Raw genomic sequence first — 55,221 nt, forward strand, 5'->3', positions numbered from 1 at the left:
TCGTCCAGCCAGGCTTTGGCCTTGGCCTTGTCGAACTTCTCGTTGGCGATGTAGACGCCGCCGAAGGCCGTCTTGAGGTCCGGGCCGAGGCTGTCGCTGCCCGCCGCTTCGCGGATGCAGATGAAGGCCACCTGGCGCTGACCCAATTCGCGGGCGACATGGCCGAAGGTGGCGGCAGGATCGCTGTCGCCCATGGTGTGCATGTCGCCGCGGGTGGACAGGTGCACGCCGACACGATCGGCGCCCCAGACGTCGATGCAGGCATCGGTCACTTCCAGCAGCAGCCGGGCGCGATTCTCGATGGAGCCACCGTAGCCATCGCTGCGCTGGTTGGTGTCGCTCTGCAGGAACTGGTCGAGCAGGTAGCCGTTGGCACCATGGACCTCGACGCCGTCGAAGCCAGCGCGCTTGGCGTTCTCGGCGCCACGGCGGTAGGCGGCGACGATCCCGGGGATCTCGTCGGTTTCCAGCGCCCGCGGAGTGACGTAGTCACGCTTGGGCCGCAGCAGGCTGACATGGCCCTGGGCGGCGATGGCGCTCGGTGCCACCGGCAGCTCGCCGTCGAGGTAGCGGGGATCCGAGATACGACCCACGTGCCAGAGCTGCAGCACGATGCGGCCGCCGGCCTTGTGCACCGCGGTGGTCACGCGCTGCCAGCCAGCCACCTGGGCGTCGGACCAGATGCCGGGGGTGTCGGGATAACCCACGCCCATGGGATCGACCGAGGTCGCCTCGGTGATGATCAGGCCGGCGGAGGCGCGCTGCACGTAGTACTCGACCATCAGGTCGCCCGGAACGCGGCCCGGTTCGGCGCGACAGCGGGTGAGGGGCGCCATGATGACGCGGTTGGGCAGTTCCAGGGCGCCGATCTTGATCGGCTCGAACAGCTGAGTCATGGCTAGCTCTCTTGGTTAGCTGGCGGTCGCCAGGCCGCTCTTGCGGGCCTGGCTGGCGGTCAGCAGGGTGGCGATGAGGGCCAACAGGGCGAGCCCGCTGGCGGCGAGGGGTACCGCGGTAAGACCCAGGCCGTGGTCGATGACCAGGCCGCCGACCCAGGCGCCGAGGGCATTGCCCACGTTGAAGGCGCCGATATTGAGGGTCGAGACCAGGTTCGGCGCGTCCTTGCCGAAGGCGACCACGTTGATCTGCAGGGCCGGTACCGCGGCGAAGGCGGCCGCGGCCCAGAGGAAGAGGGTGATCTCGGCGGGCAGGAAGGCATGGCCGGTCCAGCGCAGCGCGGCGGAGGTCAGCGCCAGGGCGACGAAGATGCCCACCAGGCTGGTGGCCAGGCGCCAGTCGGCCAGGCGACCACCGATGAAGTTGCCCAGGGTCAGGCCCAGGCCGATCAGCAGCAGGGTACCGGTCACGCCCCGTGGCGACACGCCGGTGACTTCCTGCAGCAGCGGCGCCACATAGGTGAAGAGGGCGAACATGGAGGCGGCGAAGAACACCGTCATCGACAGCGCCAGCCAGAAGCCCAGGCCGCGTAGCGCCAGCAACTCCCGGCGCAGGTCGGCACGGGGCTGGTTGCGATCGGCGGGCAGCACGCGCCAGAGGCCGACCAGGGCGACCACGCCGATCAGCGCCACCGCCCAGAAGGTCGAGCGCCAGCCGGCGGCCTGGCCGAGGGCGGTGCCCAGGGGCACGCCCAGCACGTTGGCCAGGGTCAGGCCGGTGAACATCAGGGCGACCGCCGAGGCGCGGCGATTCTCCGGCACCAGGCTCGCAGCCACCACGGCGCCGATGCCGAAGAAGGCGCCGTGGCACAGCGCGGTGACCACCCGGGCCAGCATCAGCATGTTGTAGCCACCGGCCACCGCACAGAGCAGGTTGCCGACGATGAAGATGCCCATCAGCGCGAGCAGGGCGCGCTTGCGCGGCCAGTGGGCGGTGGCCAGCGCCATGAAGGGCGCGCCGATGGCCACGCCGAGGGCATAGCCGGTGACCAGCCAACCGGCGCTGGGGATGGACACGCCGAGATCGGCGGCGACGTTGGGCAGCAGGCCCATGATGACGAATTCGGTGGTGCCGATGGCGAAAGCGCTCAGCGCCAGCACGATGAGAGAAGCGGGCATGAAGATTCCTTGCACAGACTAGAGTTCGCGAGCGAGGCGTTGCAGGAACGCCTGGATGGCGGCCTCGTCGCGCTGGTAGAACACCCATTGGCCGATCCGCCGCGTGCTGACCAGTCCGGCCCGGGCCAGCACCGCCAGGTGGGCGGACACCGTCGATTGCGACAGCCCGGCACGCGCCTCGATCTGCCCGGCGCACACGCCCACCCCCGGGTCGTGTTCCTGGTGCGGGAAGTGCTGCCGGGGATCGCGCAACCAGCTCAGGATCTGGCGGCGCAAGGGGTTGGCCAGGGCTTTGAGGATGTCGTCCATCGCGGTCGTATCGTCATATCGGGTTGTAACGAACCTTAGATCGTAAAAAATCGATGTGCAAGCTATCCATTTTTGATTCTGCCTATCGCCGGGTTAGAGGCGCACTATCGCGATAAGTGTCCAGGGGCGCCGCTTCGTTCAGTTGCGATTCAGATCGTGCGGCTAGAATCCCAGTGTGCGGCCGAGTCCGCCGCGATCGTTCTTCAAGGAGTCAAGACATGGCGCTGCCAACCCGTATCCTTCTCGCCAGCCTGGTCGTGACCGCCCTGGCCGGATGCGCATCTCCCAATCCCTACGAAAACCAGGGCCAGGCTAGCGGCGGCACGTCCAAGACCGCCAAGTACGGCGGCCTGGGTGCCTTGGCCGGCGCCGTGGCCGGTGCGGCCATCGATCACAACCACCGGGGCAAGGGTGCCCTGATCGGCGCCGCCGCCGTGGGCGCCGCGGCAGCCGGCTACGGCTACTACGCCGACCGCCAGGAAGCCGAGCTGCGCAAGCAGATGGAGAACACTGGCGTCGAGGTGCAGCGCCAGGGTGACGACATCAAGCTGATCATGCCCGGTAACATCACCTTCGCCACCGATTCGGCCGACATCGCCAACAGCTTCTACAAGCCGCTCAACGACCTGGCCAATTCCTTCAAGCAGTTCGACCAGAACAGCATCGAGATCGTCGGCTACACCGACAGCACCGGCAGCCGCGCGCACAACGTCGAGTTGTCCCAGCGCCGGGCGCAGAATGTCGCCGGCTACCTGACCGCCCAGGGCGTGCCCACGGCGCGCCTGAGCACCCGTGGCGCCGGCCCCGACGCCCCCATCGCCAGCAACGCCACCGCCGATGGCCGGGCGCAGAATCGCCGGGTCGAGGTCAATCTGCGACCCCTGCCAGGCGCGACGGCCACCCCCGCCCAGTAACGACCGCTCGTCGCCCGCGACCCGCAGTTTCCGCGCCTTCGTGAAGCAGCGCGGAAACTGCTTTTCCATTTTGCGCTCTGATAGACGTCGCGAGGGGTCCCACCTGCCGATTGGCAGGCGGCAGACGCCTGCCCGGCTGCTACGCTAGTAGGGTTGGGGCATCGCTGTTTATCAGGGTCACAACGGGAAGGGTTAGCCAGCCGCTCTTGGCTGCTGCTGGGCGGCCTAGGCCGCGGGGAGAGGAGGCTTGATGGAGTGCCCGTTGCCGCAGACAGAGCAAGGCCCGGTATTGCTGGTGGTGGACGACCGCATGGAGAACCTGCTCGCCATGCAGGCCGTGCTGGAGGTAGGGAACTGGCGGGTGATCACCGCGGCGTCGGGTGAGCGTGCCCTGCAGTACCTGCTGGACGAAACCGTGGACCTGGTGCTGCTCGACGTCCAGATGCCGATCATGGACGGCTTCGAGGTGGCGCGCATCATGCGCAGCAACCTGCGCACCCGTTTCACCCCGATCATCTTCGTTTCCGCCGAAGCCCACTCCTACGAATCGGTCCTGCGAGGCTATGCCACCGGCGCGGTGGACTACCTGCTCAAGCCGGTTGATCCCAATATCCTCAGGCACAAGGTGCGCTCGCTGCTGGATCACGAGCGCAATCGACGCGAACTGCTGCAGGCGACCCAGCAACTGGAACTGGCCAAGTCCTTCAGCGACTCGCTGCTGGACAATGCCTCCGAAGGCATCCTCACCGTCAACGAACAGGGCCGGGTGACCTTCGCCAACGCCGCCATCGCGCGCATGCTCAGGTGCAGCGTCAGCGATTTGGTCCATGCCAACTTCCTCGATTTCCTGGAAGGCGGCACGGGCCTGGACGACTGGCAGACTTCGCCCTTCATGGAGCACTACGACCGCCGCGAGACCTATCGCCTGCACGATGCCCGGCTGCGTACCAGTCGCGGCGACTTCCTGCCGGTGGCGCTGTCCTGCGCGCCCTTGCCGCGCATGCAGCGCGCCATGGTCATCATCGCCCTGGACATGTCGCGCATGCGCGAACTGCAGGACCAGCTCGAATCCCAGGCTGTCACCGATGCCCTGACCGGCCTGCTCAATCGCCGTGGCTTCAACCAGACCCTGGAAGCGGCGCTGGCGCGCACCGGGCGCAACGGCAAGCGCATGGCGGTGCTCTACATCGACCTGGACGGCTTCAAGCGCATCAACGATTCCCTCGGCCACGAGGCGGGGGACCGGGTGCTGTGCATCGTCGCCGAACAGCTCAAGAGCTGCATGCGGCCCTACGACATCCTGGCGCGCATGGGCGGCGACGAATTCACCGCGCTGCTCGACTCCCTGGAGCATCCCGAGGATGCCGCGCGGGTCGCCGAGAAGTTGCTGGAGCTGCTGGCCACGGTGCATCGCATCGACGGCATGGAGGTCAGCCTGGGCGCCAGCATCGGCATCGCCAGCTATCCCGATTGCGGCCACACGGTGGACGGCCTGCTGCGATCCGCCGACATCGCCATGTACGAGGCCAAGCGCGGTGGCCGTCAGCAATACCGTTTCTTCTCGCCGGAGATGAATGGCCGCGCCCGCTCGCGGCTGATGCTCGAAGAGAGCGTGCGCAATGCCATCGACAACAAGGACTTCGTGCTCGCCTACCAGCCGCAGGTCTACCTGCGCGACGGTCGCCTGCGCGGCTTCGAGGCGCTGCTGCGCTGGGAGCACACGGTGGCCGGGAAGGTCTCGCCCAGCGTGTTCATCCCGCTGCTGGAGGAGACCCGGCTGATCAATCGCATCGGCGACTGGATCTTCCGCGAGGGCGCGATGAAGCTGCAGACCCTGCAGGAGATCTATGGCGACGAATTGCTGCTGAGCATCAACCTCAGCCCGGTGCAATTCGGCATGCCGCAACTGGCGGAAAGCCTGCGGCAGATCATCGAGACCTACGGCCTGCGCCCGGAGCAGATGGAAATCGAGGTGACCGAGACGGCGTTGATGCACGACATCGACTACACCCGGGCGCAGCTGTCGCAACTGCGCGCCCTGGGCGTACGCATCGCGGTGGACGATTTCGGCACCGGCTATTCCTCGCTGGCCTACCTGCGCCACTTCGAGCTGGATACCCTGAAGATCGACCAGCTGTTCATCGCCAACATGCTGGACTCCTCGCGGGATGCGGCCATCGTCAGCACCATCCTGGAACTGGGCCGCAACCTGGATCTGGAGGTGATCGCCGAAGGTGTGGAGACGCTGGAGCAGCGCGACTGGCTGATCGAGCACGGCTGCGAAATCATGCAGGGCTTCCTTGTCTCCCGGCCGCTGAGCGCCGAGGTGACCGGGCGCTTCCCGCAGCAGGTGGACTGGACCGCGCGGCGACCCGAGCCCACCCTCTGAGCCCGCGCGGCCGCCTCCGCGGCCGAGGCGCGGAGTGCCAGGCGCCCGTCGAGCGGCCGGATGGCCGAGCAGGTGCCCTGCCAGACCGGCCCGGGCCGCCGGGGACCGCGATAGGTCTGGCAAACCCGGAAAACCACTGAACGAACCCTCGCGTACGCCTTCTTATGCAGTGGCCATTGGCACGGAGTAGGAAGCATGCGGGGCGCCGTCTTTCCATGGCGGGAAAACAACACGTTCGAATTGCTGGTAGACGGCGGTCGGTTCTTTCCGGCCATGCTCGATGCCATCGCGGGCGCCCAGCGCCAGGTCGACGTCGAACTCTATCTGGTGGAAGCCGGCAGCTGCTCCGAGCGCTTGCTCGTGGCCCTGACCGAGGCGGCGCGCCGCGGCGTCGCCGTGCGCTGCCTGTTCGATGGCTTCGGCACCCTGCGGATGGACGCCGAGCTGCGGCGCCAGCTGGAGGACGCGGGGGCGGAGATCCGTATCTTCAATCCGGTGCGCTTCGGTCATGGACTGCACAACCTGCACCGCGATCATCGCAAGATCTTCATCATCGACGGCCACGAGGCCTTCGTCGGTGGCAGTGGCGCGACCGATGACTTCTGGAATCCGGCTGCCAGCGACTGCAACTGGCACGAGGTCATGGTGCGCATCCAGGGCCCTCTGGTGGAGGACTGGCTGGCACTGTTCGAGCGGCAATGGGAGGCGGTACGCCGGCGCCGGGCCTGGAAACCCCGGGCTCGACGCGGCCGGGAACGGCCGCCGCCGCCGCCCGCCGCCCAGGAAGGGCAGGGCCGGGTCGCCTATGCCGATGCCCGCCAGCACCGCGACATCCTGCAGGCGCTGATCCGCGCCCTGGTCGGAGGTCGCGAACGCATCTGGTTCGCCACCCCCTATTTCCTGCCGACCTGGCGCGTGCGCTGGGCCCTGAGGCGCGCGGCGCGCCGTGGTGCCGACGTACGCCTGCTGCTCACCGGACGGCACACCGACAATCCGCCGGTGCGCTTCGCCGGGCAGCGCTACTACCGCAGTCTCCTGCGCGCCGGGGTGCGCATCTTCGAATACCAGCCGCGGTTCATCCACGCCAAGATGGTGCTGGTGGACAACTGGGTGAGCGTGGGTTCCTGCAACTTCGATCACTGGAACCTGAGGTTCAACCTGGAGGCCAACGTCGAGGCGGTGGACCGCGGTCTGAGCCAGGCGGTGGCGGCCAGTTTCGTCAAGGATTTCGCCGAGAGCAGGGAAATTACCCTCGACTTCTGGCGCAGCCGGCCTTGGTGGCTGCGGGCGCGCGAGTGGCTGTGGGGCTCGCTGGATCGGTTGGTGATCGGTGTACTGGGGCGCGGTTAGCAGCCCCGGAAGCCAGGTAGGGGTAACATGACCGATCCGGTGCGGTAGGCCGGACCCGTCGTCCCGCGGACGAGGCCAGACGAGTAACGCCTTAGTGCAGACTTTAGATAAACACCGCTTCATCGGTCTGGAGTGGCTCAGGTTCCTGATGGGTTTCTACGTGGTGGTCTACCACACCATCCATTTCTATCCCGAGCGCAAGACCATTCCCCTGCTGGACGAGATCACCAGCATGGGTTTCTTCGCCACCAGCACCTTCTTCGTGCTCTCCGGCTTTCTGCTGGCCCATGTCTATTGCGGGCGCGGCAGCCTGCGCGAGCCCGCGCGCAGCTTCTGGGTCAAGCGTTTCGCCAATCTCTATCCGATCCACATCTTCGCCTTGCTGCTGGCGATGGCCGTGGTGACCTGGATCGGCGGCCTGGGCATACCGCCGGGCGCGGCCACGGCGAGCGTTCGCTTCGTGGTCTTCGACACCAACGAGCCGCTGGCCCGAACCAATCCCGAGTTGTTCCAGCACTTCATGACCAATGGCGAGCTGGCGTTCAATGCCGTGCTGCAGCTGCTCATGCTGCAGGCCTGGAATCCCTACTACCTGACCTTCAACGCCCCGCTCTGGTCGATCTCGGCACTGTTCTTCTTCTACCTGACCTTTCCCAAGCTGGCGCCACGGCTGATGACCAGTGAACGTCCCTGGCACCTGTTGCTGCTGGTCTGGGCGCTCTACCTGATCCCGCCGCTGCTGGTGATCGTCCACCAGAACTACGGCATGCCCTTCACCGGCCTGTTGCAACGGGTGCCGTTGCTGCGCCTGCCGGAGTTCCTCGCTGGCATCCTGCTCTATGCGATCTTCCGCCGCCAGCACGAGCGCGGGCGGATGCCGTCGGAGCGGAGGCGAGTGCTGCTGGCGAGCTACCTGATCCTCAGCTTCGCCCTGGGTACGGCTTTGTTCACCCACGGGCCGAAGTTCTGGTACTTCCTCTTCCACAACGGCCTGTTCCTGCCTTCCCAGCTGATCCTGGTCTACCTGGCCGCCCTGGCGCAGGAGCCGGCCAATGCGCGCATCCGCCACTGGTCGCCGCGCCTGGGAGGGGCCTCGCTGTCGATGTTCGCCCTGCACGTGCCGCTGTCGGGCATCTACATGACCCTGGAACAGCTGATCGGGGGCGATCTCAAGGCCTGCCTGAACGGCAACCGCGAGGTCTGCATCGCCGCGGCCGGGGCCTATACCAACTCCATCGAGTGGTACTGGCTGTTCCTGCTGGCGGTGGTGGTGCTCTGCGTGCTGTTCCAGGAGCGGCTGGTGGTGCCGACCCGCAAGCGCATCCTGGCGGTGCTGCTGCCGCGCCTGGCGCCGCAGCAGAAACCACCCCAGGCTAGCGGCGGAAGCCTGCGGCCATGACGAAGAAGCGGGCGTTCAGCGCCGCCAGCGGCTCGCGCAGCTGCTCCAGCTGATCGGCCGCGCCGAACACCTCGAAACGCTCCAGGGTGGCGATGGTCTGGGCCTGCTCCAGCAGATCGCCGACGTTGTCCAGGTGCGCCAGCAGCGCCTGGGCATCACGGTAGCCTTCGCGGCAGCGCGCCGTGGTGCCGTCGTAGCAGAAGCCGTAGTAGAGGCAGCCGGGTTCGTCGCGGGTGCGCTGCAGCATGGCCTCGCCCAGGCGCTTGAAGGCCTCGAGCTGCTCGGGCTGGACGGCGAACACAGGGGCCAGGCTGCAGACGGAATCGCTGGGATGGGTAGGCATGGGAGCTCCGGAGTCAGGGATGGTCTGCATGCGACAGCGGGTACCGCGCCGCGCTCCCGGCCGCTGACGGACGTCAGGCGCCGACCTGGGCGATCCAGTCGTTGAGGTTGTAGTAGTTGGTCACCCGCGCCACCTTGCCGTCGCGGATCTCGAAGAAGGCCCCCACGGGCAACTGGTAGGTCTGGCCATCGGCCTCGGGCAGCCCGGCATCGGTGACCAGGTATTCACCGTGGATGACGAATTCGGCGGCGGCCCGCCGGCCACTGGGCTCGGCCAGCACCACCAGGTCGGTCAGGCGCTCGCGGTAGCAGCGATTCATGTGCGCCATGAAGGCGGCGAAGGCGGCCTTGCCCACCTGGCGCTCGCCCTGGTTGATGTCGTGGACGACATCCTCGGTGAGCAGCTCCAGGAAGATCTCCATGTCACCGGCGTTGAAGGCGGCGTAGTAGGCGTCGATGAGGTCGGTCGTGGTCATGGCGGCTCCTGTCGTTGGTGAAAAAGCGGCGTTGCCGGTGCATGGTAGGGTGCCTGGACGGCTCCGACATAGCCATTCACGTCCCTCGCTTAACCAGAAGAGTCCATGGACATCCAACTTCTCCACGGCGCCGCGCTCGCGCCGCTGATTCCCGAGCTAGCCGCGCTGCGTATCGCCGTCTTTCGCGAATACCCCTATCTCTACGACGGTACCCTGGACTACGAGTCGCGCTACCTGCAGACCTACGCGGATTCCCCGGACAGCCTCTGCGTGCTGGTCCGCGATGCCGGGCAGGTGGTGGGAGCCGCCACCGCCCTGCCATTGGCGGACGAGACCGCGGAGTTCCAGCAGCCCTTTCTGGCCAGCGGCTGGCCAGTGGCGCGGATCTACTATTTCGGTGAGTCCCTGCTGCTGCCGGCCTATCGCGGACGGGGACTCGGCCGGCGTTTCTTCGCCGAGCGCGAGGCGCGGGCGCGGCAACTGGGGCGTTTCGCCTGGTGCGCCTTCTGCGCCGTGCAGCGCCCGGATGATCATCCGCGGCGTCCGGCGGGCTATCGGCCCCTGCACGGCCTCTGGCACAGCGAGGGCTTCGCCGAGCATCCGGAATTGACCACCCAGTACCTGTGGCAGGACCTCGACGAGATCGTCGAATCGCCCAAACCCCTGACCTTCTGGCTCAAGGAATTACCATGATCCGCCTGGCCGCCTGCCAATACGCCATCGAACTGCTGGACAGCTGGAGCGCCTACGTCGCGCACCTGACCGCACTCTGCGAGGAAGCCGCCGCCGAGGGCAGCCAGCTCCTGCTGCTGCCCGAATACGCCGGCCTGGTGCTCAGCGGTCAGTTGCCCCCGGCCGAACGGGGTGATTTGCAAGGCTCCATCGCCGGCATCCAGCCGCTGATCCCGGCCTGGCGCGACCTTTGCGAGGGCCTGGCACGCCGGCTGCAGCTCTACCTGCAACCCGGTTCGCTGCCGGTGCTCGGGGACGATGGCCGCTACCGTAACCGCGCCTGGCTGTTCGGTCCCGAGGGCTGCCTGGGCCATCAGGACAAGCTGATGATGACCCGTTTCGAGCGGGAGGAGTGGCACATCGCCGGCGGCCGCGAGGGCCTGCGGATTTTCGACACCGCCTTGGGGCGCCTCGGCATCCTCATCTGCTACGACAGCGAATTCCCGCTCCTGGCGCGGCACCTGGCCGAGGCCGGCGCGGACCTGATCCTGGTGCCCAGCTGCACCGATACCGTCGCCGGTTTCCATCGGGTACGGGTGGGGGCCCAGGCGCGGGCGCTGGAAAACCAGTTGGCCGTACTGCAGTCGCCGACGGTGGGGCTGGCGCCCTGGTCGCCGGCGCTGGACGAGAATGTCGGTCGGGCCGGGCTCTTCGTGCCACCGGATCGCGGTATGCCGGCCGATGGCGTGATCGCCCAGAGCAGTGACCTGTGCCCCGAACTCAGCCAGTGGCTCTATGTCGACCTCGATCTGGACGAGGTGCGGCGGGTACGCACCAACGGCCAGGTGTTCATCCGCCGTGACTGGCCGGAGCAGTGGCAGGTATTGAAAGCCGGCCACTGAATGAAAAAAGCCCAGCACTCAGGCTGGGCTCTGTCGGGCAGTGGCCGATCAGATCTCGACAGCCAGGCTGTCGGCGATCTTCTTCTGCCACACCTGCGGACCGGTGATGTGCACCGACTCGCCACGGGTGTCCACGGCCACGGTCACCGGCATGTCCTTCACCTCGAACTCGTAGATGGCTTCCATCCCCAGTTCCGGGAAGGCCAGTACCTGGGCGCCCTTGATGGCCTGGGCCACCAGGTAGGCGGCGCCGCCGACGGCCATCAGGTAGACCGCCTTGTGGTCCTTGATCGCCTCGATGGCGATGGGGCCACGCTCGGACTTGCCGATCATGCCCAGCAGACCGGTCTGGTCGAGGATCTGGCGGGTGAACTTGTCCATGCGGGTCGCCGTGGTCGGGCCAGCCGGGCCGACCACCTCGTCGCCCACCGGATCGACCGGGCCGACGTAGTAGATGAAGCGACCCTTGAGGTCCACCGGCAGCGCCTCGCCCTTGTTGAGCATGTCGACCATGCGCTTGTGGGCGGCGTCGCGGCCAGTGAGCATCTTGCCGTTGAGCAGCACGGTCTCGCCCGGCTGCCAGCTCTGCACCTCTTCCGGGGTCAGGGTGTCCAGGTCGACGCGGCGGGCGCTCGGACCGGCTTCCCAGACGATTTCCGGATAGGCGTCCAGTGGCGGGGCTTCCAGGGCGGCGGGGCCGGAGCCGTCCAGCACGAAGTGGGCGTGACGGGTGGCGGCGCAGTTGGGGATCATGCATACCGGCAGGGAGGCGGCGTGGGTCGGGTAATCCTTGATCTTGATGTCCAGCACCGTGGTCAGGCCGCCCAGGCCCTGGGCCCCGATGCCCAGCTGGTTGACCTTGTCGAAGATCTCCAGGCGCAGCTCTTCCAGGCGATTCTGCGGACCGCGGGCCTTCAGCTCATGGATGTCGATGGCGTCCATCAGCGATTCCTTGGCCAGTACCGCGGCCTTTTCGGCGGTGCCGCCGATGCCGATGCCCAGCATGCCCGGCGGGCACCAGCCGGCGCCCATGGTCGGCACGGTCTTGAGTACCCAATCGACGATGGAGTCGGACGGGTTGAGCATGGCCATCTTCGACTTGTTCTCGGAGCCGCCGCCCTTGGCCGCGACATCGATCTCCACGGTGTTGCCGGGGACGATCTGGTAGTGGATCACCGCCGGGGTGTTGTCCTTGGTGTTCTTGCGGGCACCGGCCGGGTCGGCCAGGATCGAGGCGCGCAGGACGTTTTCCGGCAGGTTGTAGGCGCGGCGCACGCCTTCGTTGATCATCTCGTCCAGGCTCAGGGTGGCGCCGTCCCAGCGTACGTCCATGCCGACCTTGGCGAAGACGGTGACGATGCCGGTGTCCTGGCAGATCGGCCGGTGGCCGGTGGCGCACATCCGCGAGTTGATCAGGATCTGGGCGATGGAGTCGCGCGCGGCGGCGGATTCCTCGCGCAGATAGGCCTCGTGCATGGCCTGGATGAAATCGACGGGGTGGTAATAGGAGATGAACTGCAGGGCGTCGGCAACGCTCTGGATCAGGTCATCCTGCTTGATCACGGTCATGTACGCGCTCCTCTTGGCGGTTTCTTGCGTCTCGCCCACGGGCGGTGGCGAGACGGGCGCGCAATTCGGGTCGCACGGAACGGGCAGCGGAAGCGCCCGATCGGAGGGGTGGCCTGGGCACACTGAGAAAGGCCCACCCGGCCAGGGCGGCCGACCCGAGAGCGGCGCGGCAGTATAGCCTTTCAGGGGCCGGACGGCACGCCGCGCGGGACGAGGGTGGGCGATCAGCGCCTAGCGGCGCTCCAGGGTCTCGGGGTTGACCAGATCGGTCGGACGCTCACCGGTAAGGGCCGCGATGAGGTTGTTCACCGCTCGTTCCGCCATGGCGTAGCGCGTCTCGTGGGTGGCCGAGCCGATGTGCGGCAGGGTGACCACGTTGGGTAGTTCGAACAGCGGTGAAGCCTCAAGCGGCTCCTGGGTGTAGACGTCGAGGCCCGCGCCGCGGATCTGCCCGCTGCGCAGCGCCTCGATCAGCGCCGGCTCATCGACCACCGCGCCGCGCGCCAGGTTGATCAGGATGGCGCTGGACTTCATCAACCCCAGTTCGCGGGCGCCGATGAGCTTCTCCGTGGCGGCCGAGAGGGGCACCACCAGGCAGACGAAGTCGGCTTCCTTGAGCAACTCGTCCAGCTCGCGGCGCTGGGCCCCCAGCTGCTCTTCCAGCTCGGGCTTGGGGCTATTGGCGGTATAGAGGATTGGCATGTCGAAGCCGAAGTGGCCGCGCTTGGCGATGGCGGCGCCGATACGGCCGGCGCCGACGATGCCCAGGGTGCGGCCGTGGATATCGGTACCGAAGTGTTCCTCGCCGATGCCCTTGCGCCAGAGCCCCGCCTTGACGAAGGCATCCAGCTCGGGAACCCGCCGGGCAGCGCTCATCAGCAGGGTGAAGCCGAGGTCGGCGGTGGTCTCGGTGAGCACGTCCGGGGTGTTGGTGAGCAGGATGCCGCGTCCGGTCAGGTAGTCCACGTCATAGCTGTCGTAGCCGACCGAGACGCTGGCGACGGCTTCCAGGGTGGTGGCCATCTCCAGCTCCTTCGCGCCCAGCTTGCGACTGGCGCCGATCAGGCCCTGGGCCTTGGCCGCGGCAGCGGCGAACAGGTCGATGTTGGCACTGAAGGGCAGCACCTCGACGCTGAAGTGTTCGCGCAGGCGTTCCACCAGGCTCTCGGGCAGGCGGTTGAAGACCACTACGTGCTTCTTGCTCATCGACACCTCGGATTGCGAAAAGATTAAGCCAGGCCCGCCGCGGCGAAAAGCGGACGCTCGCCATGCTGGGTCAGCAACGCTTCGAGTCCCTCGCGGGTGGGCTCCTGGTTGAAGGCCAATCCCAGGGCTTCGCGGTGGATCCCGGTGGCGGCCAACCAGAGACAGTCGATCTCCGCGGCTACCGCGCCCGGCACGTCGGTCACCAGGGAGTCGCCGACGAACAGCAGTCGGCTGGCGCCCCGATCGGCCAGCTCCCGCGCGGCGCAGCGATAGGCGTAGGGATCGGGCTTGCCGTACCAGGTGACCGCGCCGCCCAGGTCGGCGAAGCGATCCGCCAGCTTGCCGGCCGCATAGAAGGGTAGACCCCCGGATACCACGTTACGATCCGGATTGGCGCACAGAAAAGGCTTGTCCAGCGCTCCGGCCAGCGGTGCGAAGCGGGCTTCCAGCTCGTCTTCCGGGAAGCTGCCGACGCCGAGGATGATCGCCGCCTGGCCGATGTCGTCGACGAAGCGCTCGCGGATCACCGCGGGCCAGCCCACTTGGCCGGTGCCGGGGCCGGACAGGAAGATGCCGCCCTGGGTGAAGGTGGGATCCTGCAGAAAGGCATCGATGGCCAACTGGCCGGAGGTGGTCACGCCGGCGAAGAGTTCACGCGGCACGCCCAGCTTGACCAGCTCCTCGGCCATGCCCTCGGCATCGCGCGAGGCGTTGCTGAGGAACCATACCGGCTTGCCCTCGGCCGCCCGCCGCTCCAGCCAGGCGCGGGCACCGGGAAAGGTCTCGTAGCCGTCGATCAGCACGCCCCAGAGGTCGAGGATGAAGCCGTCGTAGGCGGCCAGGGCATCGTCCAGTTGATCGAGGCGGAGCAGGGTGGGAGAGGTCATGCAGCGGAATCCAGGGTCGAGAGAGGAAACGACAAGCCTAACCGGTTTGCCGGAGGCCTGCCGAAAACGCAGACACCGGCCTGGGCCGGTGTCTGTCTTGTCACGCTAGGCGAGGCTTAGCGGGTGGGCGCCTTGCCGGCCTTGGCGACTTCCAGGGCCTGGGTGTCGACGCGGCCGTAGATGTCCTCGAAGCGGACGATGTCGTCCTCGCCCAGGTAACCACCGGACTGCACCTCGATCAGCTCCAGCGGTACCTTGCCGGGGTTGGCCAGGCGGTGCACGGAGGTCATCGGCAGGTAGGTGGACTGGTTCTCGGTCAGCAGGAAGACCTTGTCGTCACAGGTGACCTCGGCGGTACCGGAGACCACGATCCAGTGCTCGGCACGGTGGTGGTGCATCTGCAGCGACAGCTGGGCGCCCGGCTTGACGGTGATGCGCTTGACCTGGAAGCGCTGGCCCATGTCGATGGAGTCGTAGGAACCCCAGGGACGGAAGACTTCCTGGTGCGCCTTGACCTCGTTGCGGTTCTGCTTCTCGAGGGCATTGACCAGCTTCTTGACGTCCTGGACCTTGTCCTTGTGGGCGATCATGACGGCGTCCTTGGTTTCCACCACGACGACGTCATCCAGGCCGACCAGGGTCACCAGCTTGCCATTGCCATGCACCAGGCAGTTGCGGCTGTCATGCAGGACAACATCGCCCTTGAGCACGTTGCCGTTGCTGTCCTTGGCATGGACGTCCCACAGGGCGGACCAGGAACCGACATCGTTCCAGCCGGCGCTCATGGGCACCACACAGGCGCGGGTGGTCTTTTCCATGACCGCGTAGTCGATGGAGTTGTCCGGGCAGACGGCGAAGGTGGCGGCATCGATGCTGATGTTGATGCCGTCGATGCTGCTGCGCTCCAGGGCCAGCAGGCAGGTGTCGTAGATGTCGGTGTCGTGCTTCTTCAGCTCTTCCAGGAAACGGCTGGCGCGGAACAGGAAGATGCCGCTGTTCCAGCAGTAGTCGCCGGAGGCCACGTATTCGGTGGCGGTGACGGCATCGGGCTTCTCGACGAAGCGCTCGACGCGGGCCACGCCTTCGGGCAGACCGTCGGTGGAGCCGGTCTTGATGTAGCCGTAACCGGTCTCGGGCGCGGTGGCCGGGATGCCGAACAGCACCATCTCGCCCCGCTCGGCGGCGGCGGCAGCCTGTTGCAGGGCGGCCTTGAACTGGGCCTCGTCCTCGATCACGTGATCGGCGGGCAGCACCAGCATCAGGTCATCCTTGCCGTCGGCGACCAGTTGCATGGCGGCGATGGCCACGGCCGGCGCGGTGTTGCGGCCGAAAGGCTCCATGATCAGTGCCTGGGGCTTGCACTCGACGGCCTTCAGCTGCTCTTCCACCAGGTAACGGTGCTCGGCGTTGCAGACGATGATGGGGCAATCGATGCTGCCCTCGCAGCCCAGGCGATTGATGGTCTCCTGGAACATGGTCTGTTCGCTGGTCAGCGCCAGGAACTGCTTGGGATAGAGCTTGCGCGAGAGGGGCCAGAGTCGCGAGCCGCTACCACCGGACAGGATGACGGGAATCATGGGCGTTACTCCTTCAGCGTCTGCTGATTTATGGCCGCTGTCCCTAGGGTCGGGACGAAGCGTCCGTGCTTCGAAAGATCAACCGGCCGATGACTCGACCGGTACTAATTGAACGATGCGACTGATCGCCATTGGCCATCATGGCCATGGGTAAGGACCAGACAAAGACAGAATCAAACGAAAGTGGTTCTCAGCGAAGTTTCCTTTTTCCGGAAATACGGCGGTTTTGAGATGTCCGGCAAGTTTTCTCGCCTGGAAGGCCACCACCGCGCCGCTGAAACCTTTTTATTGGAGGGAGATGACAGTCTTTCATGGACGGGGGGCAGCGAATGTGACCCCTTAGCCAGTTCGACGGGCCTTGGGACCCCAATGGCTGCCATCCGTCGAATTGAGTGACTAGTCAGCGGGATGAGCCCGCAGAAACACCAGCTTGTCAGCGGTTGATCGCTCTGCCACGTAGCGATATCCCTGGTCGGCGAACGCGCGCAGGTCATCCACCGCGGTGAGGCGCTGCTTGATCACGTGGCGTGCCATCAGGCCGCGGGCCTTCTTGGCGTAGAAGCTGATGATCTTGTACTCGCCATTCTTCAGGTCGCGGAATTCCACGTCGACGATCCGCGCCTGCAGGCGCTTGCGCTGCACGGCACTGAAGTACTCGTTGGAGGCCAGGTTGAGCAGGACGTCGTCGCCCTGGGCTGCCAGGTCGGCCTTGAGCCAGTCGCTGATGCGCTCGCCCCAGAAGGCGTAGAGGTCCTTGCCCCGTGCAGTGGCGAACTTGGTCCCCATTTCCAGGCGATAGGGCTGCATCAGGTCCAAGGGCCGCAGCAGGCCGTAGAGGCCGGACAGCATGCGCAGGTGGCGTTGGGCGAAGTCGAAGTCTTGCTCCCGGAAGTCCTCGGCGGCGAGACCGGTGTAGACATCGCCCTTGAAGGCCAGCAGTGCCTGCTTGGCGTTCTCCGGCGTGAAATCCAGCGTCCAGCTGCCGAAGCGGGCGACGTTGAGGGTGGCGATCTTGTCCGACACCCCCATCAGTTGGGCAACCTGCGCCGGCGCGAGCGTCCTGAGCCCGTCGATCAACTCACGGGAGTGCTCCAGGTACTGCGGCAGGGTATGGCGCGGCGTCGTGGGGGGCGTGTCGTAATCCAGCGTCTTGGCCGGCGAAATGACCATCAGCATCGGCAGGGCTCCTCTTGGCGAGGCGCCATTCTAGAAGCGTCCGCCGCTCGGCTCCAGTGGGCCTTGCCGATGGGATCGATAGGTATTGACCACGTCCTCGCGGCGGCGTTGCCCGCCGGGCCGAGGAAAACGGCGGCTCGGCGAAAAAACCCGGCGCGGCCAAAAAAAGCTTTTGTGCCCAAGGCCTTTTGCGTTATTACCGAAGTGTCCGTCGCATCTCTCGGGTCCCGTGCCCTCATGTAGGCCGGTCCGTGAACCCGTTGCTGGAGCGACGGCACCTTTCGCTGCGGAGCGCCGCCTGGCGCTCCGTCGACAGGCCTACGAGTCAAGCGTTTCTGACGAGGTGACCGAGTATGGATGATCACGGACGTTCCCGCCCCACCCAGCCCACCCTCTATGTGCTCGACACCAACGTACTGATCCACGACCCCAACGCGCTGCTCAATTTCGAGGAGCATCACGTCGCCATTCCCATGACGGTCCTAGAGGAACTCGACAAGCTCAAGACCGGCAAGCACAACGTCGCCGCCGAGTGCCGGCAGGCGATCCGCCTGATCGACAACGTGCTGGCCGAATCCTCGCCGGAGGACGTCGAGCGCGGGGTGCCCATTCCCCGTGGCAAGGGTGAAGCCAAGGGGCGGCTGTCGATCCTCATGGGACGCCGGGCCGGGCCCATGGCCTGCCTGCCCGACGACATCAACGACAACCGCATCATCAACCAGCTCGTCGAATTGCGTACCCAGCATCCGCAGGAGCGGGTGGTGCTGGTCACCAAGGACATCAACATGCGCCTCAAGGCGCGTGGCTGCGGCATCGCCGCGGAGGACTACCAGACCGACCAGTTGCTCGACGACGTCTCCCTGCTGTCCCAGGGTTATCACAACCTGCCAGGCTCCTTCTGGGACAACGTCAGTAAGGTGGAAAGCCGGCAGGAGCTGGGCCGGGTCTGGCACCGGGTGCAGCTGTCGGCCGAGTTGCCACCCTTCAACGTCAATGACTTCGTGCTCGACGAGCAGGGCTTCGTCGGCTGGGTCAAGGCGGTGCGCGATGGCGAGGTGATCCTGCTCGACATGCACCAGGAACCCCTGATGCATCAGGAAGCCTGGGGTCTCAAGCCGCGCGACATCTACCAGGCGCTGGCGCTGTTCGCCCTGCTGGAGCCGGATATCCACCTGGTCAACCTGACTGGCGCCGCTGGCTCGGGCAAGACCATCCTGGCGCTGGCCGCGGCCATCGAGCAGACCATGGTCACCAAGAGATACCGGCGGATCATCGCCACCCGCAGTGTCCAGGGGCTCGACGAGGACATCGGCTTCCTGCCCGGCACCGAGGCCGAGAAGATGGAGCCCTGGCTGGGCGCCATCACCGACAACCTCGAAGCCCTGCACATGGATGACCACAACCCCCACGGCAGCGTGGACTACATCCTCAGCAAGGTGCCGCTGCAGTTCAAATCCCTCAACTACATCCGCGGTCGCAGCTTCCAGCAGAGTCTGATCCTCATCGACGAATGCCAGAACCTCACCCCGCACCAGATGAAGACCATCATCACCCGGGCCGGCAGCGGCTCCAAGGTGATCTGCCTGGGCAACCTGGCGCAGATCGACACCCCCTACCTCTCGGCCACCAGCTCGGGCCTTACCTACCTCTCCGAGCGCTTCAAGGGTTTCAACCACGGCGTGCACATCACCCTGCAGGGCGTGCCGCGTTCCGTCCTTGCCGAATACGCCGAGGCTCACCTGTAACACCCATCCTCCCCGCCCGACCTCGGGCGGGGATCAAATCCCCGGCGGCGGGTCTACAATGGCAGGTCTTTTCCAGGAGTCATGCCGTGCTGACCCATCTCGATTCCCAAGGCCGTGCCAACATGGTCGACGTCACCGACAAGCAGGTGACCTTCCGCGAAGCCACGGCCGAAGCCCGGATGCGCCTGCGTCCGGAAACCCTCGACCTCATCCAGAGCGGCGGCCATCCCAAGGGCGATGTCTTCGCCGTGGCGCGCATCGCCGGCATCCAGGCGGCCAAGAAGACCGCTGACCTCATCCCGCTCTGTCATCCGCTGATGCTGACCGGCGTCAAGGTCAACCTGGTGGCCGAGGCTCCCGATGCGGTGCGGATCACCGCCACCTGCAAGCTGTCCGGCCAGACCGGCGTGGAGATGGAGGCCCTGACCGCGGCCAGCGTCGCGGCCCTGACCCTCTATGACATGTGCAAGGCGGTCGATCGCGGCATGACCATCGAAACGGTGCGTCTGCTGGAAAAGAGCGGCGGCAAGAGCGGTCACTTCCGCGCCGAGGAGCAGCCGGCATGATCCGCGTGCAGTTCTTCGCCCGTTATCGCGAGGTGCTCGGCCTGGCCGAAGAGGAGCTGGCCTGGGAGCCGGACCTGGCTACCGTCGGCGACTTGCGCGAGCACCTGGTGCAGCGCGGTGGCCAGTGGGCCGAGACGCTGGGCGAGCGCGGCCTGATGTGTGCCCGTAACGAAGAGCTCTGCGGCCTCGCCGAGCCCTTGCGCGACGGCGACGAGGTCGCCTTCTTCCCCACCGTGACCGGAGGTTGAGCATGGCCATCCGTGTCCAGGCAAGCGCCTTCGATCCCGGCCAGGAACTCAATGCCCTGCAGGCCGCCAACACCGGCGTGGGCGCCGTGGTGTGCTTCGTGGGCTACGTACGGGATTTCAACGATGGGCGCGAGGTCGGTGGCCTGTTCCTCGAGCACTTCCCCGGCATGACCGAAAAGGCCCTGGCGCGCATCGCCGAGGAAGCCGGCCAGCGCTGGCCGTTGCTCAATATCGACATCCTGCATCGCATCGGCCGCCTGGAGCCGGGCGAGCCCATCGTCTTCGTCGGCACCGCCAGCGCCCATCGCCAGGCCGCCTTCGACGCCTGCAACTTCGTGATGGACTACCTCAAGACCCGCGCGCCCTTCTGGAAGAAGGAAGATACGGCCGAAGGCCCGCGCTGGGTGGAGGGGCGTGCCAGCGACCAGGATGCTGCGGGGCGGTGGACGAAGGAGTGATAGGGTAGGGTGGAAAACCGCGTTAGCGTTTTCCACCTGCTGCCTAAAGGCTGGCGGTGGATGAGGCTACGCCGTCATCCACCCTACGGCTGGTCAGTTCCAGCGGCTGGCGATCACCGCGCGTGCGCCGTGCGAAGGCTTGTCGCGGCCATGGGCCGCTCCTACAGGGGCGCGGTGCTTGTGTAGGAGCGGCCCATGGCCGCGAAAGGTTCAGCCGACGGAGTAGTAGCTTCGATAGACCTCCAGGGTAGAGGCCGAGCGAATCTGCCTTAGCGCTGCCGCGGTACCGGCTTGAGCAGCTCGGCCGGGGGCATCTCGCAGGAGATCTTGCGGCCCAGCAGGGTCTCGATGGGTGGCAGGGCGAAGGCGTCGTCCTCGCCGGCGAAGCTGATGGAGGTGCCGCTGGCGCCCGCGCGGCCGGTACGGCCAATGCGGTGCACGTAGTCGTCCGGGTCTTCCGGCAGGGTGAAGTTGATCACGTGGCTGATGCCGTCGACGTGGATGCCGCGACCGGCCACGTCGGTGGCCACCAGCACACGGATCTTGCCAGCGCGGAAGCCTTCCAGGGTCTTGATACGCTTGTGCTGGGGCACGTCGCCGGACATCTGGGCGGCGCTGATGCCGTCCTTGGTCAGGCGTTCCTCGATGCGGCGCACCTCGTCGCGACGGTTGGCGAACACCATCACCCGCTCCCAGTTGTTCTGGGCGACCAGGTTGTAGAGCAGCCGATACTTGTCGCTGGAGGACACGGCATAGACGTGCTGCTCGACGGTATCGCTGGCGACGTTCTCCGGCTCGATCTCGACGATGGCCGGATCGGTGGTCCACTGCCGCGCCAGGTTCATCACGTCCTCGGTGAAGGTGGCGGAGAACAGCAAGGTCTGGCGTTCGCTCTTGGGCGGGGTCTGGCGAATGATCTGGCGGACCTGGGGGATGAAGCCCATGTCCAGCATGCGGTCGGCCTCGTCCAGCACCATGACCTCGACCATGTCCAGGTGCACCTCGCCGCGCTGGTTGAAGTCCAGCAGACGGCCAGGGGTGGCGACCAGGATGTCGCAGTAGCGGGCTTCCAGCTGCTTGAGCTGCTTGTCGAAGTCCATGCCGCCGACGAAGCTCATGACGTTCAGCCCGGTGTACTTGGCCAGGTCCAGGGCATCGTTGGCGATCTGCACCACCAGTTCGCGGGTCGGCGCGATGATCAGCGCCCGCGGCTCGCCCATGTACCTTTCCTTGGGCGGCGGCGTGGTGAGCAGCTGGGTGATGGTGGAGATCAGGAAGGCCGCGGTCTTGCCGGTGCCGGTCTGGGCGCGACCGATGGCGTCCTTGCCCTTGAGGGTGAAGCCCAGCACCTGCGCCTGGATCGGCGTGCAGTAGGGGAAGCCGAGGTCATGGATGCCGTGCATCAGGCGCGGATCCAGCTTGAAATCGTGGAAGCGCGTCTTGCCTTCCTGGGGTTCGACCGCGAAGTCTTCCAGTTTCCAGGTATCGACCGGCTTGGGCTTGCGCGGGCTGCGCTCGCGGCGCGGCTTGGCTGGCTTCTCGGCGGCGGCGCGGCTGTCCTGGGCGCGGGGTTCGCTGGGATTCCGCGGCTTGCGGGGTACCCGCTCGGCCTGAGGCTCGGCGGCGACCGGGGTGGGGGAGGAGGGGACTTCAGGTGCGACGCTGGGGGTCGCTTGGGGCGCAGGGGAGGGAGTCGGCTGCGCGACCTCCTGGTCCTTGCCCAGAAATTTTTTGAGTGCCTTGAGCACGGAGGGTCTCGATCATCGAACGCGGAATGAGACCGCAGTGTAAAGCAACCTACGTGCCCGGCAACAACTACCTGCCGAACGCAGATGACATCGGATCAGCCGCTGATCCGATTTCGTCCGGCATCCTTGGCCTGGTAGAGCGACTTGTCGGCACGCCCCACGAGTTCATCCAGGGAGTCGGCCTTGCGCATCTGCGCCAGGCCGATGGACACGGTCACGCCCGGCAGCTTGCCGCAGGGGGAATAGAAGTCCTTGACGTCCGCCAGGCTCTGCCGCAGGCGCTCGGCGATGGAAATCGCCTCGTCGCGGTCGATTTCCGGCAGCAGGATGACGAATTCCTCGCCCCCGTAGCGGGCCATGCTGTCCTTGGGGCGCAGTTGATCCCTCAGGGTGTTGGCCACCAGGCACAGGGCGTAGTCGCCGGCCAGGTGGCCATGGGTGTCGTTGTAGCGCTTGAAGTGATCGACATCGAGCATCAGCAGGCTCAGCGGCTGCCGATTGAAGGCGCAGCGGGTGCTCTCGCGCTCGAACAGCTGCTCGAGCCGGCGGCGGTTGAACAGGCCGGTCAGGGTATCGACGTTGGCGTTGCGTTCGGTATCGACGATCAGTTGATTGCCGCGGCGCATACGTTCGCAGAGGATGCCGAGCAGGTTGTGCATGGCCTTGGCGGAGCGCTCGATGAGTTCGAGTACCAGCTCGCGATGCAGGCAGAGCACCTGGGTGTCGGCCTCGGCGATGACGTGGGCGCTGGGTCTTTCGCTGTCCAGGAAGCTGATCTCGCCGGAGCATTCGCCCGGACCCAGCAGGTAGATGGGCGGGTTGTCCGGAGAGGCCAGGTGGACCCGCAGCCGGCCCTCCAGGATCAGGTACATGTAGTGGTTGGGCTGTGCGGGCGAGAGCAGGCTTTCCCCCGCGACCAGGCTACGAGTGGCCGAGCGGGCGATCAGGGCCTCCAGCAGATAGGACTCCACACCCTTGAACAGGCGCAGGTCCTTCAGGGAAGCGGCCGGCACTTCGGCCAGCCATACCGACAAGGGGGCAGCCATCAACGCATCACCCCAGGGGCTGAAAGGAAAACTCGGGCCATAGCTGCTCCATGCACATCACGACCTTCAGGCTTCCTAACGGACCGGTCGGCCGGAGCAAAGTTCGTTGGTTTCCCCTCGCTTCGGCTTCCTTTCGCCCCCGGATGACGGGAAGTGTCGACCGGTTTCCAAAAAATGCCCGGTGGCGGATGGCGCCCGCTAGCCTTGGCCCAGGCGGGCCAGCAGCCAGGCCTGGATATCCTGGATTTGCGCCGGAATGACCTCGTGGCGCATGGGGTACTCGCGCCAGAGCGCTTCGACGCCCGTGGCGAGCAGGGCGTCGTAGGCCGCGCGCCCCAGGGCCAGGGGGACGACGTCGTCCTGACTGCCGTGCAGGCACAGGGCCGGGGTGGCGCCGCCCTGGTTGGCGTGGTCGTCGGTGAAGCTGGGGGCGTAGGTCGACAGGGCCATGACCCCGCCGAGCGTCGCGCAGGGCCTGTTGTAGGCGGTGTGCAGCACCACCGCGCCACCCTGGGAAAAGCCGGCCAGCACGATGCGTTCGGCCGCGATGCCCTGGGCCTGCTGGTCGGCGATGAGCGCCGCTACCGTGGCGGCGGATTCATCGAGCTGGGCGCGATCGATGGCGCGGGCCGGATTCATCGCGAGGATGTCGTACCAGGACGGCATGGCCCAGCCGCCGTTGATGGTGACCGCGCGGGTGGGGGCCTGCGGCAGCACGAAGCGGGTGCGGGTGAGGCGGCGCTGTAGCAATTCGGCAACGGGTTCGAAGTCATGCTGGGTCGCGCCCAGGCCATGCAACCAGATGACGCAGCTATCGGCGGTCGGCTGGGGCGATTCCAGCACAAGAGGCGAGGTTTCCATGGGTTTGCTCCATTTTGGTGCTGCTGAAAAAGGGGGTGGTAACAGATGGTGCACAGGGGGCGTGTCGCAATTTCGTAAGTTTACTGCCCGGGTTTTTGCTCGAAGTCACGGGATTGCAGGGTTCAAGCGAAGAGGCGGTCTGTCGCATTCAGTGGTCCGCAAATTGCCTCAACTAGCCTGCGGCCAGGTAGTGCACTAACAGGTAACACTGACTCACTGCTTCGTCACGCCTTCCAGTGCGGACGTCTCTTCCCTCGACGACGGACGCAGGAGTCGGGCGGGCGGGTTACACGGCAATCAGGCGAGAGACATCGTGCTGCCGTGCGACTGGAACGTCATTCATAAACAAAGTGGAGCTTATCGATGAAGATGGTGAAGTCTACCCTGGCAATTCTGACCACCGCCGCTGCTCTGGGCCTGTCCGGCATGGCTCATGCGGGCGCTACCCTGGACGCGGTGAAGAACAAAGGTTTCGTGCAATGCGGCGTCAGCGATGGCCTGCCGGGCTTCTCCTATACCGACTCCAAGGGTGACTACAAGGGTATCGACGTGGACGTCTGCCGCGCGGTCGCCGCAGCGGTCTTCGGCGATGCCTCCAAGGTGCGCTTCACCCCCCTGACCGCCAAGGAGCGCTTCACCGCGCTGCAATCCGGCGAGATCGACGTGCTGTCGCGCAACACCACCTGGACCAGCTCCCGCGACGGCGGCATGGGTCTGATCTTCGCCGGCGTCACCTACTACGACGGCCAGGGCTTCCTGGTGAACAAGAAGCTGGGCGTGAAGAGCGCCAAGGAACTGGACGGCGCCACCGTGTGCATCCAGGCCGGTACCACCACCGAGCTCAACCTGGCCGACTACTTCCGTTCCAACGGCCTGAAGTTCACCCCCATCACCTACAGCACCTCGGACGAAAGCGCCAAGTCCATGGAAGCCGGTCGTTGCGACGTCCTGACTTCCGACCAGTCGCAGCTGTACGCCCAGCGCATCAAGCTGGCCAAGCCCGACGACTACGTGGTGCTGCCGGAAGTCATCTCCAAGGAACCCCTGGCCCCGGCCGTACGCCGTGGTGACGAAGACTGGCTGACCGTGGTCAAGTGGTCGCTGTTCGCCATGGTCAGCGCCGAAGAGCTAGGCCTGACCTCCGCCAACGTGGAAGCCCAGGCCAAGGACTCCAAGAACCCCGACGTCCGTCGCCTGCTGGGCGCCGATGGCGAGTTCGGCAAGGACCTGAAGCTGCCTAAAGAGTGGGCGCTGAACATCGTCAAGCAGGTCGGTAACTACGGCGAAGTCTTCGAGCGCAACGTCGGCATGGGTTCCGACCTGAAGATCAAGCGCGGCCTGAACGCCCTGTGGAACGCAGGCGGTCTGCAGTACTCCCCGCCGGTCCGTTGATTTCGGCGCTCTCGTCGCCGACACCTTTCGGATGTCTAGATTCTCGCCCTGCAGCGCTCGCCGCGCTGCGGGGCGAGGGTTTAATGAGGCCTATAGATGCAAAACGTTAGCAAAACCTCGCCACCGGTCCGTGGGTCCCTGCTCACCGATCCCCAGGCGCGCTCCTGGCTGTTCCAGATCGTCGCCGTGGTCGCCGTGGTGGCCTTCGGCTGGTTCCTGTTCAACAACACCCAGACCAACCTGGCCCATCGGGGGATCACCTCCGGTTTCGGCTTCCTGAACAACTCCGCCGGCTTCGGCATTCCCCAGCACCTGATCCCCTATACCGAGGGCGACACCTACGGTCGGGTGTTCCTGGTCGGCCTGCTCAATACGCTGCTGGTCTCGGTGATCGGTATCATCCTGGCCACCATCATCGGCTTCGCCGTGGGTGTGGCGCGCCTGTCGAGCAACTGGCTGCTGCGCAAGGTCGCCACGGTCTACATCGAGACGTTCCGCAACATCCCGCCGTTGCTGCTGATCTTCTTCGTCTACTTCGCCGTGCTGGCGCCCCTGCCAGGCCCGCGGCAGAGCCTGAGCCTGGCCGAAGCTTTCTTCATCAACAACCGTGGCCTGTACATGCCGGCGCCCATCGCCGACGTCGGCTTCGTGCCCGGCCTGATCGCGCTGCTGGTCGCCATCGTCGCCAGCGTGATCGTGGTGCGCTGGGCGCGCCAGCGGCGGCACGCCACCGGGGCACGGTTCCCGGTGCTGTGGACGGTGCTGGCCCTGCTGATCGCGCTGCCGCTGCTGGCGGCCCTGGCCTTCGGCAAGCCGCTGCACTGGGAGCTGCCGGAACTGCAGGGCTTCAACCTGCGGGGCGGCTGGGTGATCATCCCCGAGCTGGTCTCCCTGGCGGTTGCCCTCTCGGTCTACACCGCCGCCTTCATCGGCGAGACGGTGCGCGGCGGCATCCAGGCGGTCAGCCACGGCCAGACCGAGGCGGCCAGCTCCCTGGGTCTGCGCCCGGGCCTGACGCTGCGGCTGGTGATCATTCCCCAGGCCCTGCGGGTGATCATTCCGCCGCTGACCAACCAGTACCTGAACCTGATGAAGAACTCCTCGCTCGGCGCAGCGGTGGGTTATCCGGAGATGGTGGCGCTGTTCGCCGGTACCACCCTGAACCAGACCGGCCAGGCCATCGAGACCATGGCCATCACCATGAGCGTCTACCTGGCCATCAGTATCAGCATCAGCATCCTGATGAACGGATACAACAAGCGCATCGCGCTGATCGAGCGTTAAGGAGCGCGTATGAGTAACCAGACCCATACCTTCAAACCAGACCTGCCGCCGCCGCCTTCCAGCGTCGGTGCCTGGGCCTGGATCCGCGGCAACCTGTTCTCCAGCGTCGGCAATAGCATCCTGACGCTGCTCGGCCTCTACCTCGTCTGGCTGGTCATCCCGCCGGTGGTGAACTGGGCCTTCCTCAATGCCACCTGGAGCGGCACCACCCGGGCCGACTGCGCGCCGGGCGGCGCCTGCTGGGTGTTCATCAAGGAGCGCTTCGGCCAGTTCATGTATGGCTTCTACCCCGGTGACCAGCGCTGGCGGGTCGACCTGACCGTCGTGTTGGCCGTGGTCGGCGCCATCCCGCTGTTCCTCGACCGTTTCAAGCACAAGGCCCGCTATGGCCTGGCGCTGCTGGTGATCTATCCGCTGCTGGCCTTCTGGCTGCTGTACGGTGGCTTCGGCCTGCGCGTGGTGCCGAGCAGCGAGTGGGGCGGCCTGATGCTGACCGTGGTGATCGCCGCGGTGGGCATCGTCGGTGCCCTGCCGCTGGGTATCCTGCTGGCCCTGGGGCGGCGCTCCAAGCTGCCGGCGATCAAGGTCATCTGCGTGACCATGATCGAGTTCTGGCGTGGTATCCCGCTGATCACGGTGCTGTTCCTGTCGTCGGTGATGCTGCCGCTGTTCCTGCCCGATGGCATGAACCTCGACAAGCTGCTGCGCGCCATCGTCATGGTCATCGTCTTCGAGGCGGCCTACATCGCCGAGGTGGTCCGGGGTGGCATGCAGGCCATTCCCAAGGGCCAGTACGAGGCCGCGGCGGCCATGGGCCTGGGCTACTGGCGCACCATGGGCCTGGTGATCCTGCCCCAGGCGCTGAAGCTGGTGATCCCCGGCATCGTCAACACCTTCATCGCGCTGTTCAAGGACTCGAGCCTGGTGATCATCATCGGTCTGTTCGACCTGCTCAACAGCATCAAGCGCGCCACGTCCGACCCGGCCTGGCTGGGTATGTCCACGGAAGGCTACGTGTTCGCCGCGCTGGTCTACTGGATTTTCTGTTTCGCCATGTCCAGCTACTCCGCCCGTCTGGAGCGCAAGCTGAACACCGGCCACAAGCGTTAGGAGTCATCAGATGAACGTAAGCAACAAGCAGCCGGTCGACAGCAGCAAGGTCATGATCCAGCTCAAGGACGTGAACAAGTGGTACGGCCAGTTCCACGTGCTCAAGGACATCAACCTGACCGTGACCCAGGGCGAGCGCATCGTGCTGTGCGGCCCGTCCGGCTCGGGCAAGTCCACCACCATCCGCTGCATCAACCGCCTGGAAGAACACCAGAAGGGCCAGATCATCGTCGATGGCACCGAGCTGACCAACGATCTCAAGCAGATCGAGACCATCCGCAGCGAAGTCGGCATGGTGTTCCAGCACTTCAACCTGTTCCCGCACCTCACCGTGCTGCAGAACTGCACCCTGGCGCCCATGTGGGTGCGCAAGATGCCGAAGAAGCAGGCCGAAGAGATCGCCATGCACTACCTGCAGCGGGTGCGCATTCCCGAGCAGGCCAACAAGTTTCCGGGCCAGCTGTCCGGTGGCCAGCAGCAGCGTGTGGCCATCGCCCGGGCACTGTGCATGCAGCCGCGCATCATGCTGTTCGATGAGCCGACCTCGGCGCTCGACCCGGAGATGGTGAAGGAGGTGCTGGACACCATGATCGGTCTGGCCCAGGACGGCATGACCATGCTCTGCGTGACCCACGAGATGGGCTTCGCCCGCACCGTGGCCAACCGGGTGATCTTCATGGACAAGGGCGAGATCGTCGAACAGGCCGCACCGGACCAGTTCTTCGACAACCCGCAGAACGAGCGGACGCGGCTGTTCCTGGGCCAGATTCTGCACTGAGAACCCATCCAACGTCTGCTGCGCGTCGGCCAAACGGCGTTGAAAAGACCTTCGGAATGCTCATTTACCACTCGTAAACTCCGCTTCCTCAGGTCTTTCCGCCTTGTTTGGCTCTAGCTCGCGAGACTTTGGACGAGTTCTGAAACTGCCGGGGCGGAGTTGCCTCCGCCCCGGTCGACCTGCGAACCCAATCACGGGCGTTCGGCGGGAAGGCGGGCAAAGGACCGCAAGGCGCGGTATCCTCGATGTTTGGCGCCCGGTTTCCGGGGTCGGCGGTCAAGGTCCGCCTTGCCGTTCACCGGCTCGATTGTCGATTTCGTACCGCATCGTCGAAACGTGCGGTGCACCGGGCAGTCGAAGCCGTCATCATAGAGAGACGCCCGTGAACTCCATTTCCCATCCGCTCATGCTGACAAAAGCCAAGGCCTGGGGCGCCCATGCGGTGACCTCCAGTGGTGTGATCCTCGCGCTCCTGGCGCTGCTCGCCCTCGTCGACGGGCAACCCAAGGGTTGCCTGATGTGGCTCGGCATCGCCCTGCTCGTCGACGGCCTCGACGGCACCCTGGCGCGCAAGTTCGAAGTCAAGCGGGTGCTGCCCCATTTCGACGGCTCGGCGCTGGACTTGGTGGTCGACTACCTGACCTATGTCTTCATTCCCGCCATCTTCATCTACCGCTTCGTCCCCCTGCCGCCGCATTTCGAGCTGGTGGCGGTGGGCATCATCCTATTGTCGTCGCTGTTCTGTTTCTGCAATGTGAACATGAAGAGCGCCGACAACTACTTCGTCGGCTTCCCCGCCGCCTGGAACGTGGTGGCCCTGTACTTCTATGTGCTGGACCTGGCGCCCTGGTTCAGCATGGCGGTGGTGCTGGTGCTGGCGGCCCTGACCCTGACCCGGGTCAAGTTCCTGCATCCCTTCCGCGTGCGCCAGCTGATGGCGGTGAACATCACCATCACCAGCATCTGGCTGCTGAGCAGCGCCATGATGGTGTTCCTGCATCCGGACAAGCCGCTGTGGCTGATGGTGCTCTGGTTCGCCAGTGGCATCTATTTCGTCGGCGTGTGCGTCTGGCGTACCGCCCGGGAGTGGTTCGCCTGACGGTGAGCGACCTGCCCCAGCCGCCTGCGCGCCCCTGGTACGTCTACCTAGTGCGCGCCGAGAACCAGGCGCTCTACTGCGGGATCAGCGACGATCCCGCGCGCCGTTTCGCCCAGCACCGCAGTGGCCGCGGTGCCCGCTTCTTCGCCTCCAGCCCGGCCCAGGCGCTGGTCTACGTGGAAGCCTGCGACGACAAGTCGTCTGCCCTGCGCCGGGAAATCCAGATCAAGAAGCTACCCAAACGCTCCAAGGAAGCCCTGGTGCTGGCCGTGCCGGCCGGGCGTTCCGTGGCCGACTCAGGAGTGCCGTCATGTCCGAGCTGATTCTGCATCACTACTGGCAGTCGCCCTTCGCCGAGAAGGCGCGCCTGCTGCTGGGCTTCAAGAGCCTCGCCTGGCGCTCGGTGATCATCCCGCGGATGCTGCCCAAGCCGGAGCTGGTGGCCCTGACCGGTGGCTATCGCAAGACGCCGGTGCTGCAGGTGGGCGCCGACATCTATTGCGATACCGCCCTGATCGCCCGTCGCCTGGACGCGGAGAAGACGGTCCCCGCCCTGTTCCCCGAAGGCCAGGAGGCCGTCGTGGCCGCCTTCGCCGGCTGGGCGGATTCGGTGGTGTTCCAGCACGCGGTGGCGCTGATCTTCCAGCCGGAGATCATGGGCCCGCGGCTGGCCAGTCTGCCGCCCGAGCAGGCCCAGGCCTTCCTCGATGACCGCAAGGCGCTGTTCAGCGGCGGCAGCCTGACCCGCTTGACGCCCGAGCAGGCCCGTCAGCAGTTGCCGACGTTGCTGGCGCGCCTGGAGACCCAGTTGCAGCGCAGCCAGGGCGACTACCTGTTCGGTGCGCCCTCGGTGGCCGATATCGCCCTGGCGCACACCTTCTGGTTCCTCAAGAGCACGCCGCAACTGGCGCCGCTGATCGACGAGCGTCCCGAGATCGCCGCCTGGTATGCCCGGGTGCTGGATTTCGGTCATGGGACCCACGAGGACCTCAGCGCCGCCGAAGCGCTGCGGATCGCCCGGGAGGCCGAGCCGGTGGCCTTGCCCCGCGAAGCTGCCGTGCCGATCCCGGGCATCGCCTGGGGCGCCCCGGTGACCGTGGCGGCGACCGACTATGGGGTCGATCCGGTGCTGGGCGAACTGGTACATGCCGATAGCGAAGCCCTGGTGATCCGCCGTCACGACGAGCACCTAGGCGCCGTCCAGGTACATTTTCCCCGGCTAAATTTTCGCGTCAGCAGAGCGGACTAGGGCTGTACTAAAACAAACGGCGCCTGAGGGCGCCGTTTTGCCTTCCAGGGCGACTCGGTCAGTCCGGGCGGCGCATCTTGAACAGGGCAGCCTCGGTGATCTCGAAATAGTCCGCCGGCCCACCGCCGCGGACGATGGGTCGAGCGGCGGCGGTCTGGTAGATGCCGTCCTTGAGCAGGCGCTTGTCGATATGGGCGGCCACTACCTCGCCCAGCACCAACCACTGATCCAGCTCGTCACCCGCGGCGGTCTTGAGGCGCACGACCTGGCTCAGTTTGCATTCGAAGGCGACCTGGGCACGGGCCACCCGCGGCACCTTGACGATACGGGAGGCGGCGGGCTCGAGGCCGGCGAGGGCGAATTCGTCCACCTCCGGCGCCACCATGGCACTGCTGGCATTCATCTCCTCCGCCAGTTCGCGGGTGGCCAGGTTCCAGACGAACTCGCCGGTGCGCTCGATGTTGGCCACGCTGTCCTTGTAGCCCTGGCTGGAAAAGCCGATCAGCGGCGGCTTGTAGTTGAAGGCATTGAAGAAGCTGTAGGGCGCCAGGTTGAGGATGCCGGCTTCGCTGTGGGAGGAGATCCAGCCGATGGGGCGCGGCGCGACGATGGCGTTGAAGGGGTCGTGGGGCAGGCCGTGGCCCTGGCTGGGTTCATAGTAGTGGTAGTCGATGCTCATCGGGGTTCCTTCAGGGAGTGAGTTCCAGGATCTCGGCCTGGACCTGGCCGGCGTCCAGGGTCAGGCGGCCGACGCTGATCGGCAGCCGGAAGCGTCGCGGACCGGCACTGCCGGGGTTGACGTAGAGTACGCCATCGCGCTCCTCGATCAGCGGCTTGTGCGAGTGCCCGCTGATCACCACGCGCACCGGCGCCGGCACGGCGGCCAGGTCCAGTTCCGGCAGGATGTGCAGCATATGGATGCCGACGTCGGCCAGGGTCAGGGTGATGCGCTCGGGGATGTCGTCGGCCCAGGGCACGTCGTCATTGTTGCCCCGCACCACGGCCAGGGGGGCTAGTTCCCGCAGGGCGTCGAGGATCTCGGGCTTGCCGATATCACCCGCGTGCAGGATGAAGTCGCTGCCGGCGAGGGCCTCTAGGGCCTCGGGTCGGAGCAGGCCGTGGGTGTCGGCGATCAGGCCGACGCGATAGGGCTGGGCCATGGTAGTTCCTCAGTTGGCCTGGACGATGTCCAGGGCCTCGGCACGCCCCAGGGGTTGGCGCAGGCGCTGGGCCAGGAGGGCGGTGGCACGTTCCCGCTGGCAGGCGATCACGCCGACCACCAGCTCCTCGGCGAGCAACAGGGCGACGAAGGTCTGGTCGCCGAGGCTGCCCTCGAGGTGCATGTCGTCCCACTGGCGCGGATGCCCCAGGTATTCGTATCGCTTGCCGTGATGCAGGGTCCAGAAGAAGGGTACGTCGGCATAGGCCTCGGCCTGACCGAGCAGGTTGCGCGCCGCCAGGCGGCCGTGTTGCTGGGCCAGGCGCCAGTGCTCGATGCGCGTCGGCTGGCCGGCGAAGGGGAAGGTGGCGAGATCGCCCACGGCGTAGAGCCCCTCAGCGGCCTCGAGCTGGGCATCCACCGGGACGCTGCCGTCCTCGGCCAGGGGCAAGTTGGCCAGGAAGCCGGTCGCCGGGATGATGCCGGTACCGACCAGTACCAGATCGGCGGGCAACAGTGTGCCGTCCTCGAGTCTGACCTGGCGGACACGATCCTCGCCCTCGAAGCCCACTACCTCGCTGGGGGCGTGGAAGGTCACGCCATTGGCCTCGTGCAGGGTCTTGAAGTGCTGGCCGAGGGTCTCGCCCATCTGCTTGACGAAGGGCAGGGAAGCGGGGGAGACCACATCCACCGCCAGCCCCTGCTTGCGCAGGGCCGAAGCGGCTTCCAGACCGATGAAGCTGGCACCGACGATCACCGCGCGGGCCTCGGTGGGCAGATCGGCGAGGATCGCGGCGGCGTCGGCACGGGTCCGCAACAGGTGGATGCCTTCGAGTTCGGCACCCGGCACGTTGAGCGGCTTGGGTTCGCCACCCGTGGCGAGCACACAGCCGTCGTAGGTCAGGGTCTGGCCGTTGGCGAGTTCCAGCTGACGGGCTTGGGGATCCAGGCGGATCACCTCGGCATGCAGGCGTTCGATGCGTTGCTGGCGGAAGAAGTCGGCGTCACGCAGTGGCGGCGCTTCCTCGGGGGCCTTGTCGCCCTGGAGGACGAATTTGGACAGGGCGGTACGATCATAGGGTTCGCCCGCTTCGCGACCGATCAGCAGCAGGCGCCCGCCAAAACCGAATTCGCGCAGGGCGGCGGCGGCAGCGGTCCCCGCGGCGCCGGCACCGACGATGGCGAAGAGGCGCTCGTCGCGCTGGAGTTCAGGCGTCTGCGCTGGCAGCGGCTCGCGACCGACCAGCACCGCTCCGTCGCGCACCTCCACCGGATAGCGCTGCAGGGCATCCAGCGCGGGTGGTTCGCAGAGACCGCCATCGTCGACGGCGAAGCTCGCCTTGTGCCAGGGGCAGACCAGCCGGCCCTGGCAGACCGCGCCATCCTCCAGCGGCGCGCCGGCATGGGGGCAGTGGGCCTGGAAGGCGCGCACCTCGTCGCCAATGCGTAGCAGCAGGATTTCCTGGTCGTCTATCTGGACGGCGGTACCGCGGTCTTCACGCAGGTCGGCGAGGCGCGCGACCGGGTGCAGGGTAGTCATGGTGGTCTCCCGGCACCCTCGGGGGTGCTCTCTGCATCAGGCTCAGAAGCTTCGAGGGAGCGCAGCGGCGCCGGGTTCCGCTCAGGTGGCAGGCGGCAGGGGATGGCGGTGCGGTAAGTCGGGGGCATCCAGGGGATCGGCGTGGACCAGCACCTCGGCCTGGGGATATTCGGCGCGGATCGCCGCCTCCACCTCGTCGCAGAGCACATGGGCGCGCGACAGGCTGATCTCGCCGGGTAGCTCCAGGTGCAGCTGGACGAACCAGTGATTGCCGGAGATGCGGGTGCGCAGGTCGTGCGCGCCTTCGACGCCAGGAACCTGGCAGGCCAGCTGGAGCATGTGCTCGCTGATGTCGCTGGGCAGTTCCTGGTCCATCAGCACGCCGAAGGAATCGCGGGCGATGCCGTAGGCGCTCCAGAGGATGTACAGGGCGATGGCCAGGCCGAACAGCGGGTCCAGCCAGTACCAGCCGAAGCCGGTCAGCGCCAGGGCGACCAGGATGGCCAGGTTGAGCAGCAGGTCGGAGCGATAGTGCAGGGCGTCGGCGCGCACCACCGTGGAATCGGTCAGGCGGATCACGTGCTGCTGGTAGGCCACCAGCACACCCGTCAGCGCCAGTGAGAAGAGGGTGACGGCGATACCCAGGGCATGGGCGCCCAGGGGTTCCGGCTGTTGCAGGCGACCGATCGCCTGCCAGGCGATGAGCACGGCGCTCACGCCGATGAACACCGCCTGGGCGATCCCGGCCAGCGACTCGGCCTTGCCATGGCCATAGCGGTGATCCTGATCCGCCGGCTTGAGCGCGTAGTGCACCGCCAGCAGATTGAAGATCGAGGCCAGACCGTCGAGCAGCGAATCGGTCAGGCCGGCGAGCAGGCTGACCGAGCCGCTGAACCACCAGGCGACCGCCTTGGCCAGGATCAGCGTCGTCGCCACCGCCACCGAAGCGGCCGTGGCGCGGCGCAGCAGCCGCTCGGTGCGGTGCGGGTCGCTCATCAGCCGCGCGGCGCGAGGCCCAGGCTGGCGAGCTGCTCGTTGCTGCCGCTGCGCTGCAGCAGGCGCGGATCGTCGAGCGGCAGGGTGTTGCCGGTGGCGTGCTGGATGATGGCCTTGAGGCGCGCCCGGTCGACGCTGCCATCGGCATTGACGGCCTTGTGCAGCTCGGCCGGATCCACTTCGGCACGCTTGTTGTCGGGCAGGTAGATGGCGCCGGTGGCGAAGTCCACGCCGAAGGCGATCAGACCCGGGATGATGTAGAAGAGCAGGCCGATGGCATCCAGGGCGACGATGCCCGGATCGATACGGCCACTGCCGGTGATCTGGCCGCGGCGCTCGGGATAGAACAGCGAGCCGCAGGCGGTCAATTGGGTGAACAGGGCAGCGGCGAGGACGCCACACACCGCGCGGGTACGCATCGACATAGACAACCTCCTGTTGGATGAGGCCGCCACTATAGCGGCCGGAATCGAGGCGGGCGAGACGCTTTATACTGCCCGCCCCGTTGAGACCTCTGGCCGTGCCAAATGACGCCCCTGCCCATCGATGTTGTCTTGCCCAACCTGCGCCAGGCCCTCGCCACCCGTGATGACTGCGTGCTGGAGGCACCGCCCGGCGCCGGCAAGACCACCCGGGTGCCCCTGGCCCTGCTCGATGAGCCCTGGCTGGCTGGACAGCGCATCCTGCTGCTCGAACCCCGACGCCTTGCGGCCCGGGCGGCTGCCGAGCGGCTGGCGGCGGAGCGCGGCGAGGCGGTTGGTGAGACCGTGGGCTATCGCATCCGCCTGGAAAGCCGGGTAGGGCCGCGTACCCGCATCGAGGTGGTCACCGAGGGCATCCTCACCCGCCGACTGCAGGATGACCCGGCGCTGGAGGGCGTTGGCCTGGTGATCTTCGACGAATTCCACGAACGCAGCCTGGACGCCGACCTGGCCCTGGCGCTGACCCTGAGCGGTCGCGAATTGCTGCGCGATACGCCGCTCAAGGTGCTGGTGATGTCCGCCACCCTGGAGGGCGAGCGGCTGGCGGCCTTGCTCGATGGAGCGCCCGTGGTGCGCAGCGAGGGGCGGATGTTTCCGGTCACGACCCGCTGGGGCCGGCCCCTCGGCCAGGATGAGCGCCTCGACGCGCGGGTGGCCGCCACGGTGCTGCAGGCGCTGGACGAGGAAAGCGGCAGCCTGCTGGTGTTCCTCCCCGGGCAGGAGGAAATCCGCCGCACGGCCGAGCGCCTGGCGGAGCAACTGCCCGCCGGGGTACTGCTCTGTCCGCTGCATGGCGAGCTGGAGCTGGCAGCCCAGCGCGCCGCCATCGAGCCGGCGCCGGCGGGCACGCGCAAGGTGGTGCTGGCCACCAACATCGCCGAGACCAGTCTGACCATCGAGGGCGTGCGGGTGGTGGTGGACGCCGGATTGGCGCGGGTGCCGGCCTTCGATCCCGGTAGCGGCATGACCCGCCTGACCACCCGCCGCATCTCCCGTGCCTCGGCGACCCAGCGCCAGGGTCGCGCCGGGCGGCTGGAACCGGGCGTCTGCTACCGACTCTGGTCGGAAGAGCTGCACCAGCAACTACCAGCCTATGACAGCGCCGAGATCCTCCAGGCCGACTTGGCCGGCCTGGCGCTGCAACTGGCGCGCTGGGGCATGAGCGCGGAAGAGCTGGCCTGGCTCGATCCCCCGCCCGCCGCCGCCCTGGCCCAGGCCCGCGACCTGCTGGTCCGCCTGGGCGCCCTGGACGAACAGGGCAGCCTCACTGCCCACGGTCAGGCCATGAGCGGCCTGCCGGCCCATCCGCGCCTGGCGCACCTGCTGCTGCGCGGCCAGGCCTGGGGCCTCCCCGAGCGTGCCTGCGAGATCGCCGCGCTGCTGGGCGAGCGCGACCTGGCGCCGGGGCAGGGCGCCGATCTGCATACCCGCTTGCTGCTGCTGGCCGGTGAAGGCCGCGGCCCGCGTGGCGGCGTGGCGCGCATCCGCCAGCTGGTCCGCCAGTATCGTGGTCTGCTGAGGGGCAAGGCTACGGAGCCGGTGGCCGACCCTGAGCACCCGCGCTGGACCGGCGCCCTGCTGGCCTGCGCCTATCCGGATCGCGTTGCCCAGCAGCGCAAGGCCGGCGGCCAGGACTATCGCCTGGCCAATGGCCGGGCCGCCAGCTTTGGCGAGCCGGATGCGCTGATGAAGTCGCCCTGGCTGGTGGTGGCCGACCTGGGCAGTCGCCAGGGGCAGCGCGAAGAGCGCATCTACCTCGCTGCCGAGCTGGAGCCGGGTCTGTTCGACGGGCCCTTGGCCGAGCAGGTGGCCAGCCATGACGAACTGGACTGGGACGAACGCGAGGGCGTCCTGCGCGCCGAGCGCCAGCGGCGGGTGGGCCAGCTGGTATTGAATCGCGAGCCGCTGAAGAACCTGGACGTCGCCGCCCGCAGCCGGGCGCTGCTTGGGCTGGTGCGGCGCAAGGGCCTGGAGCTGCTGCCCTGGACGCCGGAGCTGCGCCAGTGGCAGGCGCGGGTGGCGCTGCTGCGCCAGCTGGATCTGCAGCAGCAGCCGACGAGCGACTGGCCGGATGTGAGTGACGCCGCCTTGCTGGCCACGCTGGAAGACTGGCTGCTGCCCTATCTGGATCGCGTCACCCGCCTGGCCCACTTCGCCACCCTGGACCTGGCCGCCATGCTCCAGGGGCTGTTGCCCTGGCCGCTGCCGCGACAGCTCGACGAACTGGCGCCGCGCAGTCTGGCGGTGCCCTCCGGTTCCAGCATCCGCCTGGATTACAGCGAGCAGCCACCGGTGCTGGCGGTACGGTTGCAGGAGCTGTTCGGCCTCGCCGACACCCCGCGCATCGCCGCTAGCCGCCTGGCGGTCAAGCTGCACCTGCTCTCGCCGGCGCGCCGCCCGGTGCAGGTCACCCAGGACCTGGCCAGCTTCTGGGCCAATACCTACGCCGAGGTGAAGAAGGATCTCAAGGGCCGCTATCCCAAGCACTACTGGCCGGACGATCCGCTGATCGCCGAACCCACAGCACGGGCCAAGCCGCGGGGGACGTGAGCGTCGCGCCTCGACGCTGAGAGGATTAGGCAAGACCGCCAGACGATCCGGCAGCGAGAGCGTCGCGCACCGGCGCTAGCATGGACGCTTCCATAACGACTGGAGCGAGCCATGAACGAGAGCAAGACCCTTTTCATCACCGGCGTGAGCAGTGGTTTCGGCAAGGCGCTGGCAAGCGAAGCCCTGGCGGCCGGTCATCGCGTCATCGGCACGCTGCGCCGGGAAGCCGATCGACAGGCCTTCGCCGCCCTGTCGCCCAATGCCCACGGCATCCTGCTGGATGTCACGGACTACGCTCGCCTCGAGGCGGTGGTCGCCGAGGTGCAGGCAGCGCTTGGCCCGGTGGATGTGCTGGTGAACAACGCCGGCTACGGCCATGAAGGCATTCTCGAAGAGTCACCGCTGGAAGAGCTGCGCCAGCAATTCGAGGTCAACGTCTTCGCCGCCGTGGCCGTGATCAAGGCTTTTCTGCCGGCGTTCCGCCAGCGCCGCCGTGGTCATATCATCAATATCACTTCCATGGGGGGCACCATTACCTTTCCAGGCGTCTCCTACTATTGCGGCAGCAAGTTCGCCCTCGAAGGCATCTCGGCCGCCTTGGGCCAGGAACTGGAACCGTTCGGGGTGCAGGTCACCGCCGTGGCGCCGGGTTCCTTCCGCACCGACTGGGCGGGGCGTTCGATGCGCCGTACCCCGCGCAGCATCGCCGACTACGATGAGCAGTTCGCGCCGATCCGCGCGGCGCGTGAGGCCAAGAGTGGCAAGCAACTGGGCGATCCACGCAAGGCGGCCCAGGCAATCTTGCAGCTCATCGCCATGCCGACACCGCCCAGGCAGCTGCTGCTGGGGAGCGATGCCTTGCAGCGGGTGCGCGAACATCTGGCCGGGGCCACGCGGGAGATCGAGCGCTGGGAGACCCTGACGCGTTCCACCGATGGCTGAGAAGGAGCCCCCATGAGCCCGAGCGATCCCCTGACCCGACGTCACGTGGAGGTGCTGCGGGCGTTGGCGCCGCAGGAAGGCTACAACCTCAGCGCCCTGGAGGACGTGCGCTTCCTGCGCTCGGATCGTCCGCTCAGCGGGGTTCCGGTGCTCTATGATCCGGGCATCGTCATCGTCTGCCAGGGCGGCAAGCGCGGCTATTTCGGCGATCGCGTCTATCGCTACGATGCCCAGCACTACCTGGTGGTCTCGGTGCCGGTGCCCTTCACCATGGAGACTGATGCCAGCCCGGAGGAGCCCTTGCTGGCCATCTACCTGCGGCTGGATTTCCAGCTGGTCAGCGAACTGGTCCTGCAACTGGATACCGAGCTGGGCCCACCCAGAGAGCCACCCCGGGGGCTGTATGCCTCGCCCCTGGACGAGGCGCTGCGCCTTTCCACGCTGCGCTTCCTGGAGGTCCTGAGCGTTCCCACGGACGCCCGCTTGCTCGGACCGACGCTGCTGCGTGAGGTGTACTATCGCGTGCTGACGGGCGCCCAGGGTGGCTCGCTGCGCGCGGCCCTGGATCGCCAGGGGCACTTCGGCCGCATCGCCCGCGTCTTGCGCACCCTGCACGCCCGCTATGCCGAACGGCTCGACGTGGATGCCCTGGCGGGCGAGGCCCTCATGAGCCTGCCGAGCTTTCACCGCCACTTCCGCCAGGTGACCGGTACCTCGCCGATGCAATACCTGAAGTCGATCCGCCTGCACCAGGCGCGGCTGCTGATGCTGCGCGACGCCTTGCCGGCGGCGAACGCGGCCTTCGCCGTGGGCTACGAAAGCGCCTCGCAATTCAGTCGCGAATTCAAGCGGCTGTTCGGCCGGACGCCGCTGGCGGAGATCGACTGGATGAAGGCCACCTATGCGTTGCCGGCGCCGCCTGCGTCGGCGGTTTACGTCTCTTCGCACTGAGGCAGTCCGTCCGAAAGGCTGGGCGACCCGGCTCCTACCGGAACCAAGCGGCATTGGCCCCCGGTCTGAATTCAGACTGGGCAACCCTGCCCACCCACCGGAGCGATTCTCATGGCCGACAAGACCTTGCACGACCTGTCCAAAGCGATGCGCGATCTGGATTTCTGCATGCTGACCACCGGCAGCGGGCGCTTGAGCAGCCGGCCGATGAGCAACAACGGCGACGTCGAATACGACGGGGACTCCTGGTTCTATGCCTACGAGGACTCGGCCAAGATCCGCGACATTGAGCGGGAGCCGGCGGTAGGGCTGACCTTCACCGAAGGCAAGAGCCTGCTGGGCAAGCCTGGCCTCTTCGTCGCCATCGACGGCCGCGCTGAACTGATCCGCGACCAGGCGCAATTCGAGGCACACTGGACCAAGAGCCTGGAGCGCTGGTTTCCCCAGGGCACCGACACGCCCGGCATGATCCTCATCAAGGTGCAGGCCGAACGCGTGCGTTACTGGGACGGCGAAGAGCAGGGCGAGCTGCGGCCCTAGGCCCTAGAAGCAGGTCGCAAAGGTCTCCACCACCTGCAGCTCCTCGTCGACGATGCAGCCCTGGCGCCACTTGTCGAAGGTGAGGCAGGGGTGAGAGGTGCCCAGGGCGATGATGTCGCCGATGGCCAGCGCGGTCCCCGGGGCCACGACCATGAAGGCGTGCTGATCCATGATGGCGGTGACCGTGCAGCCGCTGACGTCCACGGCGTCGGCTGCAGTCTGGCCGGGCTGGTAACGGCGCAGCGGCAGCGGCAGGCCGGCATCGTGGGCGATGTCGCGCTTGCCCAGGGCGAGGATGGCGAAACCGGGTTCGGGCATCGATTGCACATGGGCCCAGACCTCCAGCGCCGGTTGCAGGCCTTCGTGCAGACCGGTGCGGGCCAGGACGCCACGCTGGGCCTCGCGATAGATCCCGTGGTCATGGACCACGTAGCTGCCGGGGCGCATGACGGCGAGAAAGCGCTCGCGCACCTCCAACTGGTCAAAGGCGGCGGCGATCAGGTCGTACCAGGCCGAACCCGAGGCGGTGACGATGGGCCGGTCGAGGGCGAAGGCGCCCTGGCCGCGCAGTTCTTCGGCCAGGCGCACCAGGGAATCGGCGAAGGCGCGGATGTCGGTGGCCGCCTCGGCGCCGTGGATGACGCCCTCGTAGCCTTCGATGCCGGTCAGGCGCAGGGCGGGTTGCCCGGCGATGGCCCGCGCCAGTTCACGCACCTCGGCTTCGCTGCGGCAACCGCAACGGCCGCCGGGTACGCCGTATTCGATCATCACCTGCAGCGCCAGGCCGCGCTCGCCGAAGAAGGCGCCCAGGGCGGTGACCTGGTCGGGATGATCCACCAGGCAATGGAAGTCGAAGTCCGGGTCGGCGGCGAGCAGTTCGGCGATCAACGCCAGGTTCGGTGCGCCGACCAACTGGTTGGCCATCAGCACCCGGCGGACGCCCTGGGCCTGGGCGGCGCGGGTCTGCACCGCGGTGGCCAGGGTCATGCCCCAGGCACCGGCGGCGAGCTGCCGTTGGAAGAGGGCTGGGGCCATGCTGGTCTTGCCGTGGGGTGCCAGTTCCGCACCACGGTCGCGGGCGAAGGCCTGCATCCAGGCGATGTTGTGGTCGAGGGCCTGCTGGTGGACGACCAGTGCAGGCAGGGCGACGTCATTGAGCAGGCTATCGCCCAGGTTGGCGGCGCCTTTCTCGGGAGCGGTGAGGCGGGTCATGGATTCTCCTGGCCGCCGAGGCGCTGGGACAGGCGGCGGGCGCTGTCGACCAGCACCTGGCGATACTCGGCATGGTGGGCCTGGGCATCGGCGCGCGGCGCCACGATGCACAGGGTGGCGATGCTCAGGCCGCTGGCGTCCTGCACCGGGGCGGCGAAGCAGTGGGTATAGGTGTCGGCGATGCTGTCGAAGGAAAAGAAGCCTTCGGCGCAGGCGCTGCGGATCTCGGCGATGAAGGTGTGCTCGGGCAGGCGGCTGCCATCGGGCAGGATGAAGTCGTCCGGGTCGATCAGGGCGAGGATCTCGGCGTCGCTCAGGTGGCCGAGCAGCAACCGGCCGGAGGCGGTCCAGGGAATGGGCGCGTCCTCGCCGACGTTGGACGAGATGCGAAAGGCGCGGGCGCCTTCCTTCATCAGCGAGACGGTGTACTTGCGGCCGTTGAGCTGGCACAGCTGGGCGGTCTCGCGGGTCTGGGCGACGATGTCGTCCAGCAGCAGCCCGGCCTCGCGGGCCAGGTCGAAGTGGCGCAGGTGCGCCTGGCCGAGAAAATACAGCTCGCGGCCCAGGTAGACCTGGCCGTCACGGCCCACGGCGTCGAGCATATGCCGCTCCAGCAGGAGGCCGACCAGGTCGTAGACGGTGGACTTGGGAATGCCGAGGCCAGCGGCGATCTCGTTGGGGCGCAGCGGCCGACCCACCCGCTTGAGGTGATCGAGGATATCGAAGGCGCGGTCCAGGCCGCGGGCTCGTTGGCGGGTAGGTTCGGTCATAGCTCCGGTCTGTCTCAGGTCTTGGGTTTGTAGGCGATGCAGTCGATCTCGACCTTGCAGTCCACCATCATGCAGGACTGCACGCAGGCGCGTGCCGGGGCCTGGCCGGCGAAGTACTCGGCGAACACCTTGTTGAAGCTCCAGAAGTCGCGCGGATCGTCCAGCCAGACGCCGGCACGCACCACATGCTCCAGACCGTAGCCGGCTTCGTGCAGGATGGCGATCAGATTCTGCATGGTCTTGTGGGTCTGGGCGACGATGCCGCCATCGATGATCTCGCCGTTCTCCATGGCCACCTGGCCGGAGACGTGCAGCCAGCCATCGGCTTCCACCGCACGGGCGAAGGGCAGGGGTTGGCCACCTGCGCCGCGTTCGCCGACGCCGTAACGGGTGATGCTCATAGGGTTGCTCCTGTAACGAGGGGATGATTTAAAAGGAGGTCCGGCCGAGGAATTCGGCGAGACGGGTGGATTTGGGCTGCTCGAACAGCTCGCGCGGCGGGCCCTGTTCCTCGATGCGGCCCTGGCTCATGAAGACGATGCGATCGGACACCTCGTAGGCGAATCTCATCTCGTGAGTCACCAACAGCATGGTCATGCCGTCCTGGGCCAGGTCCTTGATCACCGCCAGCACCTCGCCGACCAGTTCCGGGTCGAGCGCCGAGGTGGGTTCGTCGAACAGCATCAGGCTGGGATTCATGGCGATGGCGCGGGCGATGGCCACGCGTTGCTGCTGGCCGCCGGAGAGTTGGCCGGGATGATGGTCGCGCCGTTCGATCAGGCCGACCCGGCGCAGCCACTGCTCGCCAAGGGCCTTGGCTTCGTCCTTGCCCATTTTCTTCACCTTGCGCAGGCCGAGGGTGACGTTTTCCAGGGCGGTGAGGTGGGGAAAGAGGTTGAACTGCTGGAAAGCCATGCCGGTGAGCGACCGCTGGCGGGCGATTTCGCGCTCCGGCAGGCGCTGGCGGCGGCCGCCGTCCTCGCGATAGCCGATGGCCTCGCCGGCCAGCTGGATGCTGCCGCCCTGGAAGTCTTCCAGCAGGTTGACGCAGCGCAGCAGGGTGGTCTTGCCCGAGCCGCTGGAGCCGATCAGGGTGACCACGTCGCCGCGGTCGAGGGTCAGGTCGATGCCCTTGAGCACCTCGGTGGTACCGAAGCTCTTGTGCAGGCCGTTGATGCTCAATAGCGGGTCGGTCATGGCAGGGTCACCCGTTTTTCCAGATGGCGGCCGAGCCGCTCGATGGCGAAGTTGATGAGAAAGAACAGCAGCCCAGCGAACAGGTAGAACTGCAGGGTCATGAAGGTGCGGGCGATGACCTGCTGGCTGCTCAGCAGCAACTCGGCCACGCCGATCACCGAGAGCAGGGTGGAGGCCTTGACGATCTCGGTGGAGGCGTTAACCCAGGTCGGCAGGATCTGGCGCAGCGCCTGGGGCAGGAGCACCTCCTTGAGACTTTGGGCGAAGGTCAGGCCGATGGCCTTGGCCGCCTCGTGCTGGCCACGGGGGATGGCCTGCAGCGCGCCGCGGACGATCTCGGCCACATGGGAGCCGCAGAACAGCAGCAGGGCCGCGGTGCCGGCCTGGAAGGGCGTGGGCCGCAGACCCAGGGCCGGCGCCATGTAGTAGCAGGCCAGTACCAGCACGAACACCGGGGTGCCGCGGATCAGGTCGGCGTAGACGCGGAACGGCAGGCGCAGCGGCCAGCGGCCATAGGTCAGCGCCAGGCCGCCGAGGGTGCCGAGCAGGGTGCCGCCGAGCACGGCCAGCACGGAGCAGGCCAGGGTGGTGGCGAACCCGGCGGCCAGGGTCTGGCGCGCGTTCCATAATTCCAGGAACCAGGAGGGGGCTTCGTACACGATCGGGCTCCTAGCGGGCGAGGCTCAGCCGCCGCTCCAGCTGGCGCAGCAGCAGGGCGATGGCGTAGCAGGTGAGGATGTAGAGGGCGCTGGTCACCAGCCAGGTCTCGATGACCCGGTAGCTTTCCAGGTTGATCTTGCGCGCCTGGTAGGTCAGTTCCGGCACGGCGATGGCCGCCGCAAGGGAGGTGTCCTTGAACAGCGAGATGAAGCTGTTGGAAAGTGACGGCAGGACGTTGCGTAGCATCACCGGGATGATGACGTAGGCCTTGATCTGCCACTCGCGCAGGCCGATGGCCAGGCCCGCCTCGCGCTGGCCCTTGGGAATGGCCATGAGCCCGCCGCGAAACACCTCGGCCAGGTAGGCCCCGGCATAGAGCGCCAGGGTGATGAGAAAGGAGCTGAGCTTGTCCAGGCGGATGCCGACGCTGGGCAGGGCGAAGTACAGCAGCAGGATCAGCACCAGGATCGGAGTGTTGCGTACCAGAGTGACATAGCCGCCCGCCAGCCAGCGCAGCGCCCGCACCGGCGAGAGCAGGGCGAAGGCGGTGGCCAGGCCGATCAGGCAGCCGATGGCGATGCCCACCAGCGCCAGCTGCAGGCCGAGGGCGAGCCCGGCCAGCAGGTGGTCCAGGTTCTGCCACACGGGGGCGAAGTTGAGGGTGTAGTCCATGTACGGCATCCACCTAGAGGGCGCGGACGGACCGCGCCGGGGCCAGGGTCACTTGAACTCGACGGGGAAGCCGATCGCCGGAGACGGCAGCTCGACACCGAACCACTTCTTGAAGGACGCCTGATAGGTGGGGAATTCCACACCGGTCATGGCCTCGTGCAGGGCGGTGTTGACGAAGTTCAGCCAGTCCTGGTCGCCGCGCTTGACCGCGCAGGCATAGGTCTGGGGACTCCAGGCGTAGTCGGGCGAGCGGTAACGGCCGGGATTCTGGGTCATCAGGTACTTGACCGAGGACTGGTCGGTGGCCACGGCGTCGGCGCGACCGGTGCCCAGGGCCTGGTAGAGCAGGTCGACGCTGTCGTACTGGTCGACCTTGGCATCGGGCAGCGCCTGGTGCACCAGTTCCTCGGCATAGACGTTCTGCAGCACGGCCACGGTCAGGTCGCCCTTGGCGGCCTTGAGATCGTCGAGCTGCTGGTAGCGGCTGTTGGCCGGCAGGAGCAGGGCCACGCCTTCGCGGTAGTAGGGCAGGGTGAAGGCCACCTGCTGGGCGCGGCTGGCGGTCACGGTGATGAACTGGCAGCTGATGTCGACCTTGTCGGTGAGCAGGTTGGGGATGCGCGCATCCGAGCCCTGGACCACGAACTCGACCTTTTCCGGATCATTGAACAGGCCCTTGGCGATGACCTTGGAGATATCGATATCGAAGCCCTGCAACTTGCCGTCGGCGCCCTGGAAGTGCCAGGGGGCATTGGTGCTGCCGGTGCCCACCACCAGGTGACCGCGCTTGAGCACGTCATCCAGCTTGGCGGCCTGGGCGCCGGTCATGGCGACCAGGCCTGCCAGCAGCGCCAGCGTTTTCCACCCCTTCATCTTGCCCATCATCTTGCTGCTCCTTTTCCGTTATAGCGGAAGTGTGTTCGTAACAACGGAATAGATTGCAGTGACTGTGCCAGCTCTTCGTGCGGCGTTGCAAATCAAGGGCTTGGCTTGGGCGTGTGGGCGCAGGGGCGGCCATCGCTCAGGGGGATGGCACCGAGAGGTGGCGGAAGGTAACGGGGCTGCACCAGGCCGAGGCGTTACCGGGGAGCGGCGCTCAGGCTGCGGGGAAGGTCAGGCGCAGATCGCCGGCGCGGGGTAGGAAACGGCCATGGCGGTCGGCGATGGCCTGCCCGGGCGCATAGGCCAGGCGGCCATTCACCCAGACCGCCTCGATGCCTTCGGCGGGGCGTTGCGGGTCGCTGAAATCGGCCACGTCGCGGATGCGCGCGGGATCGAACAGCACCAGGTCGGCGTGGGCGCCCGGTTCGAGCAGGCCGCGGCCCTCGAGGCCGAAGCGGGCGGCGGAGAGGCCGGTCATCTTGTGCACGGCGGTGTGCAGTGGAAAGAGGCCGAGGTCGCGGCTGAAATGCCCGAGCACCCGCGGGAAGGCGCCCCAGAGCCGGGGATGGGGGAAGGGGTCCTCGGGCAGGCCGTCGGAGCCGATCATGCTCAGCGGGTGGGCGAGGATGAGGCGCACGTCGGCTTCGCTCATGCCGTAGTAGACGGCGCCGGCCGGTTGCAGGCGCCGCGCGGTGGTCTCCAGGTCCAGGCCCCAGTCGGCGGCGATGGCATCCAGGTCGCGGCCACCGTACTCGGGGTGCGGGCTGGACCAGGTGATGGTGATGCGATGGCGATCGGTGACCTGCTTGAGGTCCAGGGTCGAGGAGCTGGCGGCGTAGGGATAGCAGTCGCAGCCGACCGGCTGGCGTTGGGCGGCCCGCGCCAGGGCGCCGAGCAATGCCGGCGCCCATCCCCAGTTGTCGACCCCGGCGCATTTGAAGTGGGAGACCACCACTGGCGCCCGCGCCTGGCGGCCGATGTCCAGGGCTTCGTCCAGCGCCTCGTGCACCGCGGCGAATTCGCTGCGCAAATGGGTGGCATAGAGTCCGCCCACGGCGTCCAGCTCGGCGGCCAGCTCCGCCACCTCCGCAGTCGGCGCCGCCATGGCGGACGCATAGGCGAGGCCACTGGAAAGGCCCAGCGCACCGGCGGCCAGGCTGTCGCGCAGCTCCTTGCGCATGGCGGTGATCTCCGCGGGCGTGGCGGCGCGTGAGAGGTCGTCCAGATGATTGCTGCGCAGCGCCGTATGGCCGACCAGGGCGGCCACGTTGACCCCCGGACGCGCCTGCTCCACCGCCGCGCGATAGGCGGCGAAGGTGGGATAGACGAAAGCCGCAGCCGGACCGAGCAGGTTCAGCGGATCCGGCGGCTCGCCGCGCAGGCGCACCGGGGCGGCGCTGATGCCGCAATTGCCCACCACCACGGTGGTCACGCCCTGGCTGAGCTTGGGCAGCTGCTGCGGGCGGCGGATGACCATGCTGTCGTCGTGGGTATGGACGTCGATGAAGCCGGGCGCCAGGGCCAGGCCGCTGCCGTCGCGGACCTCTCGTGCCGGTTGGTCGGCGAGGTCGCCGAGCGCCTGGATACGTCCGGCCACCACCGCCACGTCGAGTCGCTGGCCGGGGCGGTCATGGCCGTCGAGCACCAGCGCGTCACGAATCAATAGGTCATGCATGCTAGAGCATCCCGCGACCGTTGGGAGCGCCATTTCGACCGCCGGGTGGCAAAGTGCCCTTGAAGCGAAGCGGCCGGCCGATAGCACTGAAACTGTTGTACGAAGTCTTGTCTACTGCGTCACAAAAAAGGGCGGTACAGCCCTGTCTTGTCCTCTATCCGCCGCCTGTGAGTCTGCCATGAATCTGTTGACCCCCGCCGTCAGGGTGATGAATCGTCTGAGGTTCCCCGCCAAGTTCGCCTGCCTGGCCGCCATTGTCCTGGTGCCGCTGCTGTTTCTGAGCCTCTATATCTATCAGGACATCCAGGAGCAACGGGTCAGCCTGACCAAGGAAATCGACGGCCAGCGCTATCTGGCTCAGATTACGCCGGTCGCTCGGCTGAGCATGCTGCAACGGGCCCTGACCAAACGGCTTCAGGACGGCGACGCCTCTGCCCAGCAGGACTGGCAAGCCAACCGCAACGCGCTGATCAAGGCCTACGACGGCCTTGGGCGCCTGGATCGCGAGCTCAACGGCGCCTTGGAGACCGGGGATCGCGTCAGCCAGTTACGGCAGAATGCCGAGCGGCTGTTGCAAGGCGTGCCGGGCAACTCGCTGGAAGTGTTCGACGCCTGGAACGAGCAGCTGACGCAGACCCTGAACCTCTTCTATTACGTCTCGGCTACCTCCGGCCTGGTGCTGGAGTCCGACTACACCAGCCTCTTCCTCATCGATATCACCTCGTTGCGCCTGCCGCGGGAGATCAACCTGATCGGCCAGTTGCGTGGCCTGGCCTTCGGCCTGAGCGCCAACAACCGCTTCGATCCGGCCAGCCTGACGGTCGCGCGCAGTCTGGTGCGGCAGGAGCGGCAGACCGCTGACGAACTGGAACAGGCACTCAAGCTCCTGGCCCGCCAGGCGCCGGAGCTGGCCCAGCGCCTCAAGGCGTCCATCTCCCAGGCGGCGGATGACTATGCCAATTTCCGCCAGGGCATGCTGGTCGCCATGGGCGGTGAGGGAAAGGTCGATGGCCGGGCCCTAGGTACCCAGGGTAGTGCCGTCGTCGCGCGTTATTATCAGGTGCAGGAAGAGGCCCAGGGCATCCTGGCGCAGATGTTGGTCGAGCGCCTGGCCCACGAGACCCTGTTGCGCAACCTGGTGCTGGGCATGATCGCGGCGGCCCTGCTGCTGCTGACCTATACCTTCGCCGGCATCTACCAGGCCCTGCGCCTGGGGATCGCCGGCCTGGTCAGCGTCACGGCCGCCGCCGCCCAGGGCGACCTGAGTCGCCGCGCCGCGCTGCGGGGTCGCGACGAGATCGCCGACATCGGCCGTAGCCTGGACGCGATGCTGGAGGCCTTCGGCCACTCGTTGCGCGAGGTCGACCGAGCCTCCGATGCGGTGGCCCAGGCCTCCGGCGCCCTGGCCAGCTCCATCGGCCAGGCGCGCTCGACCATGCAGGCACAGCAGGCCGAAACCGATCAGGTGGCCACCGCCATCACCGAGATGACTGCCAGCGTGGCGGACGTCGCCCACAACACCGAAGGCGCCGTGGCCGCCGCCCAGCAGGCCGATGAGGCGACCCAGCAGGGCGCGCGGGTGATGCAGCAGACGCAACAGGCCATCGAAGCCCTGGCCGCCGAGGTGGATCTCAGCGCCAACAAGGTCGCGGCCCTGGAAAACCACAGCCAGGCCATCGGTGGGGTCATCGCGGTGATTCGTACCATCGCCGAGCAGACCAACCTGCTGGCCCTCAACGCCGCCATCGAGGCCGCCCGGGCGGGTGAGCAGGGCCGCGGCTTCGCCGTGGTGGCTGACGAGGTCCGTACCCTGGCCTCGCGCACCCAGACCTCCACCGAGGAGATCCGCCGCATCATCGAGCAGCTCCAGGGCGCGACCGCCGAAGCCGTGGGCCAGATGCAGGCCAGTCGCGGCCATGCCCTGACCGGGGTGGCGGCCGCCGAGCAGGCCAGCGTCAGCCTGACCAGCATCGGTGCGGCGGTGGAACGGATCGTCGACGTCAACGTGCAGATCGCCAGTGCTGCCGAGCAACAGGCCGCGGTCTCCGAGGACATCAACCGCAACACCACCGGCATCCGCTCCAGCACCGTCCAGGTGCTGGGTGGGATCGAGGCGGACGCCGGTACCGCCGAGCGCCTGGCCACCCTCTCCCAAGACCTGCGCGGGGTCGTTTCGCGCTTCCGGCTCAGCGCCTGACGGCACCACTCATCGGCAGGGGCCAGGCCGCGCTTTACAGACCGGGTAGCGGTGGATAACTGTATAAATAGACAGTTATCCGCAGGAGCGCCGCGTCATGTCCATCACCGTCCTGGGTCGCCTGGAGTCTTCGCCGACCCAGCTGCCGCTCCACGAGGTTCGCCTCTCGTGCGGCTTTCCGTCGCCGGCCCAGGATCATCTGGAGCGCCAGGTCTCGCTGGATGAGCTGGTCGACCTGCGCGCGCCCCACACCTATGTGATCAAGGTCAGCGGCGACAGCATGACCGGCGTCGGCATCTTTCCCGGTGACCTGGTCATCGTCGACCGCTCGCGGCCGGCGCGGGTGGGGGACATCGTGGTGGCGGTGCGCGACCGCGAGCCCACGCTCAAGCGCCTGGGCCGGCGCGGCGCCAACTTCGTGCTGCTGGCGGAAAACCCGGCCTATGCGCCGCTGGTCATCGGCGAGCGCGACGACTTCGAGGTCTGGGGCGTGGCCACCCACGGCTTGCGGTGCTTCGGCCATGGCTGAGTCGGTACTGGCGCTGATCGACTGCAACGCCTTCTACTGCAGTTGCGAGCGCGTCTTCCGTCCCGATCTCGCCCAGCGCCCGGTGGTGGTGCTGTCCAACAACGATGGCTGCGTGATCGCCCGCTCGGCCGAGGCCAAGCGCCTGGGCATCGCCATGGCCACGCCCTGGTTCCAGGTGCGCGAATTGGCCCAACGCGGCGAGGTCGAGGTCTTCAGTTCCAACTATGCCCTCTATGGCGACCTGAGCGACCGGGTGATGCGGACCCTGGCGACCCTGGTGCCACGGCTGGAGCGCTACAGCATCGACGAGGTGTTCGCCGAGCTGGCCGGTCTGCCCGAACCGCTGGATGCCCTCGGCCACCGCCTGCAGGCGCGGGTGCAGAAATGGACGGGCATTCCGGTCAGCGTCGGCATCGCCGGCACCAAGACCCTGGCCAAGCTGGCCAACGCCGCGGCCAAGCGCTGGCCGGAGCGTACCGGTGGGGTGCTCGATCTGCGCGACCCGGCGGTGCATGACTGGGTGCTGCGGCATTCGCCGATCGAAGACGTCTGGGGCGTGGGCCGGCGTCTGGCGGCGCGCCTGCGCGGCCAGCAGGTGACCACTGCCTGGGAATTGGCCCAGCAGGACCCCTGGTCGCTGCGGCAGAGATACAGCGTGGTGCTGGAAAAGACCGCCCGGGAACTGCGCGGGCTGGCCTGCCTGAGCCTGGAGGAACTGGAGGCGCCGCGGCAGACGATCTGCAGCAGCCGCATGTTCGGCCGGCGTCAGTATCAGTTCGGCGTCCTGGCCGAGGCGGTGGCCAGCTACACCGCCCGCGCCGCGGAAAAGCTGCGCGCCCAGGGCTCGCTCTGCCGAGCGCTGCGGGTCAGCATCCAGACCAGCATGCACGGTGCCGACGAGGGCCGTTACGCCAATGCCGCGCTGCTCACGCTGCCGGTGGCCAGCGACGACACCCGGGTGCTCAACGACTACGCCCAGTCCGGTCTGCGCGAGATCTTTCGCGATGGCTTCGGCTATGCCAAGGCGGAGATCCTGCTACTCGACCTCTGCCGCCGCGAAGACCTCGCCAGCGATCTTTTCGCCGCCGCGCCGGATCCGGCCAGCACCCGCCTGATGGCGACCCTGGACGCCATCAACGGCAAGTTCGGCCGCGAGACCCTGAGGCCCGCACGCATCCCGCGCGATCCCGCCTGGCAGATGCGCCGCGACCTGCTCAGTCCGCGCTATACCACCCGTCTCGACGAACTCTGGACGGTGGGCTGAGCCCTTCCCCTAGCGGTTGCCAGCGGTACGTCGTTGCCAGGCGTAACCCACCCCCAGCAACAGGAACCACAGGGGGCTGGCCAGCAGCGCCTGGCGGGTATCGTCCTGCAGCGTCAGCAGCACCAGCACCCCGGCGAAGAAGGCCAGCACGGCGTAGCACACCCAGCGCCCGCCCGGCAGGCGGAAGGTCGCGGCGGCATGCTGCTCCGGGCGGTGGCGACGGTAGGCCAGCCAGGCCAGCAGGATCAGCGACCAGACGAACATGAACAGCACCGCTGCCAGGGTGGTGACCAGGGTGAAGGCGGTGACCAGGTTGGGAATCAGGTAGATCAGCAGCGTGCCCAGCAGCAGGCACAGGCAGGACAGCACCAGCCCCCGCGCCGGTACCGCCGCCCGCGAGAGACGGGTGAGGCCGCGCGGCGCATGGCCTTCGCGGGCCAGGCCATAGAGCATGCGGCTGGTGGAAAAGATGCCGCTGTTGGCCGAGGAGGTCGCCGAGGTCAGCACCACGAAATTGATCAGGCTGGCCGCCATGGGCACGCCGGCCAGGACGAAGAGTTCGACGAAGGGACTCTTGTCCGGCACCACCTGACGCCAGGGCGTCACCGCCATGATCACCACCAGCGCCAGCACATAGAACACCAGGATGCGCAGCGGAATGGAGTTGATGGCGCGGGGCAGGTTGCGCCGGGGATCGGCGGTCTCGGCGGCGGTGGTGCCCACCAGCTCGATGCCGACGAAGGCGAACACCGCGATCTGGAAGCCGGCGAAGAAGCCGCCCAGGCCCATGGGGAAGACGCCACCGTCGTTCCACAGATTGGCGAGGCTGGCGACGTTGCCCGCAGGGGAGCGGAAGCCCCAGAGCACCAGGCCGAAACCGGTGACGATGAGGGCGCAGATGGCGACGATCTTGATCAACGCGAACCAGAATTCCAATTCGCCGAACAGCCGCACCGTGACCAGGTTGAGCCCCAGCAGGAGCAGCACGCACAGCAGCGCCGGGATCCAGGGCGCGAGGCCGGGCCACCAGAACTGGGCATAGGCGGCGATGGCGATGACATCGGCGATGGCCGTGACGATCCAGCAGAACCAGTAGGTCCAGCCGCAGAAGAAACCCGCCCAGGGGCCGAGCAGGTCGCTGCAGAAATCGATGAAGGAGCGGTATTCCAGGTTCGCCAGCAGCAGCTCGCCCAGGGCGCGCATGACGAAGAACAGCGCGCTGCCGATGATCAGATAGACCAGCAGGATCGACGGACCGGCGAGGGCGATGGTCTTGCCCGAGCCCATGAACAGGCCGGTGCCGATGGCGCCGCCGATGGCGATCAGTTGCAGATGACGGTTGGACAGGCTGCGTTGCAGCTCCTCGGGCGGGGTGGGTGACGCGGACATGACGAGCGGATACCTGGCAGCGACAGCGGGGGCCACAAGGTAAGAGATGCCCGCGGGGCATGCCAGTCGTTTTGCCAGGACAGCATGCCGCAGGGCGGGTCTGCCACTGGCGACCAGCCGCCTGCCGCCGGTTACCCGCGGGACTGGCAAGGTAGCCGTGAACCCGCCTATCATGGCCGTCTGGGCCTATAGCTGAGGGTCTGGCGGCCACGAGATCCATCAGCGCCTCTGCCAGAGAGTCGTCCCTTGTCCTACCTCGAAACCTTTGCCTGGGAAACCACGCCGCTGGGCGCTCGCCCTGACTGGCCGGTCGCGCTGCGCACCACCTACGACCTGCTGATGGCCTCGCCCTTCGCCATGTGCGCGACCTGGGGCGCCGAGCAGACGTTGATCTACAACCCGGCCTATGCGCCCTTTCTCGGCGCCCGGCATCCTGCGGCGCTGGGGCAGCCGATCCATGAGGTCTGGGCCGAGCTCTGGTGCGAGATCGCGCCCCTGATCGAGCGGACCCTGGCCGGCGAGGCGCTGCACTTCGTCGACAAGCACTTCGTTATGACCCGCAACGGCTATCCCGAGGACACCTACTGGAGCTTTTCCTACAGCCCGCTGCGGGACGGCGAGACCATCGTCGGCATGCTCAACATCACCACCGAGACCACCGCCAGCGTCCAGGCCCATCGTCAGCGCGACGTGGCGGAAGCCGCCTTGCGCCGGCACAACCTCAGCCTCGAGCAGGAACTCTCCGCCCGCATCGACGAGCGCGACAGCGCCCGGGAGGCCGAAAGCAATGCCCGGGTCAATGCCGAGCGGGTCCGCCTGGCGCTGGCGGCTGGCGCCATCATCGGCACCTGGTACTGGGACCTGCCCACCGACAGATTCACCGTCGACGAGGCCTTCGCCGCCAGCTTCGGCCTGGACCCGGCACTCGGTCGCAGTGGCCTGAGCCTGGCCCAGGTGGTCGCCAACGTCCACCCGGACGACCAGGCGGGTCTTGCCACCGCCATCGCCGAGGTGATCGGTCGCGGCGGTCGCTATGCCCACCAGTACCGCGTGCGCCGCCGCGACGGCCGCTACTACTGGCTGGAAGCCAACGGCCATGTCGAGCTGGCGCCGGACGGCACCCCGCTGAGATTTCCCGGCGTGCTGCTGGACGTGGACGGGCGTCGCGCCCTGGCCGACGAACGTGACCGCGCCCTGGCCGACCTGCGCGAACTCACCGCCACCCTGGAGCAGCGCGTCGAGGAGCGTACCGAAGAATTGCGACGTTCCGAGGAGGCGCTGCGCCAGTCGCAGAAGATGGAAGCCGTCGGCCAGCTCACCGGGGGCCTGGCCCACGACTTCAACAACCTGCTGGCGGGGATCTCCGGCAGCCTGGACCTGATGAGCCTGCGCATCGGCCAGGGCCGCTTCACCGAGCTGGAGAAATACCTGCTGGCCGCCCAGGGCAGTGCCAAGCGGGCGGCGGCCCTGACCCACCGACTGCTGGCCTTCGCCCGCCGCCAGACCCTGGCGCCCGAGCCCACCCTGGTCAACCAGCTGGTGGGCGGTATGCTCGATCTGGTGCAACGCACCGTCGGCCCGAGCATCCAGGTGCAGTTCGTCAGCCTGCCGGACGACCAGCCGCTGCTGGTGGACCAGTCCCAGCTGGAAAACGCCCTGCTCAATCTCTGCATCAACGCCCGCGACGCCATGCCCGGCGGCGGGCGCATCCTCATCGAAGCCAGCTACCTCCAGGTGGGTACCTCGGCGACCCCGGACTTCGAGCTGGCAGCAGGGCGCTATCTGCACCTGCGGGTGACCGACAGCGGTAGCGGCATGACCCCGGACGTGGCGGCCAAGGCCTTCGAACCCTTCTTCACCACCAAGCCGATGGGGCAGGGCACCGGCCTCGGCCTGTCGATGATCTATGGTTTCGCCCGCCAGTCGGGCGGCCAGCTGCGCCTGCGCTCCGCGCCCGGTGCGGGCACCACCGTCTGCCTCTACCTGCCGCTGCGCCTGGCCGAGCGCCCCTGCGAACTCGCTGAGGCGAAGCGTCTCGGCGTAGCCCTCGAAGGTGCCAATGCCACCGTGCTGGTGGTCGACGACGAACCCACGGTGCGCATGCTGGTGACCGACCTGCTGCGCGAGCTGGGCTACGTCATCATCGAAGCCGCCGACGGCGCCGGCGGCCTGGAAGTCCTGCATTCCGACGCCCGCATCGACCTGCTGGTGACCGACGTCGGCCTGCCCGGCGGCATGAACGGCCGCCAACTCGCCGACGCCGCCCGCGTCTACCGCCCGGCGCTCAAGGTACTCTTCATCACCGGCTTCGCCGAAACCTCGCTGCTCAACGACGGCCACTTGGAACCGGGCATGGCGATACTCACCAAGCCCTTCGCGGTGGAAACGCTGGCACAGCGGGTGAAGGGGCTGGTGGAGGGGTAGGATTCGCGTCCCCCGATGCCTTTGGCGGGGCCCGGAAACACAACGGCCCCCAATCAGCAGGTCCGCGAGGACTGATTGGAGGCCGTCTACAATCTGGAGCGGGCGAAGGGAATCGAACCCTCGTCATGAGCTTGGGAAGCTCAGGTAATGCCATTATACGACGCCCGCGTGGGGTGCCTTTGTACCAGAAGCTTGCGCCGGGGTGAAGAGGTGGGAGTCGTCTGGGTGTTTTGCGGTCGAAGGAGTAGAGGCCGCACGCAGCGGTGACCGGGGACCCTGTCCCCACAGGAGGAGGGCGCGCATGTCTCGCAACCAGGGCACCATCCAGGGGGTGATTCCCCCCTACATTCTTGGCCGCATCAT

At 67.1% G+C, this 55,221-nt stretch carries 53 protein-coding genes and 1 tRNA gene (2 of these 54 only partly in view); 26 read left to right on the forward strand and 28 right to left on the reverse strand.

Going from position 1 to position 55,221, the window contains the following annotated elements:
* The 3 genes in view from FSV73_RS11385 to FSV73_RS11395 are tightly spaced (at most 18 nt apart) and all read right to left on the reverse strand, a layout consistent with a single transcriptional unit that may run on beyond the window.
* Positions 1–896 carry the 5' portion of an alkene reductase gene (locus tag FSV73_RS11385; RefSeq protein WP_145007768.1) on the reverse strand. The gene continues 154 nt to the left of window position 1, outside the view, so only the first 896 of its 1,050 coding nucleotides appear in the window; the start codon lies at positions 894–896; its stop codon lies off the left edge, out of view.
* A 15-nt stretch (positions 897–911) separates the two neighbouring features.
* Positions 912–2,075 carry an MFS transporter gene (locus FSV73_RS11390; protein ID WP_145007770.1) on the reverse strand — a complete coding sequence of 388 codons (1,164 nt, stop codon included), beginning with the start codon at positions 2,073–2,075 and terminating at the stop codon, positions 912–914.
* A gap of 18 nt (positions 2,076–2,093) precedes the next feature.
* Positions 2,094–2,384 (reverse strand): ArsR/SmtB family transcription factor, encoded by a 291-nt coding sequence (locus FSV73_RS11395; protein ID WP_145007772.1) that lies wholly within the window; start codon positions 2,382–2,384, stop codon positions 2,094–2,096.
* A gap of 218 nt (positions 2,385–2,602) precedes the next feature.
* Between FSV73_RS11395 and FSV73_RS11400 the strand changes: the two genes are divergently transcribed.
* From FSV73_RS11400 to FSV73_RS11415, 4 genes are all read left to right on the forward strand, one after another.
* Complete coding sequence (locus tag FSV73_RS11400) at positions 2,603–3,298, forward strand: OmpA family protein (RefSeq protein ID WP_145007774.1); 696 nt, start codon at positions 2,603–2,605, stop codon at positions 3,296–3,298.
* Between the two features lie 250 nt (positions 3,299–3,548).
* On the forward strand, positions 3,549–5,687 hold the full coding sequence (locus tag FSV73_RS11405) for a putative bifunctional diguanylate cyclase/phosphodiesterase (RefSeq protein ID WP_186309212.1): 2,139 nt from the start codon (positions 3,549–3,551) through the stop codon (positions 5,685–5,687).
* Positions 5,688–5,882: 195 nt separating this feature from the next.
* Positions 5,883–7,037 carry a phospholipase D-like domain-containing protein gene (locus FSV73_RS11410; protein WP_145007776.1) on the forward strand — a complete coding sequence of 385 codons (1,155 nt, stop codon included), beginning with the start codon at positions 5,883–5,885 and terminating at the stop codon, positions 7,035–7,037.
* A 94-nt stretch (positions 7,038–7,131) separates the two neighbouring features.
* Complete coding sequence (locus tag FSV73_RS11415) at positions 7,132–8,436, forward strand: acyltransferase family protein (RefSeq protein ID WP_145007778.1); 1,305 nt, start codon at positions 7,132–7,134, stop codon at positions 8,434–8,436.
* On the opposite strand, the gene FSV73_RS11420 is transcribed toward FSV73_RS11415, so the two are convergent.
* Together FSV73_RS11420 and FSV73_RS11425 are read right to left on the reverse strand one after the other, a co-directional pair.
* Positions 8,411–8,779 carry a putative quinol monooxygenase gene (locus tag FSV73_RS11420; RefSeq protein WP_145007780.1) on the reverse strand — a complete coding sequence of 123 codons (369 nt, stop codon included), beginning with the start codon at positions 8,777–8,779 and terminating at the stop codon, positions 8,411–8,413. The genes FSV73_RS11415 and FSV73_RS11420 overlap by 26 nt on opposite strands.
* 73 nt (positions 8,780–8,852) lie before the next feature.
* Entirely contained in the window at positions 8,853–9,254 is a 402-nt protein-coding gene (locus tag FSV73_RS11425; RefSeq protein WP_145007782.1) for a ketosteroid isomerase-related protein, read from the reverse strand.
* 105 nt (positions 9,255–9,359) lie between these two features.
* On the opposite strand from FSV73_RS11425, the gene FSV73_RS11430 reads away from it, so the two are divergent.
* Together FSV73_RS11430 and FSV73_RS11435 are read left to right on the forward strand one after the other, a co-directional pair.
* The gene (locus FSV73_RS11430; protein WP_145007785.1) at positions 9,360–9,947 is read left to right on the forward strand and encodes a GNAT family N-acetyltransferase; all 588 of its coding nucleotides are present in this window, start codon (positions 9,360–9,362) and stop codon (positions 9,945–9,947) included.
* Positions 9,944–10,828: a carbon-nitrogen hydrolase family protein gene (locus FSV73_RS11435; RefSeq protein WP_145007787.1), complete on the forward strand. Its 885-nt coding sequence runs from the start codon at positions 9,944–9,946 to the stop codon at positions 10,826–10,828. The genes FSV73_RS11430 and FSV73_RS11435 overlap by 4 nt, the downstream gene beginning before the upstream one ends.
* A gap of 48 nt (positions 10,829–10,876) precedes the next feature.
* Here FSV73_RS11435 and FSV73_RS11440 read toward each other — a convergent pair whose 3' ends face one another.
* From FSV73_RS11440 to yaaA, 5 genes are all read right to left on the reverse strand, one after another.
* On the reverse strand, positions 10,877–12,397 hold the full coding sequence (locus tag FSV73_RS11440; protein ID WP_145007789.1) for a fumarate hydratase: 1,521 nt from the start codon (positions 12,395–12,397) through the stop codon (positions 10,877–10,879).
* Between the two features lie 231 nt (positions 12,398–12,628).
* Positions 12,629–13,603 (reverse strand): 2-hydroxyacid dehydrogenase, encoded by a 975-nt coding sequence (locus FSV73_RS11445; RefSeq protein ID WP_145007791.1) that lies wholly within the window; start codon positions 13,601–13,603, stop codon positions 12,629–12,631.
* A gap of 23 nt (positions 13,604–13,626) precedes the next feature.
* Positions 13,627–14,490 carry a TIGR01459 family HAD-type hydrolase gene (locus tag FSV73_RS11450; protein ID WP_145007793.1) on the reverse strand — a complete coding sequence of 288 codons (864 nt, stop codon included), beginning with the start codon at positions 14,488–14,490 and terminating at the stop codon, positions 13,627–13,629.
* Positions 14,491–14,606: 116 nt separating this feature from the next.
* Positions 14,607–16,067 carry a mannose-1-phosphate guanylyltransferase/mannose-6-phosphate isomerase gene (locus tag FSV73_RS11455; protein ID WP_145007794.1) on the reverse strand — a complete coding sequence of 487 codons (1,461 nt, stop codon included), beginning with the start codon at positions 16,065–16,067 and terminating at the stop codon, positions 14,607–14,609.
* A gap of 396 nt (positions 16,068–16,463) precedes the next feature.
* Positions 16,464–17,243 (reverse strand): peroxide stress protein YaaA, encoded by a 780-nt coding sequence (gene yaaA / locus FSV73_RS11460; protein WP_145007796.1) that lies wholly within the window; start codon positions 17,241–17,243, stop codon positions 16,464–16,466.
* A gap of 353 nt (positions 17,244–17,596) precedes the next feature.
* Here yaaA and FSV73_RS11465 point away from each other — a divergent pair, with 353 nt between their 5' ends.
* From FSV73_RS11465 to moaE, 4 genes are all read left to right on the forward strand, one after another.
* The gene (locus FSV73_RS11465; RefSeq protein ID WP_145007798.1) at positions 17,597–18,988 is read left to right on the forward strand and encodes a PhoH family protein; all 1,392 of its coding nucleotides are present in this window, start codon (positions 17,597–17,599) and stop codon (positions 18,986–18,988) included.
* An 86-nt stretch (positions 18,989–19,074) separates the two neighbouring features.
* On the forward strand, positions 19,075–19,554 hold the full coding sequence (gene moaC / locus FSV73_RS11470; RefSeq protein ID WP_145007800.1) for a cyclic pyranopterin monophosphate synthase MoaC: 480 nt from the start codon (positions 19,075–19,077) through the stop codon (positions 19,552–19,554).
* A complete protein-coding gene (locus tag FSV73_RS11475) occupies positions 19,551–19,802 on the forward strand; it encodes a MoaD/ThiS family protein (protein ID WP_145007802.1) in 252 nt (83 codons plus the stop codon). Before moaC ends, FSV73_RS11475 begins: the two co-directional genes overlap by 4 nt.
* A gap of 2 nt (positions 19,803–19,804) precedes the next feature.
* Complete coding sequence (moaE, locus tag FSV73_RS11480) at positions 19,805–20,260, forward strand: molybdopterin synthase catalytic subunit MoaE (RefSeq protein ID WP_145007804.1); 456 nt, start codon at positions 19,805–19,807, stop codon at positions 20,258–20,260.
* Positions 20,261–20,529: 269 nt separating this feature from the next.
* Here the strand turns inward: moaE and rhlB are convergent, their stop codons facing one another.
* The 3 genes from rhlB to FSV73_RS11495 all read right to left on the reverse strand — a co-directional run bounded on the left by rhlB (position 20,530) and on the right by FSV73_RS11495 (position 23,915).
* Positions 20,530–22,008, reverse strand: coding sequence for an ATP-dependent RNA helicase RhlB (gene rhlB, locus FSV73_RS11485; protein WP_145007806.1), 1,479 nt, complete (start codon positions 22,006–22,008; stop codon positions 20,530–20,532).
* A gap of 95 nt (positions 22,009–22,103) precedes the next feature.
* Positions 22,104–23,054, reverse strand: a complete 951-nt coding sequence (locus tag FSV73_RS11490; RefSeq protein ID WP_145007808.1) for a GGDEF domain-containing protein — start codon at positions 23,052–23,054, stop codon at positions 22,104–22,106.
* Between the two features lie 198 nt (positions 23,055–23,252).
* Positions 23,253–23,915, reverse strand: coding sequence for an alpha/beta hydrolase (locus FSV73_RS11495; protein ID WP_186309213.1), 663 nt, complete (start codon positions 23,913–23,915; stop codon positions 23,253–23,255).
* Positions 23,916–24,278: 363 nt separating this feature from the next.
* Between FSV73_RS11495 and FSV73_RS11500 the strand changes: the two genes are divergently transcribed.
* The 7 genes from FSV73_RS11500 to FSV73_RS11530 all read left to right on the forward strand — a co-directional run bounded on the left by FSV73_RS11500 (position 24,279) and on the right by FSV73_RS11530 (position 30,827).
* Positions 24,279–25,307, forward strand: a complete 1,029-nt coding sequence (locus tag FSV73_RS11500) for an amino acid ABC transporter substrate-binding protein (protein ID WP_145007810.1) — start codon at positions 24,279–24,281, stop codon at positions 25,305–25,307.
* A gap of 96 nt (positions 25,308–25,403) precedes the next feature.
* Positions 25,404–26,591, forward strand: a complete 1,188-nt coding sequence (locus FSV73_RS11505) for an amino acid ABC transporter permease (protein WP_145007812.1) — start codon at positions 25,404–25,406, stop codon at positions 26,589–26,591.
* A 9-nt stretch (positions 26,592–26,600) separates the two neighbouring features.
* Positions 26,601–27,701, forward strand: a complete 1,101-nt coding sequence (locus FSV73_RS11510) for an amino acid ABC transporter permease (RefSeq protein ID WP_145007814.1) — start codon at positions 26,601–26,603, stop codon at positions 27,699–27,701.
* A 10-nt stretch (positions 27,702–27,711) separates the two neighbouring features.
* Positions 27,712–28,479: an amino acid ABC transporter ATP-binding protein gene (locus tag FSV73_RS11515; RefSeq protein WP_058763313.1), complete on the forward strand. Its 768-nt coding sequence runs from the start codon at positions 27,712–27,714 to the stop codon at positions 28,477–28,479.
* Positions 28,480–28,885: 406 nt separating this feature from the next.
* Positions 28,886–29,578, forward strand: a complete 693-nt coding sequence (gene pcsA / locus FSV73_RS11520; RefSeq protein ID WP_145008042.1) for a phosphatidylcholine synthase — start codon at positions 28,886–28,888, stop codon at positions 29,576–29,578.
* Positions 29,579–29,580: 2 nt separating this feature from the next.
* Positions 29,581–29,901 (forward strand): GIY-YIG nuclease family protein, encoded by a 321-nt coding sequence (locus tag FSV73_RS11525; protein ID WP_145007816.1) that lies wholly within the window; start codon positions 29,581–29,583, stop codon positions 29,899–29,901.
* Positions 29,889–30,827: a glutathione S-transferase family protein gene (locus FSV73_RS11530; protein WP_145007818.1), complete on the forward strand. Its 939-nt coding sequence runs from the start codon at positions 29,889–29,891 to the stop codon at positions 30,825–30,827. The genes FSV73_RS11525 and FSV73_RS11530 overlap by 13 nt, the downstream gene beginning before the upstream one ends.
* 58 nt (positions 30,828–30,885) lie before the next feature.
* On the opposite strand, the gene FSV73_RS11535 is transcribed toward FSV73_RS11530, so the two are convergent.
* The 5 genes from FSV73_RS11535 to FSV73_RS11555 form a co-directional block, all read right to left on the reverse strand.
* Positions 30,886–31,506 (reverse strand): flavin reductase family protein, encoded by a 621-nt coding sequence (locus FSV73_RS11535; RefSeq protein WP_145007820.1) that lies wholly within the window; start codon positions 31,504–31,506, stop codon positions 30,886–30,888.
* 10 nt (positions 31,507–31,516) lie between these two features.
* Positions 31,517–31,987: a metallophosphoesterase family protein gene (locus tag FSV73_RS11540; RefSeq protein WP_145007822.1), complete on the reverse strand. Its 471-nt coding sequence runs from the start codon at positions 31,985–31,987 to the stop codon at positions 31,517–31,519.
* Between the two features lie 9 nt (positions 31,988–31,996).
* On the reverse strand, positions 31,997–33,526 hold the full coding sequence (locus tag FSV73_RS11545) for an apoptosis inducing factor family protein (RefSeq protein WP_145007824.1): 1,530 nt from the start codon (positions 33,524–33,526) through the stop codon (positions 31,997–31,999).
* A gap of 81 nt (positions 33,527–33,607) precedes the next feature.
* The gene (locus tag FSV73_RS11550) at positions 33,608–34,522 is read right to left on the reverse strand and encodes a cation diffusion facilitator family transporter (RefSeq protein ID WP_145007826.1); all 915 of its coding nucleotides are present in this window, start codon (positions 34,520–34,522) and stop codon (positions 33,608–33,610) included.
* Positions 34,522–34,947: a polyribonucleotide nucleotidyltransferase gene (locus FSV73_RS11555; protein ID WP_145007828.1), complete on the reverse strand. Its 426-nt coding sequence runs from the start codon at positions 34,945–34,947 to the stop codon at positions 34,522–34,524. Before FSV73_RS11555 ends, FSV73_RS11550 begins: the two co-directional genes overlap by 1 nt.
* Before the next feature lie 102 nt (positions 34,948–35,049).
* Here FSV73_RS11555 and hrpB point away from each other — a divergent pair, with 102 nt between their 5' ends.
* From hrpB to FSV73_RS11575, 4 genes are all read left to right on the forward strand, one after another.
* On the forward strand, positions 35,050–37,554 hold the full coding sequence (gene hrpB, locus FSV73_RS11560; RefSeq protein ID WP_145007830.1) for an ATP-dependent helicase HrpB: 2,505 nt from the start codon (positions 35,050–35,052) through the stop codon (positions 37,552–37,554).
* 111 nt (positions 37,555–37,665) lie between these two features.
* Complete coding sequence (locus FSV73_RS11565; RefSeq protein ID WP_145007832.1) at positions 37,666–38,496, forward strand: oxidoreductase; 831 nt, start codon at positions 37,666–37,668, stop codon at positions 38,494–38,496.
* A gap of 12 nt (positions 38,497–38,508) precedes the next feature.
* On the forward strand, positions 38,509–39,447 hold the full coding sequence (locus FSV73_RS11570) for an AraC family transcriptional regulator (RefSeq protein WP_145007834.1): 939 nt from the start codon (positions 38,509–38,511) through the stop codon (positions 39,445–39,447).
* Between the two features lie 111 nt (positions 39,448–39,558).
* Positions 39,559–39,987 (forward strand): pyridoxamine 5'-phosphate oxidase family protein, encoded by a 429-nt coding sequence (locus FSV73_RS11575; protein ID WP_145007836.1) that lies wholly within the window; start codon positions 39,559–39,561, stop codon positions 39,985–39,987.
* 3 nt (positions 39,988–39,990) lie between these two features.
* Here the strand turns inward: FSV73_RS11575 and FSV73_RS11580 are convergent, their stop codons facing one another.
* The 8 genes from FSV73_RS11580 to FSV73_RS11615 form a co-directional block, all read right to left on the reverse strand.
* Positions 39,991–41,199 carry an amino acid deaminase gene (locus tag FSV73_RS11580; RefSeq protein ID WP_145007838.1) on the reverse strand — a complete coding sequence of 403 codons (1,209 nt, stop codon included), beginning with the start codon at positions 41,197–41,199 and terminating at the stop codon, positions 39,991–39,993.
* Positions 41,196–41,969, reverse strand: coding sequence for an IclR family transcriptional regulator (locus FSV73_RS11585; RefSeq protein WP_145007841.1), 774 nt, complete (start codon positions 41,967–41,969; stop codon positions 41,196–41,198). Before FSV73_RS11585 ends, FSV73_RS11580 begins: the two co-directional genes overlap by 4 nt.
* 14 nt (positions 41,970–41,983) lie before the next feature.
* A complete protein-coding gene (locus FSV73_RS11590) occupies positions 41,984–42,370 on the reverse strand; it encodes a RidA family protein (protein ID WP_145007843.1) in 387 nt (128 codons plus the stop codon).
* Between the two features lie 28 nt (positions 42,371–42,398).
* Positions 42,399–43,166, reverse strand: a complete 768-nt coding sequence (locus tag FSV73_RS11595) for an amino acid ABC transporter ATP-binding protein (protein WP_145007845.1) — start codon at positions 43,164–43,166, stop codon at positions 42,399–42,401.
* The gene (locus FSV73_RS11600) at positions 43,163–43,825 is read right to left on the reverse strand and encodes an amino acid ABC transporter permease (RefSeq protein WP_145007847.1); all 663 of its coding nucleotides are present in this window, start codon (positions 43,823–43,825) and stop codon (positions 43,163–43,165) included. Before FSV73_RS11600 ends, FSV73_RS11595 begins: the two co-directional genes overlap by 4 nt.
* Positions 43,826–43,835: 10 nt before the next feature.
* Positions 43,836–44,498, reverse strand: a complete 663-nt coding sequence (locus tag FSV73_RS11605) for an amino acid ABC transporter permease (RefSeq protein ID WP_145007849.1) — start codon at positions 44,496–44,498, stop codon at positions 43,836–43,838.
* A 48-nt stretch (positions 44,499–44,546) separates the two neighbouring features.
* Entirely contained in the window at positions 44,547–45,371 is an 825-nt protein-coding gene (locus FSV73_RS11610; protein WP_186309220.1) for a transporter substrate-binding domain-containing protein, read from the reverse strand.
* Positions 45,372–45,594: 223 nt separating this feature from the next.
* Complete coding sequence (locus FSV73_RS11615) at positions 45,595–47,055, reverse strand: N-acyl-D-amino-acid deacylase family protein (RefSeq protein WP_145007853.1); 1,461 nt, start codon at positions 47,053–47,055, stop codon at positions 45,595–45,597.
* A 178-nt stretch (positions 47,056–47,233) separates the two neighbouring features.
* On the opposite strand from FSV73_RS11615, the gene FSV73_RS11620 reads away from it, so the two are divergent.
* The 3 genes from FSV73_RS11620 (at position 47,234) to FSV73_RS11630 (ending at position 51,045) form a co-directional block, all read left to right on the forward strand.
* The gene (locus FSV73_RS11620) at positions 47,234–49,252 is read left to right on the forward strand and encodes a methyl-accepting chemotaxis protein (RefSeq protein WP_145007855.1); all 2,019 of its coding nucleotides are present in this window, start codon (positions 47,234–47,236) and stop codon (positions 49,250–49,252) included.
* A gap of 97 nt (positions 49,253–49,349) precedes the next feature.
* Positions 49,350–49,781 carry a LexA family protein gene (locus FSV73_RS11625; RefSeq protein WP_145007857.1) on the forward strand — a complete coding sequence of 144 codons (432 nt, stop codon included), beginning with the start codon at positions 49,350–49,352 and terminating at the stop codon, positions 49,779–49,781.
* Complete coding sequence (locus FSV73_RS11630) at positions 49,774–51,045, forward strand: Y-family DNA polymerase (RefSeq protein ID WP_145007859.1); 1,272 nt, start codon at positions 49,774–49,776, stop codon at positions 51,043–51,045. The genes FSV73_RS11625 and FSV73_RS11630 overlap by 8 nt, the downstream gene beginning before the upstream one ends.
* A gap of 9 nt (positions 51,046–51,054) precedes the next feature.
* On the opposite strand, the gene cycA is transcribed toward FSV73_RS11630, so the two are convergent.
* Entirely contained in the window at positions 51,055–52,434 is a 1,380-nt protein-coding gene (cycA, locus tag FSV73_RS11635) for a D-serine/D-alanine/glycine transporter (RefSeq protein ID WP_145007861.1), read from the reverse strand.
* Positions 52,435–52,791: 357 nt separating this feature from the next.
* Here cycA and FSV73_RS11640 point away from each other — a divergent pair, with 357 nt between their 5' ends.
* Positions 52,792–54,858 carry an ATP-binding protein gene (locus tag FSV73_RS11640; RefSeq protein WP_437179283.1) on the forward strand — a complete coding sequence of 689 codons (2,067 nt, stop codon included), beginning with the start codon at positions 52,792–52,794 and terminating at the stop codon, positions 54,856–54,858.
* A 94-nt stretch (positions 54,859–54,952) separates the two neighbouring features.
* Here the strand turns inward: FSV73_RS11640 and FSV73_RS11645 are convergent.
* A tRNA-Gly gene (locus FSV73_RS11645) sits at positions 54,953–55,026 on the reverse strand.
* Positions 55,027–55,159: 133 nt separating this feature from the next.
* Here FSV73_RS11645 and FSV73_RS11650 point away from each other — a divergent pair.
* Positions 55,160–55,221, forward strand: partial view of a M4 family metallopeptidase gene (locus FSV73_RS11650; protein ID WP_145007865.1) — the start only. It continues 1,000 nt past the right edge of the window; only the first 62 of its 1,062 coding nucleotides appear in the window; the start codon lies at positions 55,160–55,162; its stop codon lies beyond the right edge, outside the window.

Origin of the sequence: Pseudomonas oryzihabitans (assembly GCF_007665395.1) — a bacterium.
Taxonomy (GTDB): domain Bacteria; phylum Pseudomonadota; class Gammaproteobacteria; order Pseudomonadales; family Pseudomonadaceae; genus Chryseomonas; species Chryseomonas psychrotolerans_C.

What these genes read in the sequence shown, in the direction of transcription:
- FSV73_RS11390 (WP_145007770.1), bottom strand. Translation starts at nt 2,075, where the DNA reads ATGCCCGCTTCTCTCATCGTGCTGGCGCTGAGCGCTTTCGCCATCGGC.
- FSV73_RS11395 (WP_145007772.1), bottom strand. Translation starts at nt 2,384, where the DNA reads ATGGACGACATCCTCAAAGCCCTGGCCAACCCCTTGCGCCGCCAGATC.
- FSV73_RS11400 (WP_145007774.1), top strand. Translation starts at nt 2,603, where the DNA reads ATGGCGCTGCCAACCCGTATCCTTCTCGCCAGCCTGGTCGTGACCGCC.
- FSV73_RS11405 (WP_186309212.1), top strand. Translation starts at nt 3,549, where the DNA reads ATGGAGTGCCCGTTGCCGCAGACAGAGCAAGGCCCGGTATTGCTGGTG.
- FSV73_RS11410 (WP_145007776.1), top strand. Translation starts at nt 5,883, where the DNA reads ATGCGGGGCGCCGTCTTTCCATGGCGGGAAAACAACACGTTCGAATTG.
- FSV73_RS11420 (WP_145007780.1), bottom strand. Translation starts at nt 8,779, where the DNA reads ATGCCTACCCATCCCAGCGATTCCGTCTGCAGCCTGGCCCCTGTGTTC.
- FSV73_RS11425 (WP_145007782.1), bottom strand. Translation starts at nt 9,254, where the DNA reads ATGACCACGACCGACCTCATCGACGCCTACTACGCCGCCTTCAACGCC.
- FSV73_RS11430 (WP_145007785.1), top strand. Translation starts at nt 9,360, where the DNA reads ATGGACATCCAACTTCTCCACGGCGCCGCGCTCGCGCCGCTGATTCCC.
- FSV73_RS11435 (WP_145007787.1), top strand. Translation starts at nt 9,944, where the DNA reads ATGATCCGCCTGGCCGCCTGCCAATACGCCATCGAACTGCTGGACAGC.
- FSV73_RS11440 (WP_145007789.1), bottom strand. Translation starts at nt 12,397, where the DNA reads ATGACCGTGATCAAGCAGGATGACCTGATCCAGAGCGTTGCCGACGCC.
- FSV73_RS11445 (WP_145007791.1), bottom strand. Translation starts at nt 13,603, where the DNA reads ATGAGCAAGAAGCACGTAGTGGTCTTCAACCGCCTGCCCGAGAGCCTG.
- FSV73_RS11450 (WP_145007793.1), bottom strand. Translation starts at nt 14,490, where the DNA reads ATGACCTCTCCCACCCTGCTCCGCCTCGATCAACTGGACGATGCCCTG.
- FSV73_RS11455 (WP_145007794.1), bottom strand. Translation starts at nt 16,067, where the DNA reads ATGATTCCCGTCATCCTGTCCGGTGGTAGCGGCTCGCGACTCTGGCCC.
- yaaA (WP_145007796.1), bottom strand. Translation starts at nt 17,243, where the DNA reads ATGCTGATGGTCATTTCGCCGGCCAAGACGCTGGATTACGACACGCCC.
- FSV73_RS11465 (WP_145007798.1), top strand. Translation starts at nt 17,597, where the DNA reads ATGGATGATCACGGACGTTCCCGCCCCACCCAGCCCACCCTCTATGTG.
- FSV73_RS11475 (WP_145007802.1), top strand. Translation starts at nt 19,551, where the DNA reads ATGATCCGCGTGCAGTTCTTCGCCCGTTATCGCGAGGTGCTCGGCCTG.
- moaE (WP_145007804.1), top strand. Translation starts at nt 19,805, where the DNA reads ATGGCCATCCGTGTCCAGGCAAGCGCCTTCGATCCCGGCCAGGAACTC.
- FSV73_RS11490 (WP_145007808.1), bottom strand. Translation starts at nt 23,054, where the DNA reads ATGGCTGCCCCCTTGTCGGTATGGCTGGCCGAAGTGCCGGCCGCTTCC.
- FSV73_RS11495 (WP_186309213.1), bottom strand. Translation starts at nt 23,915, where the DNA reads ATGGAAACCTCGCCTCTTGTGCTGGAATCGCCCCAGCCGACCGCCGAT.
- FSV73_RS11500 (WP_145007810.1), top strand. Translation starts at nt 24,279, where the DNA reads ATGAAGATGGTGAAGTCTACCCTGGCAATTCTGACCACCGCCGCTGCT.
- FSV73_RS11505 (WP_145007812.1), top strand. Translation starts at nt 25,404, where the DNA reads ATGCAAAACGTTAGCAAAACCTCGCCACCGGTCCGTGGGTCCCTGCTC.
- FSV73_RS11510 (WP_145007814.1), top strand. Translation starts at nt 26,601, where the DNA reads ATGAGTAACCAGACCCATACCTTCAAACCAGACCTGCCGCCGCCGCCT.
- FSV73_RS11515 (WP_058763313.1), top strand. Translation starts at nt 27,712, where the DNA reads ATGAACGTAAGCAACAAGCAGCCGGTCGACAGCAGCAAGGTCATGATC.
- pcsA (WP_145008042.1), top strand. Translation starts at nt 28,886, where the DNA reads ATGCTGACAAAAGCCAAGGCCTGGGGCGCCCATGCGGTGACCTCCAGT.
- FSV73_RS11530 (WP_145007818.1), top strand. Translation starts at nt 29,889, where the DNA reads ATGTCCGAGCTGATTCTGCATCACTACTGGCAGTCGCCCTTCGCCGAG.
- FSV73_RS11535 (WP_145007820.1), bottom strand. Translation starts at nt 31,506, where the DNA reads ATGAGCATCGACTACCACTACTATGAACCCAGCCAGGGCCACGGCCTG.
- FSV73_RS11540 (WP_145007822.1), bottom strand. Translation starts at nt 31,987, where the DNA reads ATGGCCCAGCCCTATCGCGTCGGCCTGATCGCCGACACCCACGGCCTG.
- FSV73_RS11545 (WP_145007824.1), bottom strand. Translation starts at nt 33,526, where the DNA reads ATGACTACCCTGCACCCGGTCGCGCGCCTCGCCGACCTGCGTGAAGAC.
- FSV73_RS11550 (WP_145007826.1), bottom strand. Translation starts at nt 34,522, where the DNA reads ATGAGCGACCCGCACCGCACCGAGCGGCTGCTGCGCCGCGCCACGGCC.
- FSV73_RS11555 (WP_145007828.1), bottom strand. Translation starts at nt 34,947, where the DNA reads ATGTCGATGCGTACCCGCGCGGTGTGTGGCGTCCTCGCCGCTGCCCTG.
- hrpB (WP_145007830.1), top strand. Translation starts at nt 35,050, where the DNA reads ATGACGCCCCTGCCCATCGATGTTGTCTTGCCCAACCTGCGCCAGGCC.
- FSV73_RS11565 (WP_145007832.1), top strand. Translation starts at nt 37,666, where the DNA reads ATGAACGAGAGCAAGACCCTTTTCATCACCGGCGTGAGCAGTGGTTTC.
- FSV73_RS11570 (WP_145007834.1), top strand. Translation starts at nt 38,509, where the DNA reads ATGAGCCCGAGCGATCCCCTGACCCGACGTCACGTGGAGGTGCTGCGG.
- FSV73_RS11575 (WP_145007836.1), top strand. Translation starts at nt 39,559, where the DNA reads ATGGCCGACAAGACCTTGCACGACCTGTCCAAAGCGATGCGCGATCTG.
- FSV73_RS11580 (WP_145007838.1), bottom strand. Translation starts at nt 41,199, where the DNA reads ATGACCCGCCTCACCGCTCCCGAGAAAGGCGCCGCCAACCTGGGCGAT.
- FSV73_RS11585 (WP_145007841.1), bottom strand. Translation starts at nt 41,969, where the DNA reads ATGACCGAACCTACCCGCCAACGAGCCCGCGGCCTGGACCGCGCCTTC.
- FSV73_RS11590 (WP_145007843.1), bottom strand. Translation starts at nt 42,370, where the DNA reads ATGAGCATCACCCGTTACGGCGTCGGCGAACGCGGCGCAGGTGGCCAA.
- FSV73_RS11595 (WP_145007845.1), bottom strand. Translation starts at nt 43,166, where the DNA reads ATGACCGACCCGCTATTGAGCATCAACGGCCTGCACAAGAGCTTCGGT.
- FSV73_RS11605 (WP_145007849.1), bottom strand. Translation starts at nt 44,498, where the DNA reads ATGGACTACACCCTCAACTTCGCCCCCGTGTGGCAGAACCTGGACCAC.
- FSV73_RS11610 (WP_186309220.1), bottom strand. Translation starts at nt 45,371, where the DNA reads ATGAAGGGGTGGAAAACGCTGGCGCTGCTGGCAGGCCTGGTCGCCATG.
- FSV73_RS11615 (WP_145007853.1), bottom strand. Translation starts at nt 47,055, where the DNA reads ATGCATGACCTATTGATTCGTGACGCGCTGGTGCTCGACGGCCATGAC.
- FSV73_RS11620 (WP_145007855.1), top strand. Translation starts at nt 47,234, where the DNA reads ATGAATCTGTTGACCCCCGCCGTCAGGGTGATGAATCGTCTGAGGTTC.
- FSV73_RS11625 (WP_145007857.1), top strand. Translation starts at nt 49,350, where the DNA reads ATGTCCATCACCGTCCTGGGTCGCCTGGAGTCTTCGCCGACCCAGCTG.
- FSV73_RS11630 (WP_145007859.1), top strand. Translation starts at nt 49,774, where the DNA reads ATGGCTGAGTCGGTACTGGCGCTGATCGACTGCAACGCCTTCTACTGC.
- cycA (WP_145007861.1), bottom strand. Translation starts at nt 52,434, where the DNA reads ATGTCCGCGTCACCCACCCCGCCCGAGGAGCTGCAACGCAGCCTGTCC.
- FSV73_RS11640 (WP_437179283.1), top strand. Translation starts at nt 52,792, where the DNA reads ATGTGCGCGACCTGGGGCGCCGAGCAGACGTTGATCTACAACCCGGCC.